67 protein-coding genes (1 of these 67 running past the window's edge) are annotated in these 56,831 nt (G+C 36.2%); 59 read left to right on the top strand and 8 right to left on the bottom strand.

Annotated features, from left to right (window positions below):
- Window positions 1-413, top strand: partial view of a peptidoglycan recognition protein family protein gene (locus BAU28_RS27665; RefSeq protein WP_048370448.1) — the 3' portion only. Its footprint begins 118 nt before the window's first position; the window shows 413 of its 531 coding nt (coding positions 119-531); its start codon lies off the left edge, out of view; the stop codon is at window positions 411-413.
- 109 nt (window positions 414-522) lie between these two features.
- Complete coding sequence (locus BAU28_RS27660; RefSeq protein ID WP_048370447.1) at window positions 523-1,500, top strand: YpdA family putative bacillithiol disulfide reductase; 978 nt, start codon at window positions 523-525, stop codon at window positions 1,498-1,500.
- A gap of 33 nt (window positions 1,501-1,533) precedes the next feature.
- Here BAU28_RS27660 and ansA read toward each other — a convergent pair whose 3' ends face one another.
- On the bottom strand, window positions 1,534-2,508 hold the full coding sequence (gene ansA, locus BAU28_RS27655; RefSeq protein WP_071721169.1) for an asparaginase: 975 nt from the start codon (window positions 2,506-2,508) through the stop codon (window positions 1,534-1,536).
- 212 nt (window positions 2,509-2,720) lie between these two features.
- Between ansA and BAU28_RS30615 the strand changes: the two genes are divergently transcribed.
- From BAU28_RS30615 to BAU28_RS31195, 5 genes are all read left to right on the top strand, one after another.
- Window positions 2,721-2,894: a DUF5359 family protein gene (locus BAU28_RS30615; protein WP_083595015.1), complete on the top strand. Its 174-nt coding sequence runs from the start codon at window positions 2,721-2,723 to the stop codon at window positions 2,892-2,894.
- Between the two features lie 130 nt (window positions 2,895-3,024).
- Entirely contained in the window at window positions 3,025-3,702 is a 678-nt protein-coding gene (gene cmk / locus BAU28_RS27645; protein WP_071721166.1) for a (d)CMP kinase, read from the top strand.
- Window positions 3,703-4,036: 334 nt separating this feature from the next.
- Window positions 4,037-5,185, top strand: a complete 1,149-nt coding sequence (rpsA, locus tag BAU28_RS27640; RefSeq protein ID WP_071721164.1) for a 30S ribosomal protein S1 — start codon at window positions 4,037-4,039, stop codon at window positions 5,183-5,185.
- Between the two features lie 12 nt (window positions 5,186-5,197).
- The gene (fni, locus tag BAU28_RS27635; RefSeq protein WP_071721161.1) at window positions 5,198-6,247 is read left to right on the top strand and encodes a type 2 isopentenyl-diphosphate Delta-isomerase; all 1,050 of its coding nucleotides are present in this window, start codon (window positions 5,198-5,200) and stop codon (window positions 6,245-6,247) included.
- A gap of 422 nt (window positions 6,248-6,669) precedes the next feature.
- A complete protein-coding gene (locus tag BAU28_RS31195) occupies window positions 6,670-7,110 on the top strand; it encodes a hypothetical protein (protein ID WP_244158220.1) in 441 nt (146 codons plus the stop codon).
- Between the two features lie 339 nt (window positions 7,111-7,449).
- On the opposite strand, the gene BAU28_RS27620 is transcribed toward BAU28_RS31195, so the two are convergent.
- Window positions 7,450-7,584, bottom strand: coding sequence for a YpzI family protein (locus BAU28_RS27620; protein ID WP_000513901.1), 135 nt, complete (start codon window positions 7,582-7,584; stop codon window positions 7,450-7,452).
- Window positions 7,585-7,702: 118 nt separating this feature from the next.
- Here BAU28_RS27620 and BAU28_RS27615 point away from each other — a divergent pair, with 118 nt between their 5' ends.
- The 30 genes from BAU28_RS27615 to BAU28_RS27470 all read left to right on the top strand — a co-directional run bounded on the left by BAU28_RS27615 (window position 7,703) and on the right by BAU28_RS27470 (window position 33,621).
- Entirely contained in the window at window positions 7,703-8,314 is a 612-nt protein-coding gene (locus tag BAU28_RS27615) for a YphA family membrane protein (RefSeq protein WP_071721158.1), read from the top strand.
- Window positions 8,307-9,200, top strand: coding sequence for a YIEGIA family protein (locus tag BAU28_RS27610; protein WP_025147239.1), 894 nt, complete (start codon window positions 8,307-8,309; stop codon window positions 9,198-9,200). The genes BAU28_RS27615 and BAU28_RS27610 overlap by 8 nt, the downstream gene beginning before the upstream one ends.
- Window positions 9,197-9,382, top strand: coding sequence for a capping complex subunit for YIEGIA (locus tag BAU28_RS27605; RefSeq protein WP_048370434.1), 186 nt, complete (start codon window positions 9,197-9,199; stop codon window positions 9,380-9,382). The genes BAU28_RS27610 and BAU28_RS27605 overlap by 4 nt, the downstream gene beginning before the upstream one ends.
- 124 nt (window positions 9,383-9,506) lie before the next feature.
- Entirely contained in the window at window positions 9,507-10,817 is a 1,311-nt protein-coding gene (gene der, locus BAU28_RS27600; RefSeq protein WP_025147238.1) for a ribosome biogenesis GTPase Der, read from the top strand.
- Window positions 10,818-10,835: 18 nt separating this feature from the next.
- Window positions 10,836-11,858, top strand: coding sequence for an NAD(P)H-dependent glycerol-3-phosphate dehydrogenase (locus tag BAU28_RS27595; RefSeq protein WP_025147237.1), 1,023 nt, complete (start codon window positions 10,836-10,838; stop codon window positions 11,856-11,858).
- A gap of 117 nt (window positions 11,859-11,975) precedes the next feature.
- Window positions 11,976-12,227, top strand: coding sequence for a stage VI sporulation protein F (locus BAU28_RS27590; RefSeq protein ID WP_002171154.1), 252 nt, complete (start codon window positions 11,976-11,978; stop codon window positions 12,225-12,227).
- 227 nt (window positions 12,228-12,454) lie between these two features.
- Window positions 12,455-12,658, top strand: a complete 204-nt coding sequence (locus BAU28_RS27585; protein WP_002171155.1) for a DUF2768 domain-containing protein — start codon at window positions 12,455-12,457, stop codon at window positions 12,656-12,658.
- A 65-nt stretch (window positions 12,659-12,723) separates the two neighbouring features.
- On the top strand, window positions 12,724-13,437 hold the full coding sequence (locus BAU28_RS27580) for a hypothetical protein (protein ID WP_048370432.1): 714 nt from the start codon (window positions 12,724-12,726) through the stop codon (window positions 13,435-13,437).
- Window positions 13,438-13,680: 243 nt separating this feature from the next.
- Entirely contained in the window at window positions 13,681-15,159 is a 1,479-nt protein-coding gene (spoIVA, locus tag BAU28_RS27575) for a stage IV sporulation protein A (RefSeq protein ID WP_000416521.1), read from the top strand.
- A gap of 299 nt (window positions 15,160-15,458) precedes the next feature.
- A complete protein-coding gene (locus BAU28_RS27570; protein ID WP_001043860.1) occupies window positions 15,459-15,731 on the top strand; it encodes an HU family DNA-binding protein in 273 nt (90 codons plus the stop codon).
- 121 nt (window positions 15,732-15,852) lie between these two features.
- Window positions 15,853-16,422 (top strand): GTP cyclohydrolase I FolE, encoded by a 570-nt coding sequence (gene folE, locus BAU28_RS27565; RefSeq protein ID WP_002171157.1) that lies wholly within the window; start codon window positions 15,853-15,855, stop codon window positions 16,420-16,422.
- Window positions 16,423-16,697: 275 nt separating this feature from the next.
- On the top strand, window positions 16,698-17,450 hold the full coding sequence (locus BAU28_RS27560) for a heptaprenyl diphosphate synthase component 1 (protein WP_071721156.1): 753 nt from the start codon (window positions 16,698-16,700) through the stop codon (window positions 17,448-17,450).
- Between the two features lie 29 nt (window positions 17,451-17,479).
- A complete protein-coding gene (gene menG / locus BAU28_RS27555) occupies window positions 17,480-18,193 on the top strand; it encodes a 2-heptaprenyl-1,4-naphthoquinone methyltransferase (RefSeq protein WP_025147233.1) in 714 nt (237 codons plus the stop codon).
- 31 nt (window positions 18,194-18,224) lie between these two features.
- Window positions 18,225-19,187, top strand: a complete 963-nt coding sequence (gene hepT, locus BAU28_RS27550; protein ID WP_025147232.1) for a heptaprenyl diphosphate synthase component II — start codon at window positions 18,225-18,227, stop codon at window positions 19,185-19,187.
- Between the two features lie 124 nt (window positions 19,188-19,311).
- Window positions 19,312-19,758, top strand: coding sequence for a nucleoside-diphosphate kinase (gene ndk / locus BAU28_RS27545; RefSeq protein ID WP_025147231.1), 447 nt, complete (start codon window positions 19,312-19,314; stop codon window positions 19,756-19,758).
- A gap of 302 nt (window positions 19,759-20,060) precedes the next feature.
- Complete coding sequence (gene aroC / locus BAU28_RS27540) at window positions 20,061-21,233, top strand: chorismate synthase (protein ID WP_002171162.1); 1,173 nt, start codon at window positions 20,061-20,063, stop codon at window positions 21,231-21,233.
- Window positions 21,233-22,318 carry a 3-dehydroquinate synthase gene (gene aroB / locus BAU28_RS27535; protein WP_048370427.1) on the top strand — a complete coding sequence of 362 codons (1,086 nt, stop codon included), beginning with the start codon at window positions 21,233-21,235 and terminating at the stop codon, window positions 22,316-22,318. The genes aroC and aroB overlap by 1 nt, the downstream gene beginning before the upstream one ends.
- 133 nt (window positions 22,319-22,451) lie before the next feature.
- The gene (gene hisC / locus BAU28_RS27530) at window positions 22,452-23,564 is read left to right on the top strand and encodes a histidinol-phosphate transaminase (RefSeq protein ID WP_002171164.1); all 1,113 of its coding nucleotides are present in this window, start codon (window positions 22,452-22,454) and stop codon (window positions 23,562-23,564) included.
- A 157-nt stretch (window positions 23,565-23,721) separates the two neighbouring features.
- On the top strand, window positions 23,722-24,996 hold the full coding sequence (gene aroA / locus BAU28_RS27525) for a 3-phosphoshikimate 1-carboxyvinyltransferase (RefSeq protein WP_071721154.1): 1,275 nt from the start codon (window positions 23,722-23,724) through the stop codon (window positions 24,994-24,996).
- A 109-nt stretch (window positions 24,997-25,105) separates the two neighbouring features.
- The gene (locus tag BAU28_RS27520) at window positions 25,106-26,368 is read left to right on the top strand and encodes a tetratricopeptide repeat protein (protein ID WP_002171166.1); all 1,263 of its coding nucleotides are present in this window, start codon (window positions 25,106-25,108) and stop codon (window positions 26,366-26,368) included.
- Between the two features lie 73 nt (window positions 26,369-26,441).
- Window positions 26,442-26,978, top strand: coding sequence for a ReoY family proteolytic degradation factor (locus BAU28_RS27515; protein ID WP_025147225.1), 537 nt, complete (start codon window positions 26,442-26,444; stop codon window positions 26,976-26,978).
- Window positions 26,979-27,131: 153 nt separating this feature from the next.
- Entirely contained in the window at window positions 27,132-27,587 is a 456-nt protein-coding gene (locus tag BAU28_RS27510) for a YpiF family protein (RefSeq protein ID WP_002171168.1), read from the top strand.
- 143 nt (window positions 27,588-27,730) lie between these two features.
- Window positions 27,731-28,243, top strand: coding sequence for a menaquinol-cytochrome c reductase iron-sulfur subunit (qcrA, locus tag BAU28_RS27505; protein WP_071721152.1), 513 nt, complete (start codon window positions 27,731-27,733; stop codon window positions 28,241-28,243).
- Window positions 28,244-28,918, top strand: coding sequence for a menaquinol-cytochrome c reductase cytochrome b subunit (gene qcrB, locus BAU28_RS27500; RefSeq protein ID WP_000932700.1), 675 nt, complete (start codon window positions 28,244-28,246; stop codon window positions 28,916-28,918).
- Between the two features lie 43 nt (window positions 28,919-28,961).
- Window positions 28,962-29,729 (top strand): menaquinol-cytochrome c reductase cytochrome b/c subunit, encoded by a 768-nt coding sequence (gene qcrC, locus BAU28_RS27495; RefSeq protein ID WP_002171170.1) that lies wholly within the window; start codon window positions 28,962-28,964, stop codon window positions 29,727-29,729.
- A 119-nt stretch (window positions 29,730-29,848) separates the two neighbouring features.
- The gene (gene lhaT, locus BAU28_RS27490; RefSeq protein WP_116500496.1) at window positions 29,849-30,439 is read left to right on the top strand and encodes a lipoprotein heptaprenylglyceryl N-acetyltransferase LhaT; all 591 of its coding nucleotides are present in this window, start codon (window positions 29,849-29,851) and stop codon (window positions 30,437-30,439) included.
- 22 nt (window positions 30,440-30,461) lie between these two features.
- On the top strand, window positions 30,462-31,148 hold the full coding sequence (gene lit, locus BAU28_RS27485; RefSeq protein ID WP_071721149.1) for a lipoprotein intramolecular transacylase Lit: 687 nt from the start codon (window positions 30,462-30,464) through the stop codon (window positions 31,146-31,148).
- 108 nt (window positions 31,149-31,256) lie between these two features.
- Window positions 31,257-32,048, top strand: a complete 792-nt coding sequence (gene ypjB, locus BAU28_RS27480; protein ID WP_048370415.1) for a sporulation protein YpjB — start codon at window positions 31,257-31,259, stop codon at window positions 32,046-32,048.
- Between the two features lie 105 nt (window positions 32,049-32,153).
- The gene (locus tag BAU28_RS27475; protein ID WP_002171174.1) at window positions 32,154-32,834 is read left to right on the top strand and encodes a zinc metallopeptidase; all 681 of its coding nucleotides are present in this window, start codon (window positions 32,154-32,156) and stop codon (window positions 32,832-32,834) included.
- 133 nt (window positions 32,835-32,967) lie between these two features.
- Window positions 32,968-33,621: a uracil-DNA glycosylase gene (locus BAU28_RS27470; protein ID WP_071721147.1), complete on the top strand. Its 654-nt coding sequence runs from the start codon at window positions 32,968-32,970 to the stop codon at window positions 33,619-33,621.
- Between the two features lie 28 nt (window positions 33,622-33,649).
- Here BAU28_RS27470 and BAU28_RS27465 read toward each other — a convergent pair whose 3' ends face one another.
- Window positions 33,650-34,531 carry a YitT family protein gene (locus BAU28_RS27465; RefSeq protein WP_071721145.1) on the bottom strand — a complete coding sequence of 294 codons (882 nt, stop codon included), beginning with the start codon at window positions 34,529-34,531 and terminating at the stop codon, window positions 33,650-33,652.
- 270 nt (window positions 34,532-34,801) lie between these two features.
- On the opposite strand from BAU28_RS27465, the gene BAU28_RS27460 reads away from it, so the two are divergent.
- The 7 genes from BAU28_RS27460 to BAU28_RS27430 are packed head-to-tail and all read left to right on the top strand — an operon-like array spanning window position 34,802 to window position 40,356.
- A complete protein-coding gene (locus BAU28_RS27460) occupies window positions 34,802-35,146 on the top strand; it encodes a nucleotide pyrophosphohydrolase (RefSeq protein ID WP_050447062.1) in 345 nt (114 codons plus the stop codon).
- A complete protein-coding gene (gene dapB / locus BAU28_RS27455; RefSeq protein ID WP_002171178.1) occupies window positions 35,143-35,943 on the top strand; it encodes a dihydrodipicolinate reductase in 801 nt (266 codons plus the stop codon). The genes BAU28_RS27460 and dapB overlap by 4 nt, the downstream gene beginning before the upstream one ends.
- 14 nt (window positions 35,944-35,957) lie before the next feature.
- The gene (locus BAU28_RS27450; protein ID WP_002171179.1) at window positions 35,958-36,353 is read left to right on the top strand and encodes a methylglyoxal synthase; all 396 of its coding nucleotides are present in this window, start codon (window positions 35,958-35,960) and stop codon (window positions 36,351-36,353) included.
- Window positions 36,354-36,364: 11 nt separating this feature from the next.
- Window positions 36,365-37,069, top strand: a complete 705-nt coding sequence (bshB1, locus tag BAU28_RS27445) for a bacillithiol biosynthesis deacetylase BshB1 (protein ID WP_071721143.1) — start codon at window positions 36,365-36,367, stop codon at window positions 37,067-37,069.
- Window positions 37,066-38,211, top strand: a complete 1,146-nt coding sequence (gene bshA, locus BAU28_RS27440) for an N-acetyl-alpha-D-glucosaminyl L-malate synthase BshA (RefSeq protein ID WP_071721141.1) — start codon at window positions 37,066-37,068, stop codon at window positions 38,209-38,211. The genes bshB1 and bshA overlap by 4 nt, the downstream gene beginning before the upstream one ends.
- On the top strand, window positions 38,198-39,391 hold the full coding sequence (locus BAU28_RS27435; RefSeq protein WP_071721140.1) for a CCA tRNA nucleotidyltransferase: 1,194 nt from the start codon (window positions 38,198-38,200) through the stop codon (window positions 39,389-39,391). The genes bshA and BAU28_RS27435 overlap by 14 nt, the downstream gene beginning before the upstream one ends.
- Window positions 39,376-40,356 carry a biotin--[acetyl-CoA-carboxylase] ligase gene (locus BAU28_RS27430; protein WP_071721138.1) on the top strand — a complete coding sequence of 327 codons (981 nt, stop codon included), beginning with the start codon at window positions 39,376-39,378 and terminating at the stop codon, window positions 40,354-40,356. Before BAU28_RS27435 ends, BAU28_RS27430 begins: the two co-directional genes overlap by 16 nt.
- 29 nt (window positions 40,357-40,385) lie before the next feature.
- Here the strand turns inward: BAU28_RS27430 and BAU28_RS27425 are convergent, their stop codons facing one another.
- Complete coding sequence (locus BAU28_RS27425) at window positions 40,386-40,610, bottom strand: hypothetical protein (protein WP_240184445.1); 225 nt, start codon at window positions 40,608-40,610, stop codon at window positions 40,386-40,388.
- Window positions 40,611-40,696: 86 nt separating this feature from the next.
- Between BAU28_RS27425 and panB the strand changes: the two genes are divergently transcribed.
- The 10 genes from panB (at window position 40,697) to BAU28_RS27375 (ending at window position 49,863) form a co-directional block, all read left to right on the top strand.
- Complete coding sequence (gene panB / locus BAU28_RS27420) at window positions 40,697-41,533, top strand: 3-methyl-2-oxobutanoate hydroxymethyltransferase (protein WP_025147213.1); 837 nt, start codon at window positions 40,697-40,699, stop codon at window positions 41,531-41,533.
- Window positions 41,533-42,381: a pantoate--beta-alanine ligase gene (gene panC / locus BAU28_RS27415; protein WP_071721136.1), complete on the top strand. Its 849-nt coding sequence runs from the start codon at window positions 41,533-41,535 to the stop codon at window positions 42,379-42,381. The genes panB and panC overlap by 1 nt, the downstream gene beginning before the upstream one ends.
- 11 nt (window positions 42,382-42,392) lie before the next feature.
- Complete coding sequence (gene panD, locus BAU28_RS27410) at window positions 42,393-42,776, top strand: aspartate 1-decarboxylase (RefSeq protein WP_002171187.1); 384 nt, start codon at window positions 42,393-42,395, stop codon at window positions 42,774-42,776.
- Window positions 42,777-42,906: 130 nt separating this feature from the next.
- Window positions 42,907-45,711: an ATP-dependent DNA helicase DinG gene (dinG, locus tag BAU28_RS27405; RefSeq protein WP_071721134.1), complete on the top strand. Its 2,805-nt coding sequence runs from the start codon at window positions 42,907-42,909 to the stop codon at window positions 45,709-45,711.
- A 251-nt stretch (window positions 45,712-45,962) separates the two neighbouring features.
- Window positions 45,963-46,133, top strand: a complete 171-nt coding sequence (locus BAU28_RS27400) for a YpmA family protein (RefSeq protein ID WP_000412179.1) — start codon at window positions 45,963-45,965, stop codon at window positions 46,131-46,133.
- Window positions 46,134-46,140: 7 nt separating this feature from the next.
- Window positions 46,141-46,644 carry a cell wall elongation regulator TseB-like domain-containing protein gene (locus BAU28_RS27395; protein WP_002171189.1) on the top strand — a complete coding sequence of 168 codons (504 nt, stop codon included), beginning with the start codon at window positions 46,141-46,143 and terminating at the stop codon, window positions 46,642-46,644.
- An 18-nt stretch (window positions 46,645-46,662) separates the two neighbouring features.
- On the top strand, window positions 46,663-47,850 hold the full coding sequence (gene aspB, locus BAU28_RS27390; RefSeq protein ID WP_002171190.1) for an aspartate transaminase AspB: 1,188 nt from the start codon (window positions 46,663-46,665) through the stop codon (window positions 47,848-47,850).
- 120 nt (window positions 47,851-47,970) lie between these two features.
- A complete protein-coding gene (gene dnaD / locus BAU28_RS27385) occupies window positions 47,971-48,678 on the top strand; it encodes a DNA replication protein DnaD (RefSeq protein ID WP_071721132.1) in 708 nt (235 codons plus the stop codon).
- A gap of 15 nt (window positions 48,679-48,693) precedes the next feature.
- Window positions 48,694-49,341, top strand: a complete 648-nt coding sequence (gene nth / locus BAU28_RS27380; RefSeq protein WP_002171192.1) for an endonuclease III — start codon at window positions 48,694-48,696, stop codon at window positions 49,339-49,341.
- Between the two features lie 3 nt (window positions 49,342-49,344).
- Complete coding sequence (locus BAU28_RS27375) at window positions 49,345-49,863, top strand: YpoC family protein (protein WP_048370391.1); 519 nt, start codon at window positions 49,345-49,347, stop codon at window positions 49,861-49,863.
- Window positions 49,864-49,882: 19 nt separating this feature from the next.
- On the opposite strand, the gene BAU28_RS27370 is transcribed toward BAU28_RS27375, so the two are convergent.
- Together BAU28_RS27370 and recU are read right to left on the bottom strand one after the other, a co-directional pair.
- Complete coding sequence (locus BAU28_RS27370; protein ID WP_071721131.1) at window positions 49,883-52,585, bottom strand: PBP1A family penicillin-binding protein; 2,703 nt, start codon at window positions 52,583-52,585, stop codon at window positions 49,883-49,885.
- A 66-nt stretch (window positions 52,586-52,651) separates the two neighbouring features.
- A complete protein-coding gene (recU, locus tag BAU28_RS27365) occupies window positions 52,652-53,254 on the bottom strand; it encodes a Holliday junction resolvase RecU (RefSeq protein WP_002171195.1) in 603 nt (200 codons plus the stop codon).
- Window positions 53,255-53,356: 102 nt separating this feature from the next.
- Here recU and BAU28_RS27360 point away from each other — a divergent pair, with 102 nt between their 5' ends.
- Window positions 53,357-54,382, top strand: coding sequence for a DUF2515 domain-containing protein (locus BAU28_RS27360; RefSeq protein WP_071721129.1), 1,026 nt, complete (start codon window positions 53,357-53,359; stop codon window positions 54,380-54,382).
- 195 nt (window positions 54,383-54,577) lie between these two features.
- On the opposite strand, the gene BAU28_RS31485 is transcribed toward BAU28_RS27360, so the two are convergent.
- The gene (locus tag BAU28_RS31485) at window positions 54,578-54,757 is read right to left on the bottom strand and encodes a phage portal protein (RefSeq protein ID WP_081806572.1); all 180 of its coding nucleotides are present in this window, start codon (window positions 54,755-54,757) and stop codon (window positions 54,578-54,580) included.
- An 85-nt stretch (window positions 54,758-54,842) separates the two neighbouring features.
- Here BAU28_RS31485 and BAU28_RS27355 point away from each other — a divergent pair, with 85 nt between their 5' ends.
- Both BAU28_RS27355 and BAU28_RS27350 read left to right on the top strand, forming a co-directional pair.
- Window positions 54,843-55,085: a hypothetical protein gene (locus tag BAU28_RS27355; protein WP_071721127.1), complete on the top strand. Its 243-nt coding sequence runs from the start codon at window positions 54,843-54,845 to the stop codon at window positions 55,083-55,085.
- 15 nt (window positions 55,086-55,100) lie between these two features.
- Entirely contained in the window at window positions 55,101-55,445 is a 345-nt protein-coding gene (locus BAU28_RS27350) for a YppE family protein (RefSeq protein WP_002171199.1), read from the top strand.
- Window positions 55,446-55,471: 26 nt separating this feature from the next.
- On the opposite strand, the gene BAU28_RS27345 is transcribed toward BAU28_RS27350, so the two are convergent.
- A complete protein-coding gene (locus BAU28_RS27345) occupies window positions 55,472-55,663 on the bottom strand; it encodes a YppF family protein (RefSeq protein ID WP_002171200.1) in 192 nt (63 codons plus the stop codon).
- 177 nt (window positions 55,664-55,840) lie between these two features.
- Here BAU28_RS27345 and BAU28_RS27340 point away from each other — a divergent pair, with 177 nt between their 5' ends.
- Both BAU28_RS27340 and BAU28_RS27335 read left to right on the top strand, forming a co-directional pair.
- Window positions 55,841-56,425 carry a YppG family protein gene (locus BAU28_RS27340; protein ID WP_071721125.1) on the top strand — a complete coding sequence of 195 codons (585 nt, stop codon included), beginning with the start codon at window positions 55,841-55,843 and terminating at the stop codon, window positions 56,423-56,425.
- A 134-nt stretch (window positions 56,426-56,559) separates the two neighbouring features.
- Window positions 56,560-56,831 (top strand): CotD family spore coat protein (locus BAU28_RS27335; protein ID WP_244158217.1); only part of this gene is annotated, 272 nt, incomplete at its 3' end.

The raw sequence follows: 56,831 nt of genomic DNA, 5'->3' as shown, positions 1-56,831 counted from the left end.
CGATAGGAAATCGGGATTACTTTAATGAAATACAACCGAAAGCTTCAGCGCATACATTTATAGATGACAAAACAATATTAGAAATTATTCCGATAAATGAAGTGGCATATCATGTTAGGTATAATGCACCGACTGATAATGATTTGTATGGTTATGATGCGAATAAGGTTGCTATTGGAGTTGAACTTTGTTATGGGGGAGAGATTAACTTTTGGGAAGCGTATAACCGTTTTACATGGTATCACGCTTATTTATGTCAAAATTTCGGTTTGAATCCGAAAAAAGATATTGTGTCACATAAAACACTTGATCCTACTCGGAAAATTGATCCTGAAAATGTATTAGGGCAACAAGGAATAAAATTTCAGCAGTTTTTAGCAGATGTCTATCGGATGTACGTTTCGTTTAGATGACAAATATAAGAAAAATGAATACAATAAAGATAGGTGCCTACTGCTGGAAGTAGGTTTTTTCTTGTTTATATAAATAGAGTAGAGGCAGAAGACTAGGAGTGAATCGAGTATGCAAAAAGAAACAGCTATTATTATTGGAGGCGGCCCATGTGGATTAGCAGCGGCAATTTCGCTACAAAAGGTAGGGATAAATCCATTAGTAATTGAAAAAGGAAACATTGTAAATGCAATTTATAATTATCCAACCCATCAAACGTTTTTCTCTTCTAGTGAAAAATTAGAAATTGGTGAAGTTGCTTTCATTACAGAGAACCGTAAACCAGTTCGTAATCAAGCACTTGCATATTATCGTGAAGTAGTAAAACGTAAGTCGGTGCGTGTAAATGCATTTGAACGCGTGGAACAAGTCCAAAAAGATGGTGATGTTTTTAAAGTTGAAACGACGAAGCGTGACGGAAGTAAAAAAATATATGTGGCGAAGTACATTGTTGTAGCGACTGGATATTATGATAATCCGAATTATATGAATGTACCTGGTGAGCAGCTAGAAAAAGTAGCGCATTATTTCAAAGAAGGGCATCCTTATTTTGATCGAGATGTCGTTGTAATAGGTGGTAAAAATTCAAGTGTAGATGCGGCGTTAGAACTTGTTAAATCGGGTGCACGTGTAACGGTGTTATACCGTGGTGGGGAATACTCACCGAGTATTAAGCCATGGATTTTGCCGGAATTTGAGGCATTAGTACGAAATGGAACAATTCAAATGCATTTTCATGCGCATGTAAAAGAAATTACGGAACATACGTTAACATATACAGTAGAGGGTAAGGCGCATACAATTCAAAACGATTTTGTATTTGCTATGACTGGTTACCATCCGGATCACAGCTTCTTAACAAAAATGGGAGTTCGGATTGATGAAGAAACAGGGCGCCCGATTTATACAGAAGACAGTATGGAAACAAACGCTGAAAATATTTTTATTGCAGGTGTAATTGCTGCGGGAAATAATGCAAATGAAATATTTATCGAAAACGGAAGATTCCATGGAGATGCGATTGCGCAAACCATTGCATCAAGACAATAAAAAGAAGCTGTCGAAAACCTCGACAGCTTCTTTTTATTCGTGCATAAACATGTTTTGGATTGTTTCGTGAGAATTTGTATTCTCTAGTGCGACTAGTAATTTAATTCGTGCTTTTTGAGCGTTTAAGCCATATGTGAAAACAATGCCCATATCTTTTAATTGTTTTCCGCCACCTTCATAAGAGTATACGTCTTGAACGATACCGTTGAAGCAACGAGAAACTAATACAACCGGAATTCCTTTGTCTATTAATCGTCCTAGACTAGGGAGTGTTCTTGGAGGTAAATTACCTTGTCCGAGCGCTTCGATAACAATTCCGTCTACTGGTAGTGATTCGATTGCTGATAATAATGTATCATCCATACCTGCGTATGCTTTTAGAACGACAACGTTTTTAGAGATTTGTCGTATTGTATATGTTTCGTGATGCACTAAAGCATGATGGAAAACAACACCACGTTTCGTTACCATACCGATTGGTCCGTATTGTGGGCTTTGGAATGTCGCAACATTACTTGTATGTGTTTTTGTTACATTTGTTGCGCAATGTATTTCATCATTTAATACAACTAGAACGCCCTTTTCAGCAGCTTCATTACTACTAGCAACTTTTACAGCGGATAAGAAGTTGTATAGACCATCAGCACCTAATTCGTTACTAGAACGCATTGCCCCTGTCACAACGATTGGAATAGTTGCTTGCACTGTTAAATCAAGAAAATAAGCTGTCTCTTCTAATGTATCCGTACCATGCGTAATGACTACGCCATGAATATCGTCTTGTTTTGCTCTTTCGTCAATGATGACTTGTAATTGTAGCATTTCGCTAGGAGTCATATGAGGAGATGGAAGATGGAACACATCTTCAACAATTAAATCAACATCGCCTTCTAAATCAGGAATAAATTTCAAAAGAGGATTTTTTTCGCCTGGTTGTACGACCCCAGTTTCTTTATCTTCCTCCATTGCAATTGTTCCACCTGTGTGTAAAACTAGGATTCTTTTCAATGCTTATACCCCTTTCGAGTTAAAAAATACATTTAGAACATAACATGTTTTGAGTAAATTCGACAATGAAAATGTATAAAAGTACGCTTAGAAAATGACAATAAACTTAATTACTTCATGTGCGTTGCGCGAAGTGGCTATTAGGTGGAGTTTTATTTATATAAATTTGTGAAATTAGATGCGTGAGTATAGAGGGGAAAGGAGCGAGTGTTTTGAAAAAAGTGGAGAAAATATTTATTCGTATATTGCTAATTCAATTTATTTGTCTTTCTGTTGTACAGCTACTCTTTATACATAAATCTTCAGTGAAATATTTATCAAAAATTGTTTATTACGAAGGTGTCGTCACGAAAAATAAGATGGAAATTTTAAAGGTGAATAAGTAGTTTTCATTTTCTTCTATGATGGATTATGCTACAATAATTGAGGATTTAATGACGTGAAGCAAACGAGAAGAAGCAGGGGGCGAATACCTGCTTTTCGTTTTGTATTATAAGTAAAAAATGAGGTGTTACAATGGATAAACGAATTTCGATTGCTATAGATGGTCCAGCGGCTGCTGGAAAGAGTACAGTTGCAAAAGTTGTTGCAAAAAAACTTTCATATGTTTACATTGATACAGGTGCAATGTACCGTACTATTACATATGCAGCCCTTGAACAAAAAGTGGATATTGAAAATGAAGAAAAGTTAATGGAAGTTGTAAAAAATGTGAATATTGAATTTCAGCAAGGAGAAAATACGCAACTTGTATTTTTAAATGGACAAGATGTTTCTGAGGTTATTCGTACGCCTGATGTGACGAATCGAGTATCTATAGTGGCAAAACATCGTCTTGTTCGTGAAGAAATGGTACATCGCCAACAAGAATTAGCTAAAAAAGGCGGTGTAGTAATGGATGGCCGTGACATTGGTACACATGTACTACCAGATGCTGAAGTGAAAATCTTTATGCTTGCTTCTGTAGAAGAAAGAGCGGAAAGAAGACATTTAGAAAATATGAATAAAGGTTTCGATTCTAATTTAGAGCAGTTAAAAGAAGAAATTGCTCAGCGTGATAAATTAGATTCAGAGCGTGAAGTGTCTCCTCTAAAAAAAGCCGATGATGCATTGGAATTAGATACAACTTCTTTATCAATTGAAGAAGTTGTCCAAAAAATTATGGGGATTGTTTCAGGGGTGTTTGCAAAATAAAGAAAGAGGATAATCCTCTTTCTTTTTTGTTTGTTTAGAATTGTAAAGGATAAGTGAATTATGAGTCGCTTGTCTTGACAAATGAGTCGATTTATAAGAAGTTAGTTAGAGAGGAATAAAACTGTCAGAATATATTCGCTATTATATTTCAAAACATACTTTATTCAAGACGATTTTGCTGTATACTATTTATATAGGTTTAATAGATTTTCTTGTAAAATGTATTGAAGATGAGTATGTGATGATAAATTCTTATAACATGCAAATGAAAACATTAGTTTTCATTTCGTATATACATAAAAATGCTTTGTCAATTCTGTAGGGAGGTATTTCCATGGTAGAAAAAATGAATGAAGAAGTTATGAATTCAAAAGAATTACAAGTTGGTGACGTTGTTACAGGTTCTGTAACGAAAGTTGAAGAGAAACAAGTTCTTGTAAATATTGGATACAAAACAGATGGTGTGATTCCAATTAGTGAATTAGCTAACGTTCATATTGAAAAAGCAAGCGATGTTGTAGAATTAGATCAAACTCTTGAATTGAAAATTATTAAATTAGAAGATGATGATCTTGTATTATCTAAGAGAGCTGTTGATGCAGAAAAAGCTTGGGTAGAATTACAAGAGAAATTTACTTCAGGTCATGTATTTGATGTTACTGTAAAGGATATCGTGAATGGTGGTTTAGTTGTGGATCTTGGTGTTCGTGGCTTTATTCCAGCTTCACTTGTAGAAGTGCATTATGTAGAAGATTTTACTGAATATAAAGGGAAAGCGTTAGCGGTGAAAATTGTTGAATTAGACCGTGAAAAAAATCGTGTTATCCTTTCGCATAAAGCGGTAGTAGAACAAGAACTAGATTCTAAGAAAAAAGAAGCGATTTCTTCGTTGAAAGAAGGAGATATCGTAGAGGGAACAGTACAACGATTAACTGATTTTGGTGCATTCGTAAATGTAGGCGGTGTGGACGGTTTAGTTCACATTTCACAAATTTCACACGAACGTGTGGAACAACCTTCTGAAGTATTAGAGCAAGGTCAAAAGGTAAAGGTGAAAGTGTTATCTGTTGATGCAGATACACAGCGTATTTCTTTATCAATTAAGGCGGCTCAGCCAGGACCTTGGGAAAATGTTGCTAGTGAAATAAAAGCTGGAGATATTCGCGAGGGAGTGGTAAAACGTCTTGTTACATTCGGTGCATTCGTTGAAATTTTACCTGGCGTTGAAGGTCTTGTGCATGTATCTCAAATTGCAAATCGTCATGTGAAAAATCCAAATGAAGTACTAGAAATGGGACAGGAAGTAACGGTTAAAGTACTTGAAGTACACGTGGCAGAAAAACGTATTTCTTTAAGCATAAAAGAAGCGCTTGAAGAAAATAATGTAGTAGAAGATTATAGCCAATACGAGCCGAATTCTGATTCTGCAACGTTCCAATTAAGTGATATTATCGGTGAACAACTGAAAAAATTAAAGAAATAAAGAGGGGTACAAGTGGTAAGGGCAAAACGTAAATTAGATCATATTGAATACGCTCTTTCTACTGGACAGTCTCGTACACATGGCTTTCATGACATTGAGTTTGTGCATCAAAGCTTGCCAAACTCAAGTGTTGATAGTGTAACATGTGAAACAAAAATCGGCGAACTTTCACTAAGTTCGCCGATTTTTATCAATGCGATGACTGGTGGTGGTGGAGAGCAAACGTTACAGATTAATGAGCAATTAGCATATGTAGCGAAACATCACAAACTTGCTATGGCTGTAGGTTCGCAAATGGCAGCGTTAAAAGATGAAAGTGAGGCGGCCTCTTATAAGATCATCAGAAAGGTAAACCCAAATGGTATTTTCTTTGCTAATTTGGGTAGTGAGGCAACTGTTGAACAGGCAGAGCGTGCCGTTGATATGATTGAAGCAAACGCACTGCAAATTCATTTAAATGTTATACAAGAGTTAACGATGCCTGAAGGAGACCGTGATTTTACGGGGGTACTTCAGCGAATTGAGCAAATTGTTTTAAAGAGCAAAGTTCCTGTCATTGTAAAAGAAGTAGGTTTTGGGATGAGTAAGGAAACGGTGCAACAGTTAGTAAATATAGGGGTTACAGCGGTTGATATCGGCGGACAAGGTGGTACGAACTTTGCTGCTGTTGAAAACGAAAGAAGACAGCGAATGCTTTCTTATTTTAATAACTGGGGCATACAAACAGCTACCTCGATCATTGAAGCATCCTCTACAAATAATAACCTCTCTCTTATTGCATCTGGAGGCATACAAACAGCGCTTGATGTCGCAAAAGCAATCGCATTAGGGGCGAATACAACGGCGTTTGCTGGATACTTTTTACGTATTTTAATGCAGGACGGTGTCGAGAAGTTAATTGATGAAATCGATCTATTCCATACGGATTTGAAATTTATCATGACGGCACTTGGTGCGAAGACGATAGAAGAGTTACAATCTGTACCTCTTGTTGTAAAAGGTGAAACATATCATTGGTTAATGCAGCGTGGTATTGATACTGCGCGTTATAGTAGGAGATAAAAAATCAACCGTTTGGTTGGTTTTTTTCTTTTTATAAAATGAAGAGGTCAAAAATAAAAGTATTATTATTTCTGAGAATGAGGTAAAGAAAGATTTAATCGCGTATGCTGGACTTATTGAAAGTGGTGCAAATGAAAGGAAAAGTGTTGCCGAGGAATTAAGAGCGTATTTTATAGATGCGAATCAAGATGAAGCATATAAAGGTTTAACTGCTTATATAGAATTGTGTAACGAGAGAAAGGATTTTAAATCGGTAACATTAGACGTTAAGATAGATGATACTAAAGAGATCGAAGATAAACAGTATGAATTAACGTATTCAATGATGTATAAAACGAATTATACGAATGGGAAAGCAGAACGAGTGCTAACTTTTCAATATAACTGGTTAGCGATAAAACAAGATAAGAGATTGCTATTTAATGGTCAAAAAAACAGAAAAAACTTACGATAATTTAGGAGAGGAGGATGTTAACAAAAAAGGAGAAAATATATCTTCAAATAGTAAAAATACAATAGGACGTATTACGTATAATAGTGAAGATGTTAATATCCATGCACGGAATATAAGAGAAGATACAGCGATTTTTGGATATAATCAAAAAGTTGAAATTTCACTAACTTCAAATGTAAGAGAAGGGTGTTCTAGTTCAACAACAGTACAATCGACAATTAAAACGGCGAATATTGCAATCGCAGTTGGGAATAAATTGTATAGGAATCCAATGGTGAATGCAGGAAGTGGAATGGAAGCGCTAATTTTTCCGAGGGAATTAGGAGGAGACAAAAATAACCCATCGGAAGATTTGTATATAAGTTATTATTTTAATATACCAAATGAAGTGAGTTTAAGTGATGCTTAAGTAGTATTACTTTCTGATCAAGGAAATACCATTGCGAGTAGGAAAATTAAAGAAGAAAAAGAAGATATTACAGGCGTAAAAAAGATGTTGAACGAAAGTTAAAAGAAATAGGGGAGTCGGATTATGTACGTGTAGAAGTGAAGAGTAAAGATTCATCTCTTCATACGTATTATGTTGTTACATATCCTAAAAAACAACAGGCATAGTTACGATTGATGCCACGTCAAGTAATCGAGTTTATAATGTGAAAACAAAAGAATTATATTATGAATAGAATTTATTAAAATAATTACGCAAAAAGACGGTTTCATACAACGCTGAAACCGTCTTTTTGTATTTTTAGTGCTGATTCTGCTTTCGAGCTTGCTCCGGTGTATCAAGACTTGTTGCACCTGGATATTGAAGTGATTGGTCGCGATCCGATTCAACACGGCGTGACTCTCTTAGTTTTCGTTCTTGGCGATCTTTACCCATAATGAATAGCACCTCCTTACTTAAAAGTGTTGCTGTTATGAGAAAAACTATGCACAAAGAAAAGAAGGATTAAGTTTTATAAAAAGTTCCCATAATGGAAAACATAGGAGGTGTAACGATGGATGGGAATTCTTTTTATTTTGTGGCTTGGATAGGCTGGATTGTCGTGACGTTTTTTATGAAAAAGGAATCTATTCGCTGGAAGTTAAGTGCTGCTATATTGCTGTTTATTATTTGTTCTCCATTAAATGTAACGATCGCTTCTTTCACGGTATCAGTAAATGCTCTTTTACTTTGTTTTATCTCTTTTGTAGGAATCGCGCAATATTCTATTTGGAAAAAATTATATACCTTACTTTCGGCACTTATTATTGCAATGTTATATACAAGTTTTCATTTGTTAGAAGTGTATGATCCGATTTGGATCGTGGTTGATAGGTTGTTTTTGTTAAGTAGTGCTCTTGTGTATGCATCGGTTTTATTACATGGGGATCGCATATTACGATTATGCTCCTTATATATAGGGATGTTACAAGGGGAATTGCTAGTGACACTTATTTTTTGGAAACTAAATTTTCCCTATGATTACGGTAGTTTAGCATTTTTTGATATCGTCGCCGTTTCTACATTATTTATGGCAATTTTATTTTGGATTGCAAAAGCATCAGTATACATGGAACAGTTTAAGCGGAAAACACGTAAAAGAAAGACGAGGGTAATACATGACTGAATATACACCAGCCATTTTATGTGGCGTAATTGCAGGGACAGTAACTAGGGTGTTAATGCTTCGCACAGATACGAGGCAATATCCGACGAGGCTTCATGGAAAAATTATTCATATTGCGATGGGTTTAATTGCAGCGGCTTTAGGAGCGATTGCTATCCCGTCTATTTTGAAAAAAGATTTTTCTGCAATTACATTTCTTACATTAGCAGCGACGCAATTTCGTGATGTGCGCAACATGGAAAGAAATACACTTCAACAATTAGATGGATATGAGCTCGTACCGCGTGGCAATACATACATTGAAGGAATTGCATTAGTATTTGAAAGTCGTAACTATTTGGCGATGTTAACGTCGTTTGTGACAACGTTTGCGTATATAGGATTCCATTCGTGGATTGCCGGGATAATAACTGGTATAATAGCATTTTTTATCTCGAAAATACTAATGTCTGGTAAAAGGCTCCATGATCTTGTAGAGATTGAGCATGTTCCACTCCATTTTGAAGGGGCGGGACTTTATATTGATAATATTTATATTATGAATATTGGATTGCCAGCAAGGCAAGAAGAAATTATGAAATATGGAATGGGCTTTATTTTAAAGCCGAAATCGATCGATGCGATGGTTACAATCGCGAATTTAGGACAACGTCAAGCTATTTTACATGATGTTTCTGTTGCTTTAGGGGTATATAAAGATTCTGGTACACCGGCACTTGTGCCGTTAGCGAAGCGTGATTTAGAGGATGGGAGAGTCGGGATTTTTGTTCTTCCGCAAGATCAAGATGCAGAGAAAGCGATAGGGGTAATTGGAAATGTCCCAACATTAGAGAGTGCTGTTCATATGTCATCGGAAGCTCCGAAGGGAAGGGGAGATAAGAGATGATGTTAGAAAGTGTTATTCTCGCAGTTATTACAACAACGCCGGGAAAATTTGCGGGTGGTGCCCCTTTATTTGTTTGTGAGTCGACAGAGGAACTAGAATTTGTTGCAAATAATTTAGAAGCCATTTTAGATGGTATTGCGCATCGCTTACAAGAGAATGTATATATTATTGTGAAACATTAGCAACGTGTGGTATAATGTGAGGTGTTTTGATACGTTGAGAAATATTCTGGAATGCAAATCCCTTCTTGCACAAAGAAGGGTTTTTTACATAATAAACAGAAGCAAGTTGAAAGGATGAAAGTATATGCCGAAACCAGTAATAGCGATAGTAGGCCGCCCGAACGTAGGGAAATCTACTATTTTTAATAGAATTGTTGGAGAAAGAGTTTCAATCGTAGAAGATATTCCAGGTGTAACACGAGACCGTATTTATAGTGCGGGAGAATGGTTAAATCATGAATTTAACATTATTGATACAGGTGGAATTGATATTGGAGACGAGCCGTTCTTGACACAAATTCGTCAACAAGCGGAAGTAGCGATTGATGAAGCAGATGTTATCATTTTTATGACAAATGGTCGCGATGGTGTAACTGCAGCTGATGAAGAAGTTGCTAAAATTTTATATCGTTCGAACAAACCTGTTGTACTTGCGGTAAATAAGGTTGATAATCCAGAAATGCGTAGTGATATTTATGATTTTTATGCATTAGGATTTGGCGAGCCATTCCCAATTTCAGGTACGCACGGTTTAGGACTAGGTGATTTGTTAGATGAGGCTGCGAATCATTTTCCAAAGATTGAAGAAGAAGCGTATGACGATGAAACAATCCGTTTCTCTTTAATTGGACGTCCAAACGTAGGGAAATCATCACTTGTAAATGCACTTCTTGGTCAAGAACGTGTAATTGTAAGTAATGTAGCGGGAACGACACGTGATGCTGTCGATACACCATATAGTAAAGATGGTCAAGATTATGTAATCATCGATACAGCTGGTATGCGTAAAAAAGGGAAAGTATACGAAAGTACAGAAAAGTATAGTGTACTTCGTGCACTTAGAGCGATAGAACGTTCTGACGTTGTCTTAGTCGTTTTAGACGGAGAAGAAGGAATTATTGAGCAAGATAAAAAAATCGCTGGATATGCTCATGATTCAGGACGAGCTGTTATTATCGTCGTAAACAAATGGGATGCAGTTAAGAAAGATGAGAAAACAATGAAAGCATTTGAAGAAAACATTCGTGCTCATTTCCAATTTTTAGATTATGCGCCGATTGTATTCTTATCTGCGAAGACGAAAAAACGTACACAAACATTATTACCGGTTATTAATGAAGTAAATGAAAGCCATAGTATCCGTGTACAAACGAATGTATTAAATGATGTAATTATGGATGCGGTAGCGATGAATCCAACGCCGACTCATAATGGTAGCCGTCTGAAAATCTTCTATGCGACACAGGTTGCGGTAAAACCACCAACATTTGTTGTGTTTGTAAACGATACAGAATTAATGCACTTTTCATATGAGCGCTTCTTAAAGAATCGTTTACGTGAAGCGTTCGGTTTTGTAGGAACGCCGATTCACATTATCGCTAGAGCAAGAGACTAATGGAGAGGATGTGATTTTATGACAAAAATCACAGTAATTGGAGCAGGTAGCTGGGGAACAGCGTTAGCGATGGTATTAGCTGACAATGGGCATGATGTACGTATTTGGGGAAACCGATCTGAACTCATGGATGAAATTAATACAAAGCATGAGAACAGTAGATATCTTCCAGGGATTACATTGCCAAGCACAATCGTAGCCTACTCTTCTTTAGAAGAAGCATTAGTAGATGTAAACACAGTACTGCTAGTAGTACCGACGAAAGCGTACAGAGACGTATTGCAAGAGATGAAAGAAATTGTTACAGAACCAATTACTTGGATTCATGCAAGTAAAGGAATCGAACCAGGCACGTCAAAACGTATTTCGGAAATGATTGAGGAAGAAATTCCAGAGAACTTGATCAAAGATGTTGTGGTACTGTCTGGACCGAGTCATGCTGAAGAGGTAGGTTTACGTCAAGCGACAACTGTCACGTCCGCAGCTAAACGTATGGAAGCGGCTGAGGGAGTACAGGATTTGTTTATGAATAGCTATTTCCGTGTATATACAAATCCAGATATCGTTGGAGTTGAACTTGGTGGTGCTTTAAAAAATATTATTGCACTAGCTGCCGGAATAACTGACGGACTTGGATTAGGTGATAATGCGAAAGCGGCATTAATGACACGTGGTTTAACGGAAATTGCTCGTTTAGGAAGAAAGATGGGCGGAAATCCACTTACATTTGCTGGCTTAACTGGTATGGGTGACTTAATTGTAACTTGTACAAGTGTGCATAGCCGAAATTGGCGTGCAGGTAATATGCTTGGAAAAGGACACTCTTTAGAAGAAGTGTTAGAAAGCATGGGTATGGTTGTTGAAGGTGTACGAACAACGAAAGCTGCCCATGAGCTGGCAGAGAAAATGGAAGTTGAAATGCCGATCACAGCGGCTTTATATGACGTGTTGTTCAATGAGAATAATGTAAAATATGCAGTAGGCTCATTGATGGGACGTGTTCGAAAACATGAAGTTGAAGCGATACCTGATTTGTTATAAAAAAAGCGGTAGAAGTACATTTCGTACTTCTACCGTTTTTTTATTTTTTATGGGTCTTTTCACCAATTTTTCATTTTTGCATAGGATGAAGAGTAACTTGAGGAGAGGGTGAAAAGAATGGATAACAACATTTTTAGTAACATTGAAAAAGAAGCGAAAGTGAACAAAGAAGATATTTTTAAATTAGCGTCGTCTGTTCAAAATGCGAACTTACGTGATGAGAAAGTGCTTCGCCAATTGATTCATCAAGTTGCTCTAATGGCAGGACGTGAAGTGCCAAAAGAGCAAGAGGATCAAATTGTAAAAGCAATCATTAACAATAATATGCCAGCGGATTTTAGCTCGTTAAGTAAAATGTTTAAAAAGTAAAATATGAGAAACAAAGAGTTTAGAGAATGCATATGATAGTCATGAAAGAATGGGAATAGAGCTGTTAAGGGCATATTTGGTCAACCGAAGCGCGAAATAACGTGCTTCGGTTTTATTATTTTATTTAAATTTTGTTAATTCACGGTAAAATGCGGATTTCTATTTGTTTAAAGATTTTAATTTGTTAAAATAGTATAAAAATAGTTAAAAAGTAAAGGGGTGTATATATGTCGGAAGGGCTTATAAAAATGTGGTTTGCTTTAGGTTCAATTGGATTTATGTTTCTTGCGGTAAGTTTTATTTTATTAAGTAGGCATAAAATGAAGAATAAATTTTTGAAAGGGATTACAGCGTTAGTAGCGTACACCCTCATGATTGTATCTGGAATTGTTATTTTTCTTGTTGTATTTAGTGGTCCTATTGAGCAATAGAGGATGTGTAGTTGATAAATGTTACAAAAGGAACAGTCCATACTAGCATGAAAAGGTGATTGTCAGTGAAAAAAATCTATATTATTTTAATATTTTGTTGCATAAGCATTTTAACAGGGTGTATGTATCCAAAAGAAAATATGAAACAAAATGCTATTCCTTATGAAGATCAGTTACAAGTTGTACAAAAAGCCATTACTACATATAGGGAACAAACTGATGGTTTATTACCAATTAAGACACGTGATATGAGTACACCGATTTATCAGAAGTATCCAATTGACTTTCAAAAAATTGCTCCTCGATACATACAAGAGGCACCAGGGAATGCATATGAAAGTGGTGGCGTATATCAATATGTATTAATAGATGTTGAAACAAATCCAACAGTAAAGTTAATTGATGTTAGGATGGCGGAACAAATTCAAGAAGTGACATTAAAGCTTAAGATGTATCGTGATGAACATCAATATCCACCTTTTAAAAAAGTAATTACAGATGGTGTTTATGAATTGGATTTCAAAAAACTAGGATATAAAGATGTACCACAAGTGACAAGTCCATATTCTGGAAAGGGACTTCCTCTTGTAATCAATGAAAAAGGTGAAGTGTTCGTTGATTATAGAATTGACTTATATGAAGCGTTGAAAAAAAATGAAGGGCAATTTAAGGAAGGGGAAGATATTCGGAATATACTATCGAAAGATTCCCCATTTGTTCCTGCATATTCTTTACCGTATACAGTAAAGGACGGAGAACCAATTTTTTTTAAATCATAAGTCATGAACCTTTCTTTTAGCGAATAAGTTCTAGAAGAAAGGTTTTTTATGTTATACAACTTGCGATGCAAACAAAAGGTATTTTTTAAATAGTCATATGAAATTGGACAAAATTATATGATATATTGTCCGGATTTCTAGAATACCATTATATTATATCAGATATTATAGGCAACGTTAGAGAAGGTATTAGTTGACTATAAATGTGGAATTATTCCCAAAAATTTCGAGGGAGGGAATCACTTGGAAAAGGTAGACATTTTTAAAGATATTGCGGAACGCACAGGCGGTGATATTTATTTTGGAGTTGTAGGAGCTGTTCGAACAGGGAAATCAACGTTTATTAAAAAATTTATGGAACTTGTTGTTATTCCAAATATTGAAAATGAGTCAGACCGTCAAAGAGCGCAGGATGAACTGCCTCAAAGTGCTGCTGGTCGTACAATTATGACGACGGAACCGAAGTTTGTTCCAAACCAAGCGGTTTCTATCGAAGTAGATGAAGGTCTTGAAGTGAATATTCGATTAGTAGATTGTGTTGGATATACAGTTCCAGGAGCAAAAGGCTATGAGGATGAGAACGGCCCGCGCATGATTAATACTCCTTGGTATGAAGAGCCTATTCCATTCCATGAAGCTGCAGAAATTGGAACGCGTAAAGTAATTCAAGAGCACTCAACAATTGGTGTAGTTATTACAACAGATGGAACGATTGGTGAAATTCCAAGGAGAGATTATATAGAGGCAGAAGAACGCGTTGTAAATGAGTTAAAAGAAGTAGGAAAGCCTTTCATTATGATTATCAACACTGTGCAGCCATACCATCCAGATACAGAGCAGTTACGTCAAAGTTTATCTGAAGAATATGATATCCCAGTAATTGCAATGAGTGTTGAGAGTTTAAGAGAAACAGATGTGTATAATGTACTTCGAGAAGCACTATTTGAGTTCCCGGTTTTAGAAGTGAATGTAAACCTTCCAAGCTGGGTTATGGTGCTAAATGAAGGACATTGGTTACGCCAAAGTTATCAAGAAGCAGTTCAAGAGACTGTGAAGGATATAAAACGTCTTCGTGATGTGGATCGTGTCGTTTGGCAGTTTAGTCAATATGAATTTATTGATCGAGCAAGTTTAGCTGGCATTGATATGGGGCAAGGGGTAGCGGAGATTGATTTATATGCACCAGACGAATTATATGATCAAATTTTAAAAGAAGTAGTAGGAGTGGAGATTCGAGGGAAAGATCATTTATTGAAACTTATGCTCGATTTATCTCATGCGAAAACAGAATATGATCAAGTGGCAGATGCTTTACGTATGGTAAAACAAACAGGATATGGAGTAGCGGCGCCTGCGTTAGCTGATATGAGTTTAGATGAACCGGAAATTATTCGTCACGGTTCAAGATTCGGTGTTAAATTAAAGGCTGTTGCCCCGTCTATTCATATGATTAAAGTGGATGTAGAATCAACATTTGAACCGATTATTGGTACTGAAAAACAAAGTGAAGAACTAGTTCGTTATTTGATGCAGGACTTTGAAGATGATCCGCTATCAATCTGGAATTCTGATATATTTGGGCGCTCTCTCAGCTCCATTGTTAGAGAAGGAATTCAAGCGAAGTTATCTCTAATGCCAGAAAACGCTCGATATAAGTTGAAAGAAACGCTAGAAAGAATTATTAATGAAGGATCTGGTGGATTAATTGCGATTATATTATAAGAAAAAAATCCCTCTAATTGTAGAGGGATTTTCTTTCTTTTTGATTATGTAATAGAAAAATAAACAGTCATTATCTAATACTTTGTTGTAATTTGTCAAGTTTCATCAGATTTTCACATTTTAAGAGTAACAATTTCCTTAAAAATATTGAATTATAAAGGAGAATCGTATAATATAGGCGTTGATAATGATTTATCTACATCTTTGTAGTATAGAATTTGCAAAAATTGCCTACAAATGAAAGTAAGACTCATTTTATGATCATTATACAGTCTTATCTTTGGGAGGAGGTGAATGGCATGAACAAGACAGATTTAATCAATGCTGTTGCAGAAGCAAGTTCCCTTTCTAAAAAGGACGCAACAAAAGCAGTAGACGCTGTTTTTGATTCTATCTTAGAAGCTTTAAAACAAGGTGATAAAGTACAACTAATCGGATTCGGTAACTTCGAAGTTCGTGAGCGTGCGGCTCGTAAAGGTCGTAACCCACAAACAGGTGAGGAGATTGAAATCGCTGCAAGTAAAGTACCTGCATTCAAACCTGGTAAAGCGTTAAAAGATGCGGTTAAATAATCCTTACATATTAACAGGGAAGAAGAGTTTCCTTTTTGGAAACTCTTCTTTTTGCTTTTAAAAACATAAATATGCTAGAATGTGTTCGTATCACTTTTAGGTTTTTCGGGAGGGCTAGCGGATGGCAAAAGTTAATTTAGAGCAAATTGAACATGCAGTACGTCTTATTTTAGAGGCAATCGGAGATGACCCAAATCGTGAAGGAGTACTTGATACACCGAAACGTGTTGCGAAAATGTACGCAGAAGTATTCTCGGGCATGCATGAGGATCCAAAAGAGCATTTACATAAAGTGTTCGGAGAAGATCACGAAGAGCTTGTACTAGTAAAAGATATACCATTTTATTCGATGTGTGAGCATCATCTTGTTCCGTTCTATGGAGTTGCTCACGTTGCATATATTCCGCAAGGTGGAAAAGTAACGGGGCTAAGTAAATTAGCTCGTACTGTAGACACAATTGCACGTCGTCCACAATTACAGGAACGTATTACATCAACAGTAGCGAATTCTATTATGGAAGTATTAGAGCCGCATGGTGTAATGGTAATCGTAGAAGCAGAGCATATGTGCATGACAATGCGTGGTGTGAAAAAACCTGGTGCGAAAACAGTGACAACAGCAGTACGTGGCGTGTTAGAAAAAGATGCAGCAGCACGCAATGAGATTTTATCGTTTATTAAGACGAAGTAAAGAAAAGCGGGAAACTGCTTTTCTTTTTTTTTTTTTTATGTAAATAAATGATATAGTTTTAGTATGAAAGAGAAAGAATATAAAGGTTACGTGTTACATCCTCCTTTTCTGAAAATGAATGTTTGTAGTTGTTAGAGAAGAAGATAACTCGTATGAATGAAAGCTGTTACTTAATTCGGTGGCAGTTTGGCAGAAGTAGCCAAGTTTTGATTATAGAAAATAGAATGTATGTGTTATAATAAGTTTTATGAATTAGAAAACAAGGGTGATTTTTTGTGTGTGACATCTACGGAGGGTATGCGGATATTAAAGAGAATTTGATGGAGAAATTACGCCATCCTTATTTTATAAACTATATTGAAGAACCATTTATTGATGAAGAAAAAATAGCGCTGTTATATGGCGCATTAAAGAGCGCAAATTTACATAAAGAACAAATTGATCATTATGTAGTAACGATTATGCTTGTACAAATTGCTCTTGATACACATGAAAAAGTATCAAATAAAGCAAATGAAGAGACGAGTGGTTTCCATAAGCGTCGTCAATTGACAGTTCTTGCGGGTGATTATTATAGTGGTCTATACTATTACTTATTGTCAATGAATGGTGATATTGTCTTAATTCGTGCACTTGCTGAAGGAATTAAGGAGATTAATGAACATAAAATTATGTTATATCAAAAAGCACATGTGACGATTGAAGACATAATGGAAAGTGTAGTAATGATTGAATCTGCACTTTTGCAAAAAACATGTGATCATTTTCATTTATCCAATTGGAAACCATATATAACTTATGCGTTAGGAAAAAATCGTCTTCAAAAAGAGTGTCAATTGTATGCTGATGAACAAAATTCACCTGTTTTTCAAGCAGTTCAAGCAATCTCATTGGATGATGATAAAAATGTAAAAACAGTTATTAATGAATGGCTTATGGAAATGAGAAAGCAGGAAAATAATTTTTTAGAAAATCATACAGAAATTAGTGAGATAATTTCTACGTTAAGAGATAAATCAAGAACATAAGCAATTTTACATTGGAAGAAGGTACGAGCATGCAACAATCAAAAGAAGAAAGAGTACATGACGTATTTGAAAAAATTTCTGATAAATACGATGTTATGAATTCTGTAATTAGTTTTCAAAGGCATAAGGCATGGCGCAAAGAGACAATGCGAATTATGGATGTAAAACCTGGGAGTAAAGCACTCGATGTGTGCTGCGGGACGGCAGATTGGACAATTGCGCTAGCGGGAGCTGTAGGAGAAAATGGAAAGGTTTACGGTTTAGACTTTAGCGAAAATATGCTAGCTGTCGGTAAACAAAAAGTAGAAGCTTTAGAGTTAAAGCAAGTAGAACTTATGCATGGAAATGCAATGGAGCTTCCTTTTGAAGATAATACGTTTGATTATGTAACGATTGGCTTTGGTTTACGTAATGTTCCGGATTACATGCAAGTATTGAAAGAAATGACGCGTGTAGTAAAGCCTGGTGGAAAAGTAATTTGTTTAGAAACATCTCAACCAACAATGATAGGTTTTCGTCAAGGGTATATCTTATACTTTAAATATATCATGCCGTTATTTGGAAAGATGTTTGCAAAAAGTTATAAAGAATATTCATGGCTTCAGGAATCTGCTAGTACTTTCCCAGGAATGAAAGAGCTAGCGAATATGTTTGAAAAAGCTGGGCTGGAACATGTGCAAGTGAAACCATTTACTTTTGGTGTAGCAGCTATGCATTTAGGTTTTAAACCAGAATCAAAATAGAAAAAAGACGTTTTAGGTTAAGGTGAACAATATGAAGTTACAACTTATGTACTCTTTTTTACGATCGGATATTAATGTAATAGAAAAAGAATTGAAGAAGACGGTTGCATCCGAGCAACCGTTAGTAGAAGAAGCTGCATTACAGCTTATCGAAGCTGGTGGGAAGCGAATTCGCCCTGTTTTTGTTTTGCTGGCTGGAAAATTTGGTGATTATAAGCTAGATGCAATTAAGCATGTGGCAGTTGCATTAGAACTTATTCATATGGCTTCTCTTGTTCACGATGATGTTATTGATGCCGCGTTTTTACGACGCGGTAGTGCAACAGTGAATGCGAAATGGGGAGATCGTATTGCAATGTATACAGGAGACTACTTGTTTGCGAAGTCTCTTGAATGTATAACGAACATAGAAATTCCAGAGGCACATCAGGCGCTGTCTCATACAATTTTAGAAGTTTGTAAAGGCGAAATTGAACAAATTAAAGATAAATATAACTATGATCAAAATTTAAGAACGTATTTAAGAAGGATAAAACGAAAAACAGCATTGTTAATTGCCGCAAGTTGTCAGTTGGGAGCGATTGCTGCTGGTGCCAATCGTGATACAGTAAATCGTCTATTTTGGTATGGATATTTTGTTGGTATGTCTTATCAAATTATTGATGATATTTTAGATTTCGTATCGACAGAAGAGAAGCTTGGAAAGCCTGCTGGTGGCGATTTATTGCAAGGGAATATTACATTACCTGCTTTATATGCCATGGAAGATCCGGTGCTTCGTGCGAAAATTACATCTGTGCACGAAAATACAACATCAATTGAGATGAAAGAAATTATTGATGATATTAAAGCGAGCGAAGCTATTGATAAAGCATTTTCGTTTAGTGAACGTTATTTACATAAAGCATTAGAAATAATAAAACCACTCCCGCGTGGGCAGGCAAAGTATGCATTACAAAATGTTGCAAAGTATATTGGAAAACGAAAATTTTAGTGTTTTTTCTAAAAAATAAAATAATCTCTCTATTTCAAAACTATTGCACAATTGTGATAAGGGTGTTAATATGTGTGTGGGGATATACAATTACATACATAATTCAGAAGTGGAGAGATTTTTTATGGAAAAAACATTTCTAATGGTAAAACCAGACGGTGTACAACGTGCCTTCATTGGGGAAATTGTAGCTCGTTTTGAGAAAAAGGGCTTTCAATTGGTTGGTGCAAAATTAATGCAAGTCACTCCGGAAATTGCTGGACAACACTACGGTGAGCATAAAGAAAAGCCTTTCTTTGGTGAATTAGTAGACTTTATTACATCTGGACCTGTATTCGCAATGGTATGGCAAGGTGAAGGTGTAGTAGATACAGCTCGCAATATGATGGGTAAAACAAGACCACATGAAGCTGCTCCTGGAACAATTCGTGGAGATTTCGGTGTAACTGTTGCGAAAAACATTATCCACGGTTCTGATTCTTTAGAAAGTGCAGAGCGCGAGATTGCTATTTTCTTTAAGGAAGAAGAATTAGTAGACTACTCAAAATTAATGAATCAATGGATTTACTAATTATTTTAAAATAATTTGTAAACGCTTTAATAACTGTGATAATAGTAAAAAGTGCAAGAAGAATAGGGGTATTCTTCTTGCACTTTTTTTATTTTGATTTGTTACGAAGCTAGAGCTGTTATGATATATTGGTATGTAAAGTAAAAGGTTTACCGTTATGAAAATGATAGAATGATTACAAGTAGGATAAAGCAAGTAGTTGATTTTCTATATAATTTCAATGTTTTCTTATAGAATGATGAAAGGCACAATTGCTACTTTATGTAGCGGGATAAATACATATACGAAAAGAGGAATAACGTATGCGATATATTACAGCTGGTGAATCCCACGGTCCACAACTTACGACAATTGTAGAAGGTGTTCCGGCAGGGTTATCTTTAGTAGCGAATGATATAAATGAAGAATTAGCTAGAAGGCAAAAAGGATACGGACGCGGTAGACGCATGCAAATTGAAAAAGACCAAGTGCAAATCGTAAGCGGTGTTAGGCATGGGAAGTCGATGGGCTCTCCGATTGCGCTCGTTGTTGAAAATCGTGATTTCACCCATTGGACAAAGGTTATGGGTGCAGAACCGTTAACTGAACAAGAAGAGAAAGAAATGAAAAGACAAGTTACGAAGCCGAGACCTGGACATGCTGATTTAAATGGTGCGATTAAATATGGTCATAGAGACATGAGAAATGTATTGGAACGTTCCTCTGCACGTGAAACGACAGTTCGTGTTGCAGCTGGTGCAGTAGCGAAAAAAATATTAGCAGAGTTAGGAATACAAGTTGCAGGACATGTTGTCGAAATTGGTGGTGTGCAGGCAGAAAATATTACATATAACTCTATTGCGGAATTACAAAGTATTACAGAGGCATCTCCTGTACGTTGTTTAGATGAAGAAGCAGGTAAAAAGATGATGCAAGCAATTGATGATGCAAAGGCAAATGGTGATTCTATCGGTGGCATTGTTGAAGTAGTTGTAGAAGGAATGCCAATTGGGGTAGGTAGCTATGTACATTATGATAGAAAATTAGATGCGAAATTAGCAGCGGCAATTATGAGTATTAATGCTTTTAAAGGTGTTGAAGTTGGAATTGGTTTTGAAGCAGCGCATAGACCTGGAAGTGAAGTGCATGATGAAATTCTTTGGGATGAAGTGCAAGGATACAGAAGAAGAACGAACAATGCGGGTGGATTAGAAGGTGGTATGACAACTGGTATGCCGGTTGTTGTGCGCGGTGTGATGAAACCGATACCGACATTATATAAACCTCTTCAAAGTGTCGATATTGACACGAAAGAATCTTTCACAGCGAGTATTGAGCGCTCAGATAGTTGTGCTGTTCCAGCAGCTAGCGTTGTTGCAGAGGCGGTTGTGGCCTGGGAGTTAGCGACAGCCTTAATTGAACAATTTGGATCAGATCGTATGGATCTTATACGTGAAAATATTGAGAAACATAATGAATATGCGAGGGGATTTTAATGGAGAACATACATATTCAAACGAAGTCAAAAGAATATGATGTACATGTTGGAAAAGAGGCGTTGTCACATATAACAACGCTTATTCAAAATATGAAACCGGCTGTATCTAATATAATGATTATTTCCGATGAAGCTGTTGCATCATTACATTTAGAGACAGTTGTTGATGCCTTGCAAGTAGAGCAAAAAGTGTTTTCGTTCGTTGTTCCGAGTGGTGAAAAAGAGAAGTCTTTTGAGAACTTTTATGCAGCACATACGTCTGCTCTTGAAAACAAATTAGATCGAAACTCTTTAATCATTGCACTTGGAGGCGGAATGATAGGAGATTTAGCTGGCTTTGTTGCTGCATCATTCATGCGTGGCATTCGCTTTGTACAAGTTCCGACGACTTTATTAGCTCACGATAGTGCAGTAGGCGGGAAAGTGGCAATTAATCATCCGCTAGGAAAAAATATGATAGGAGCGTTTCATCAGCCAGAAGCGGTTGTATATCATACACCATTTTTACATTCACTTCCTGAAAAAGAGTGGCGCTCAGGTTATGCAGAAGTGATAAAGCATGCTCTTATTGGTGATGTAGAGTTGTATCATTGGTTAAAAGAAGAAGTGCAGACACTAGCTGACCTTCGTGATGAAAAGTTAATTCACATATTAACGAAGGCGATTCCTGTGAAAGCGAATATTGTGGCGCAAGACGAAACAGAAAAAGGTGTACGTGCTCATTTGAATTTTGGGCATACGTTAGGACATGCTCTTGAAAAAGAGTTGGGATATGGAAATATTACTCACGGTGACGGAGTAGCGATTGGAATGTTATTTGCTTTATTTTTAAGTGAGCAAGTGTATAAAGTTGATCTTACTTATGAAGAAATGAAGAAATGGTTCTTGAAATACGGCTATCCAAAAATGCAAAGCGATTTAAATGTAGAGCGTCTCGTTCAATTGATGAAACAAGATAAAAAAGCAAATGCTGGAACAATTCATATGGTGCTTATGCAGGAATACGGGGTAGTGAATGTCGTATCTATTTCAGATGAGACTGTTCATATTGCGTTAGAGGCATTTCAAAAAGATATGGCCTAAAAGATTATTGCATAGGTATGAAATGCTTATTTAAAGGTATTCTCGTAATGATGACGGTTATGATAAAAGATTACAGTAAGGAACTATAAACCACATTGTAATCCGATTGAATAAAATGACTGGGGGAATAGAAATGAGAGTAAAAGAGCAATTGTTAACTTTGAGAGCATATGTACCTGGGAAAAATATTGAAGAAGTAAAAAGAGAATATGGATTATCAAAAATTGTGAAGTTAGCATCGAATGAAAATCCATTTGGCTGTTCAGCACGTGTGACAGAAGCGTTAACTTCGTTAGCGAATCAATATGCTCTCTATCCAGACGGAGCAGCTTTTGAGCTTCGTGAAAAAGTAGCAGAGCATTTAGGTGTAAAAGCGGAACAACTTTTATTTGGTAGTGGGCTAGATGAAGTCATTCAAATGATTAGTCGTGCTTTGCTACATAATGGAACGAATGTTGTAATGGCGAATCCTACGTTCTCACAATATCATCACCATGCTGTTATTGAAGGAGCGGAAGTTCGTGAAGTACCACTTGCAGATGGCATTCACGATTTAGATGCAATGTTACAGCAAGTAGATGAGAAAACAAAGATTGTATGGATTTGTAACCCGAATAACCCGACAGGTACATATGTAGAAAAACAAAAATTACTTTCATTTTTAGAATCAGTTCCAAAGTCAGTGCTCGTTATTATGGATGAAGCATATTATGAATATGCGGGGGCAGAAGATTATCCGCAAACATTGCCTCTTCTTGAAAAGTATGAAAATCTTATGGTGCTGCGCACATTCTCAAAAGCGTATGGTTTAGCTGCTTTTCGTATCGGATATGCGATTGGTGATGCAAAGCTTATAGGACAGTTAGAGGTAGCGAGGCTACCGTTTAACACATCAACTATCGCACAAGCGGTAGCGGTAGCTGCAATAGAGGATCAACAATTTTTACAAGAGTGCGTAAAGAAAAATACCGAAGGGTTAAATCAATATTATGCATTTTGTAAGGAATATAACGTATTCTATTATCCATCTCAAACGAATTTTATTTTCTTGAAACTCGGTATACCTGGTAATGAAGCTTTTGAGCGATTAATGAAAAAAGGATATATCGTTCGTTCTGGTGCAGCATTTGGTATACATGATGGTATTCGTATTACTGTTGGGCTTAAAGAAGAAAATGATGAAATTATTGAATTGCTTACGGAACTTGTAAAAGAACAAGTGAAGAAAGAGGAAACGTATTCTTAATAAATAGTGAAGGCTCCTATTACAGGAGTCTTTTTTATTTGAACTGTAATAAGGGGAGTTGTTTGCACGTTCCAGAAAGAAAACGTTACAATAGAGGTAGACGTATAAGAAGAACTGCTATACATATAAGTTATTTAAAATGTGAGGAGGATACAGTTTGAAACTAGTAGGACGAAAAAATAGTTTGAATGGAGAAATTGTTGTTCCAGGAGATAAATCTATTTCACACCGTGCTGTTATGTTTGGGGCAATAGCGGAAGGAACGACAAGAGTATCTAATTTTTTATTAGGAGAAGATTGTTTAAGTACAATTGCATGTTTTCAAAAACTAGGTGTTAAGATTGAACAGAGTGGTAACGATGTCACGATTTATGGTAAAGGGTTAGAAAATTTACAAGAACCAAAAGAAGTATTAGATGTAGGGAATTCAGGTACGACTATTCGTCTTATGCTTGGTATTTTATCTAATACGCCGTTCCATAGTACTATAATTGGTGATGAATCAATTGGAAAACGTCCTATGAAACGTGTTACAGACCCGCTTAGCAAGATGCATGCTCAAATTGATGGTAGAGAAAATGGACAGTATACCCCTTTATCTATTCGTGGCGGAAGAGTGAAAGGTATACACTATCATGCACCGGTAGCAAGTGCACAAGTGAAATCAGCAGTTTTACTTGCAGGTTTGCAAGGAGAAGGTGTAACTACAGTAACAGAGCCTATGCAGTCTCGTGATCATACTGAAAGAATGTTACGTGCATTCGGTTGTACAGTAGAGGTTAATGAACGGACCGTATCATTACAAGGTGGACAACAACTTAAAGGGACAGAAATAAAAGTTCCAGGAGATATTTCTTCCGCAGCATTTTTCTTAGTAGCTGGTGCAATTGTCCAAAATAGTAAGCTTGTATTGGAAAATGTCGGATTAAATCCAACGAGAACAGGGATTTTAGATGTTTTAACAAAGATGGGTGCACGTATTTCTATCGATAATATTAGAAATGAAGAGTTTGAACCATGTGGGGATATTACGATTGAAACATCGAAGCTAAAAGGAATAGAAATTGGCGGATCTCTTATTCCGAGATTAATTGATGAAATTCCCGTAATCGCTTTATTAGCGACGCAGGCTGAAGGAATTACTGTTATTAAAGATGCTGAAGAGTTAAAAGTGAAAGAAACAAATCGTATCGATACAGTTGTAGATGAACTAGGGAAATTAGGTGCGAAAATTGAAGCTACGCCAGATGGTATGATTATATATGGTAAGCAAGATTTAAAAGGAAATACTGTTAATAGTCACGGCGATCATCGTATAGGGATGATGCTTGCAATCGCGTCCTGTATTGTAAATGGAGAAGTTAAAATAGAAAATAGTGATGCGGTCGCTGTATCTTATCCGAACTTTTTTGAACAATTGGCTGCGCTATAAGAGAAAATGCATGAAGAAGCATACTCATTCTAAAGGTTGCGTTCTTACACCTAGTTGCTTATGATAAATGAACAGAAGAGAATATTTTTTAGAGTTAAAGGAGACGTTTATGCAAAAGTTTGAACAAGCTGTTTCGTATATTGAAAATGGTGAAGCGGAAAAAGGATTACAATTATTAAAAGAACAACTACAAGTTGCTAATGATGAAGAGAAGTATGATATCGCTCGTTACTATCATACACTTGGGTTTATGGATGAGGCGTTAGCAATTATTGAAGATTTACGCTTGTTATATCCAGAAGAAAGTGAATTTACGTTATTTTTAGCAGAGTTATATATTGATTTAGATAAAGAAGATGAAGCTATTGAAGTGCTTCATGATATTCCAGAAAATGATGATCTATATGTTCAATCGCTATTACTTGTTGCGGATTTATTCCAAATGCAAGGTTTTGATGATGTAGCAGAACATAAGCTATTAAAAGCGAAAGAAATAATGCCAGACGAGCCTGTTATTACGTTTGGGTTAGCAGAATTGTATAGTAGTAAAGGAGAAGAGCAAAAGGCAATCACTTATTATGAGTCGTTACTAGCAGAACATAAAGTAATGGGTGGTGTTGTTATTGCACTTCGTCTAGCAGAAACTTTAAGTGCTATTGGGAACTGGGAAGAGGCAATCTCATATTATGAAGCAGGGTTAGAGGAGCAAAAAGATATTCACTCATTATTTGGATATGCCTTCACATTATATCAAGGGGAAGAATATCAAAGAGCAATTGGTGCTTGGCAAGAATTAAAAGAAGTAGACCCTGAGTACGCATCGTTATACATGTATTTAGCGAAAAGCTATGAAAAAGAAGGTATGCTTCAAGAAAGCTATGAAACACTTCACGAAGGAATTAAAGTAGATGAGCTTTCTGTTCCTTTCTATGTAGAATTAGCAAATATTGCAGCGAAATTAGGGAAAATAGCGGAGGCAGAAGAAGTGCTTCAAAAAGCGCTTGAGCTAGATCCGGGACATTTAGGTGCGACATTAAAATATGCGTATATTTTAAAAGAACAAGAGAAATATGAAGAGCTAATTGCAGTTGTAGAGCGAACTATTGATAGCGGAGAGCCTGATACACAGCTACTTTGGGATCTTGCATTTGCAAAAAAACAATTAGAAATGTATTCTGATGCATTAAAACACTATGAAAGTGCATATACTTCTTTTAAGAATCATCCAGATTTCTTGGAAGAGTACGGTTATTTCTTGTTAGAAGAAGGAATGCGAAAAGAGGCGAAAGAAGTATTTACTCAGTTAATACAACTAGACCCGACACAAATTCATATTGAAGAATTGTTATATAATTTAGAGGATTTTTCATAAGTTGGAAGGAAACTGAATGCCGCTTCTTGAATCTAAAAAGAAAAGAGAAAGACAGAGGAGGGACTTAAGCGCTATGAATACCCCTGTTTCTGTAAACGAGAAGAAGGATTTTGTCAAATGGTTTTTGAATAATTACCAACTGAAACAGCGTGAATGTGTATGGATTTTGAATTATCTAATGAGTCACGATCAATTAATGCATAAAGTCCACTTCGTAGAACATGCAAAATTTTGTCCACGTGGCTTAGTAATGTCAGCAAATTGTGTGAAAGATACACCGTTTCACTTTTTTAAACAAAATGTAATGACAACAGATGCAGAAAAGTCGTTTCATGATATTCGTTTGAATCGAGATGAGGATATTTATATTCAACTTAATTTTAAATCGTCGTTCCAAAATGCAAATTATGTAGCTGTGTTAGAAGAAAATCCATATTTGCCAAAGCATATTGAAGTGAATGAAAAAGATCGTTTACTTGCAGAGCGATTTTTAGAAGAAAGTGTATTCTCATTTAGAAGAGAGCGTCTTTTGAAACAAATTGATGAAGCACTGGATAAGCAAGATAAGGAAGCATTTCACAAGTTAACAGCGGAGTTAAAAACTTTATAGAATTTATTTGGATTATACAATTTTTACAAATTTCAGATTCTTTTAAGAAAAACTACCTATTATTAGGTAGTTTTTCTTTTTTTACCTCTTTTAGTATGGTTTAATATATATAAAGTGAAAGTTCTGTTATTTTAAGTGGAGGAGGGGAGAAAAGTGAAATGGATTGTAAAAGATGTGGAACAGTTTGAGCAAGCAAGGGAGTATGTAGATACAGGGATTATACCACTTGTGTCAATTTCGGCAGCAAAAGAAATGAAAATGGTTGTAGAACAAGGTGAGTTTATTGAGGCTTTGAGTATGGAGTTGGAAAGGGAATATAAAGGAAGAGTTCTTTTACTACCCGCATTTACGTATTTAGTAGAAAGCCAAAAGAATGAAAAAGACCGTTTGCAAGAATGGACAGACCATTTGCAAAGGCAAGGTTTTAAGCATATTGCCTATGTGACAAGTGATTTTTCATGGAAAGAAGATATGCAAGAGTTACAAGGGGATTTATTTTGGTTTCCCTCATTGGCGTTAGAACAATTTAGTGATCAAGCGAAGAGAGAAGTCATTCACGCTCATATAAAAAATATAATGGTAATGTTAGAAGAAAAATGGGGAAAGTGATAATAAACAGAAAGTTCTTATTATTATGAGTAGTATGATATTGACCTGTGCATGAGGGTATTATATCATGATAGTGTCCTAGTTTTTATTTTTTATATTATTTTTCACGAGGGGACAATTTCTGATAGAGGGGGGAAATTTTCGTGAGCGAGAAAGAACATCGTGTGTCAAGAAGACAGTTTTTAAATTACACACTTACAGGGGTAGGAGGCTTTATGGCAGCGGGTATTTTAATGCCGATGACGCGATTTGCGCTTGATCCGGTGTTAAGAAAAGAAGCAGGAACGGAGATGGTTGCTGTTGCACAAGTAAAGGATATTACAACAGAGCCGAAGCGTTTCGACTTTAAGGTGAAGCAGGTTGATGGTTGGTACAAGTCTGAAGAACCAAAATCAGCTTGGGTTCATAAAGATGAAAGCGGAGACATTGTTGCGTTCTCTCCAGTATGTAAACATTTAGGATGTACAGTTAACTGGAATTCGGACAAAGCACATCCGAATCAATTCTTTTGCCCGTGTCATGGGGGCCGTTATACAAAAGATGGGATTAACATTAAAGGCACACCGCCCCTTGCTCCGCTTGATGTGTACGAGTCTAAAGTGAAAGATGGAACGCTGTATTTAGGAAAAGCGAAGCCAAGAGGGGGTGGAAAGTAGATGCTAAATAAAATTTATGATTGGGTAGATGAACGATTAGATATTACACCAATATGGCGCGATATCGCTGATCATGAAGTACCTGAACATGTAAACCCGGCACATCACTTTTCTGCATTCGTCTATTGCTTTGGAGGACTTACCTTTTTCGTTACTGTAATTCAAATTTTATCTGGAATGTTTTTGACGATGTATTATGTGCCGGATATTAAAAATGCTTGGGAATCGGTTTACTATTTACAAAATGAAGTTGCTTACGGGCAAATTGTTCGTGGTATGCACCACTGGGGTGCGAGTCTCGTAATTGTAATGATGTTTTTACATACACTCAGAGTTTTCTTCCAAGGTGCGTATAAAAAGCCTCGTGAGTTAAACTGGATTGTTGGTGTTCTTATTTTCTTTGTTATGTTAGGTCTTGGCTTTACCGGATATTTATTACCGTGGGATATGAAAGCGTTATTTGCTACGAAAGTAGGGATTCAAATTGCAGAGCAAACGCCGCTCATTGGTCCTTATATTAAAACATTACTCGCTGGTCATTCCGAAATTGTTGGCGCTCAAACATTAACTCGCTTCTTTGCTATTCACGTCTTCTTCTTACCAGCAGCACTTCTAGGTTTAATGGCCTTCCACTTCATCATGATTCGCAAACAAGGTATTTCCGGTCCGCTATAAGAGATTGCTAAATTAAAGGGGAAAGAACTAAAGGAGGGAGATTATGCATCGCGGCAAAGGGATGAAGTTTGTAGGAGATTCTCGGGTACCAGTAGCTCGGAAACCAAATATTCCAAAAGACTATTCTGAATACCCAGGAAAAACAGAAGCATTTTGGCCGAATTTCTTGTTAAAAGAATGGATGGTTGGTGCAGTTTTTTTAATCGGTTATTTATGTTTAACAGTGGCACATCCGTCACCGCTTGAGAGAATGGCGGATCCAACAGATGCAGGATATATACCACTTCCAGATTGGTATTTCTTATTCTTGTATCAGTTATTAAAGTATTCTTATGCTTCAGGTTCATTTACTGTAATTGGAGCATTTATTATGCCAGGGATTGCGTTTGGAGCATTACTGTTAGCTCCATTTCTTGATCGAGGTCCAGAAAGACGCCCATTGAAGCGTCCTGTAGCAACTGGATTTATGCTTTTAGCAATTGCATCGATTATCTTTTTAACTTGGGAATCTGTAGCACACCACGACTGGGAAGCTGCTAAAAAACAAGGTGCAATTGTAAAAACAACACAAGTTGATAAAAATGATGACGGCTACAAATTAATGCAAAAAAATACTTGTTTAACATGTCATGGTGACAATTTACAAGGTGGTGCAGCAGCACCAGCTCTACAAAACTTAACTTTAAAACCAGAAGAAATCGCTAAAATTGCGAAAGATGGTAAAGGCGCAATGCCTAAAGGTGTATTTAAAGGAACGGATGAAGAGGTGAAAAAGCTTTCGGAATTCGTTGCAAAATATAATAAAAAATAATAGAAAAGCTGACTGCAAATTTTGTAGTCAGCTTTTCTATTTAGTTAGAGGAAGTTTGTTATAATAGAGTAGGATTTAGTGAATGAATTACTTTGCTTGAAAGGTGTTGGACATACAGATTGGTTTACGTGTATGCAATGTTAAGACAGCGCTCAGTGTTATTATTTTTATTGATTGTTAACATATTAGGCACAATTTACGGGTTTATATGGTATGGAAATCAATTAAAAGAAACGTCTCTAATATTTTGGCCGTTTGTGCCAGATAGCCCGATGGCAAGTCTCTTTTTTGTATTTGTTTTAATTGCCTTTTTGAAAAATAAAAACTGGGGATTAATAGAGGCGTTGGCGATTGTTTCTTTAATAAAATATGGCATATGGGCTGTTGTTGTAAATGGAATTATGATTTATGTAAAAGGTCCTATTGGTATTATGGGCTACATGTTAATGCTTTCTCATTTTGCAATGGCTGTGCAGGGAGTACTATACGCTCCGTTTTATCGGATAAAAAAATGGCATTTCGTTGTAGCTGGGATATGGACGTTACATAATGATGCAATCGATTATTTATTTTGGCAAATGCCGAGATATGGAATTATGCATTTGTTTGTAGAGGAGATAGGCTATTTTACGTTTTGGTTAAGTATTGCTGTACTATGTATTACATATTATTATTGCTTACGTGAGCATCGAAAACAGTTTTCTTTATGATGTTAAAATCTAGGGGGAAAAAATGAAGGAAAATAAGATTGGTATAAAAATATTGGATCGGATGATCACTTTAGTTGTTTCATATAGCATAGCATTTTCTATTTTCGCTCTCGCGACAATGGCAGTGGTATATGGAAAGTGGCTATATTATTTTGAAATTGATTTTTTAAACATTCCAGATTTAGCGGATATGACAAAGGATGAAATTAAGAGAAACTATGATGTGCTTATTACATATTTATCTCCGTTTTATGAAGGGGCATTACAATTGCCGACATTAGATATGTCTACAAATGGCCGAATTCATTTTGTAGATGTTAAAAACATTTTAGTGAAGATTCAATATATAATGTATGGAACGATTGTAATTGCTGTATTAGGAGGAGCGTATTTATTAAAAAAGAAAAAAGAAAAGTTTTTACTTCACGGATCGATTCTTACAATTATTTTTCCGATAGCTCTTACGTTACCAATTGCCATTAATTTTGAAAAGAGTTTCGTATTATTTCATAAGCTTTTATTTAGCAATGATTATTGGATGTTTGATATTGAAACAGATCCGATTATTTTAATGCTACCAGAAGAATTCTTTATGCATGCTGCATGTGCTATTTTAATATTCATTTTATGTGGTAGTATACTTTTTTATGGTATATATAAATATTTAGTGAGAAAAAAAAAGGTTTCAAAGGAAAAATTCTCTGTGTAAAGAGAATTTTTTTTGTTTCCATAGAGATAATATATTTTTCGGTTTTGTTCTGTTCTATTCTTGTCCAACTCTACATATTTTGTACTAGTAGTTATAGGGGGGACCGGGATGAAGAGAACATTAATTGGACTGATAGCATTTCTAATTTTAATGTTTCCAGTACGGATATATGCTGAGGAGTGGAGTGAACTAACTGGATTGTTAGATGATTCTTTGCAGTTAGTTAAGCGGAATGAAGATGAAAAAGCAATACAAGTATTGAAACGTTTTTCGGAACAGTTTGTATTAAAGGGAAATGAAAAAAGTAAACCAATAAACCCAGATCAATTTAGAGTAATCTCCTTAGCGTATGACAAGGCGATTCAATCTCTCTCGGAGGAAAATGTTGTAGGAAAGCAGATCAAAGTTGATAATATGTTAGCACTACAACTCGCTGTTGATGCACATGTATCGAAATATCAGCCGCTTTGGATGGAAAGAGAAAGAAAGATAATGGATGCTTTTTCTCAAGTGGAAAAAGCGATGAAAAAAGAGGATGATGGACAGTTCCAACAGACGCTAAATACATTTTTAAATGAATTTAATATTATTTATCCGAGTTTAATGATTGCCCTGCCAGAAAACGAAGCGCAGCGGGTAAACGCGCATTTATCTTATTTGGATGAATTTCGTAACGTTATGTTAAAAACGAAAGGTGGACAAATGCAACTAGGAATTATTAAAGGTGATTTGCAAAAAATATTTCATACAGTAAAAAAAGATGAGATTGCTCCCTCTCTCATTTGGTTTATGACAATTACTGGGGGACTTATTCTATTTACTTTAACGTATGTTGGATGGAGAAAATATAAAGGGGAAAGAGAGAAGCGGAAAAGTAACTTGCATTCTAAAAATAGATAATGCGTATAAATAAAGATGCGGATTGTAAGGTTTATTTATTGACAATGATGGAAGAAAAAAATAGAATGAGAAGTACTATAATTAAAACTTCAATGGAGGTTTATGATGTTTTATTTAATTTACTTCGCGATCATTTTGATCATACCGTTGTATGCACAGTCAAAAGTACGTAGTGCCTATAGCAAGTATTCACAAGTTTATTCAACATCAGGTATGACAGGAGCGGAAGTGGCTCGGAAAATTTTAGATGAAAATGGATTGTATAATGTAGCTGTAGAAGAAACGCCAGGTCATTTATCAGATCATTACGATCCAACTGCAAAGACAGTTCGATTATCAACAGATAACTATTATGGACATTCAGTTGCTGGTACAGCAGTAGCAGCACACGAAGTAGGACACGCAATTCAAGATGCGAAAGATTATAACTTCATGCGTGTACGCCATTCGTTAGTGCCAGTTGCTAATTTTGGTTCAAATATGTCTTGGATTTTCGTCCTAATCGGTGTATTTGCACAAATGTCTGGTTTATTGTTACTAGGAATTATTTTAATGGCAGCAGGTGTGATTTTCCAACTTGTTACATTACCAGTTGAGTTTGATGCATCAAAACGCGCAATGCAACAAATTGAAGCACTAGGTATCGTATCGACAGATGAATACGGTCAAGCTCGTAAAGTATTAAATGCGGCAGCATTAACATATGTAGCGGCAGCTGCTGTGGCAGTATTTGAATTATTACGTCTCGTATTAATTTATACTGGTATGCAGCGTAGCGACGATTAAAGACTATCAATTTTGATAGTCTTTTTTTGTTTTGTGGATTGAATCTTATAATACGCTATAAATGGAAATAATAGAGATAATGAGAGGTCTAGAACTAGTAATAATAAATATAAGTGTGTAGTGGTGAAAGAAGGTGACAGAAATAATATATCCAGATCATTTAGTAAAACAAGTGAAGGAGCGTAGCGTTTCGTATCAATTAGAAGGTTTTTTAAGTGGACAAGGCCCTGAAAACCCGAAATTAATAATTGTTGGAGAAGCACCTGGTGAAACAGAAATTTATAATGGCATACCGTTTAGCGGAAAAGCCGGAAAACATTTAATGGAGTTTTTAGAACGTATTCACATCAAAAGGGAAGAAGTGTACATTACGAGTGCGGTTCGAAGTAGACCGTTTAAGTGGCGCGAGAAAAGAGAGCGAAATGGCGAATTAATACAGAAAAAGTATAATAGAACACCGAATCAAGGCGAAATACTTGCACACGCTCCGTTGTTAGATTTTGAATTGGCACATATGGATCCGCCAGTTATCGTTACACTTGGTAATGTTGCGTTAAAACGTTTAGCCGGAAAGAATAAAAAGATTACGGATATTCATGGGCAACTATTAAAGCAGCCGATTCAAAAACTAAAAGATATAGATCATGCAGGGTTTATATGGACTGAAAAAGAATATAAAATTTTTCCTACCTTTCATCCGGCTTCAATTTTTTATAATCGTAGTTTATTGGAGTTAATTTATGAGGATTTAGAGAAGCTGAAGCAATATATAGCAATAAAAAACTAGAAAAGCCATGTGGCTTTTCTAGTTATGTTTAATTATGTAACGGGTTTTTATTTTCATCTAATGTAAATCCTTCGCCGACGACATCGTGTACATCGCTTACAGCAACAAACGCGTGAGGGTCTACAGAAGTAATGATATTTTTTAATTTCACGATTTCATTTTTAGCTACAACACAATATAGTACATTTCGTTCAACTTTTGTATAGGATCCAACAGCTTTTAAAAAGGTTGCTCCGCGCTCCATTTCTGATAAAATTTTTGCAGCAATTTCATCGTTCTTATCAGAAATAATAGTTGCTCCTTTTGCTGCATAGGCTCCTTCTTGCATAAAATCAATGACCTTAGCCCCGATGAAAACAGCAACTAACGTATACATACCTTCACGGTATGATAAATATGTAAGAATAGAGACGACAATAACGACTGCATCAAACATAAACATCGTTTTTCCCATACTCCAGCCAACATATTTGTGAGCTAGCCTTGCGATAATATCAACACCGCCAGTAGTCCCGCCGTATTTAAATATAATTCCAAGGCCGATACCGATAAATGCCCCGGCGAATAAAGCAGCAAGTGTCATATCATTTTGCAAGTTTAAATGTAAGTTGAGTACTTCGTAGCGCTGGAAAATCCATAGGAATAAAGACACGCTAAATGTACCTATTAATGTGTAGAAAAACGTCGTTCGTCCGAGCAACTTCCAACCGATGAAAAATATAGGGATATTTAAAATCAAGTTTGTATAAGAAGGGTCCAGCGAAAATAGAAAATATAATAATAGCGTAATGCCGGTAAATCCACCCTCTGCTAGGTGATTTTCAATATTGATATTCACAATACCGAAAGAAAAAATAGCGGAACCGATTAAAATGAAAATGATATTTCGAATCTTTAAGTTTGCTGTCATATAGAAATCCCCCTAATTATGTATGGATTTGCATTGCTCCGCTTAAACGGTAAAACATAATAAGTTATTTCTAGCTGCTAGTAAAAATAGTAAACGGCGTAAGAGGCCGATTGGTTCGGGCTAATCTTTTGCGAAAAAGCACGCAAAAGAAGTTTCACTTTATTATAGTCTATCCAAAAAAGGGTCGTAAATAGTGATATGAGAGAATAATATTTGTCAAATCGCGATGAATTGGCTAACATGAAAGAGGAAGGATTAGAGGTGAATAGTATGGAAACAAAAACGATGAAAGATATGCAGAAAGAAGTAGATGCATATATTGGTCAATTTAAAGAAGGTTATTTTAGTCCGCTTGCAATGGTGGCCCGTTTAACTGAAGAAATGGGAGAGCTTGCAAGAGAGGTTAATCATTATTATGGTGAGAAACCAAAGAAAACGACTGAGAAAGAACGAAGTATTGAAGAAGAGCTTGGAGATGTATTATTTGTTATGATTTGTATGGCAAATAGTTTAAATATTGATTTAGAAACAGCGCATAACATTGTAATGGATAAATTTAATACACGTGATAAAGATCGCTGGACACGTATTGATGAGGGAGAGAAAGAAGCATGAAAGAAATTAAAGTAATTATCGCCGGACCAAGAGGACGTATGGGACATGAAGCAGTCCTTCTTATGGAAAGAACAGAACATTTCAATTTAGTAGCAGCAATTGACTATAAACATGGCGGGGAGAAAATCTCTGATTTGCCTGGAATGCCTGCGTTAGATGCACCGATTTACGCAGATTTACATACTTGTTTAGATGAAGTGGAAGCAGATGTGTTGTTAGATTTAACAACGCCAGAAGTTGGGAAACAACACGTTACACTTGCAGTTGAGCGTGGACTACGTTCTGTTATTGGTACGACAGGATTTACAGAAGAAGAGCTTAAACATTTAACGGAAACTGCAAAAGAAAAAGAAGTAGGAACGATAATTGCTCCAAACTTTGCGATTGGTGCAGTACTTATGATGAAATTCTCTCAAATGGCAGCGAAGTACTTCCAAGATGTGGAAGTGATTGAGTTACATCACGATCAAAAGTTAGATGCACCATCTGGTACTGCTGTAAAAACAGTAGAATTAATTCGTCAAAACCGCGAGCCAAAGCAGCAAGGTCATCCAAATGAAATCGAACAACTAGAAGGTGCACGTGGTGCAAATGTGGATGGTATTCATATTCATAGCGTACGTTTACCAGGACTTATTGCGCATCAAGAAGTGTTATTTGGCGGAGATGGACAAATGTTAACAGTTCGTCATGATTCATTCAATCGTGCATCATTTATGTCAGGGGTAAAACTATCAATTGAAACAGTAATGAACCTTGATCATCTTGTGTACGGTTTAGAAAATATTATCGACTAAAGGGGAGACAACGGATGAAAATTGCCTTAATCGCACATGACCAAAAGAAAAATGATATGGTTTCGTTTGCATACGCATATAAACCAATTTTCGAGCAACATGAACTTTTTGCAACAGGAACGACAGGACTTCGAATTATGGAGGCAACTGGTTTAGTTGTAACAAGATATCAATCTGGTCCTCTTGGTGGCGATCAAGAAATTGGTGCAATGATTGCAAAAAATGATATGGATATGGTGATTTTTTTCCGGGATCCACTAACAGCGCAGCCACATGAACCGGATGTCAATGCGTTACTTCGTTTATGCGATGTATATGCCATTCCACTAGCAACCAATATGGCAAGTGCTGAAATGCTAATGCATGCATTAGAGCGGGGAGATTTAGATTACCGAAAGTTAAGAAAATGAGGGGAACAATTATGAGTGGATTACATATATTAGCGTTTGGTGCTCATGCCGATGATGTTGAAATCGGCATGGCAGGTACTATTGCAAAATATACGAAGCAAGGATATGAAGTAGGCATTTGCGATTTAACAGAAGCTGACCTCTCTTCAAATGGAACGGTAGAACTGAGGAAAGAAGAAGCGCAGGCTGCAGCTCGTATTATGGGAGTAAACACGAGAATTAATTTGGAGATGCCAGACCGTGGTTTGTATATGAAAGAAGAATATATACGTGAAATTGTAAAGGTTATTCGTACATATAAACCAATGCTAATTTTTGCACCATATTATGAAGATCGTCATCCAGACCATGCGAATTGCGCGAAACTTGTGGAAGAAGCTATCTTTTCAGCAGGAATTCGTAAATATATGCCTGAACTTCCGCCGCATCGTGTAGAGTCTTTTTATAATTATATGATTAACGGTTTTCATAAACCGAATTTTTGTATAGATATTAGTGAGTACCTTTCTAAAAAGGTCGAAGCGTTAGAAGCGTATGAAAGTCAGTTTTCAACAGGGAGTGATGGTGTTAAGACGCCATTAACTGACGGATACGTTGAAACTGTAATTGCTCGCGAGAAGATGTTTGGGAAAGAAGTGGGAGTGAAGTATGCCGAAGGGTTTATGAGTAAGAAGCCGCTTTTATTAAATGCTGATTTAATAGGGGGATGTAAATGAAATTGAAAATAGGTATTACATGTTATCCTTCTGTAGGTGGTTCTGGGGTTGTTGGAACGGAATTAGGAAAACAATTGGCGGAACGTGGGCATGAAATTCACTTTATTACATCGGGTGTACCATTTCGGTTGAATAAAGTGTATCCAAACATTTATTTTCATGAAGTAACAGTAAATCAATATTCGGTATTTCAATATCCACCTTACGATTTAGCATTAGCAAGTAAAATGGCCGAGGTTGCTCAAAGAGAAAATCTGGATATTTTACATGTGCATTATGCAATCCCTCATGCTATTTGTGCATATTTAGCAAAACAAATGATTGGGGAGCGTATTAAAATTGTTACAACCTTACATGGAACAGATATTACTGTGTTAGGTTCCGACCCTTCGTTAAATAATTTAATTCGATTTGGTATTGAACAATCTGATGTTGTTACCGCGGTATCGCATTCGCTAATCGAAGAAACGCATGAGGTTGTAAAACCAGATAAAGAGATTCAGACAGTATACAATTTTATTGATGAACGCGTATATTTTAAGCGTGATATGTATCAGTTAAAAAAGGAATATGGTATACAGGAAACTGAAAAAGTACTAATTCACATTTCAAACTTCCGAAAAGTTAAGCGAGTACAGGATGTTGTTCATTCATTCGCTAAAATTGTTAAGGAAGTGGATGGGAAGTTGCTTCTTGTTGGGGATGGACCAGAATTCTGTACGATTTTACAGTTAGTGAAAAATTTACAGATTGAAGATCGTGTCTTATTCCTAGGAAAGCAAGATAATGTTGCAGAGCTTCTTGCGATGAGCGATTTAATGTTACTTTTATCAGAAAAGGAAAGCTTTGGTCTTGTTTTATTAGAAGCAATGGCGTGTGGCGTGCCTTGTATCGGAACACGGGTTGGAGGTATTCCAGAGGTCATTCAACATGGTGAAACAGGATACATATGTGAAGTTGGAGATACAGACGGCATAGCTAAGCAAGCAATTCAACTACTAAAAAATGAAGAGCTTCACCGTAATATGGGAGAGCGAGCAATGAAATCTGTATATGAGCAGTTTCGTTCAGAAAAAATCGTTTCACAGTACGAGGCGATTTATTATGACATACTAAGGGATGACAAGAATGGAAAGATTTAAAAAAGCTAGTTCAATTATTGCGGCATTAAAACAGCATGGACATGAGGCTTACTTCGTTGGTGGAAGTGTACGTGATCTTATTATCGATAGACCGATTGGAGATATCGATATTGCAACATCAGCTTTACCAGAAGAAGTAATGGCTATTTTTCCAAGACATGTTCCGGTTGGTCTTGAGCATGGAACTGTAATTGTTGTAGAAGATGGTGAACCGTATGAGGTAACAACTTTTCGAACAGAGAGCGAATATGAAGATTTTCGGAGACCTAGTAGTGTTCAATTTGTCCGTTCATTAGAAGAGGATTTAAAACGACGTGATTTCACGATGAATGCAATTGCAATGACAGAAGAAGGCGAAATGATTGACTTATTTGCTGGGCAAGAAGCGATTCGTATGAAAGAAATTGCAACAGTTGGAAATGCTGCAGACCGTTTTCAAGAAGATGCACTGCGAATGATGCGTGGTATTCGATTCGTTAGTACGTTAGGTTTCTCTTTGGAAACAAAGACGAAACAAGCAATTGAAACGTATGGGCATTTGCTCGAACATATTGCAATTGAAAGAATTACAGTAGAATTTGAAAAATTGTTGACTGGTACATATTGTGCGAAGGGGCTTCACGAGTTAGTAGAAACGAAGTTATTTTATCATCTCCCATATTTACAAATGTCAGAAGAACGACTCTTAAAAGCTACGCAGTATAAATGGAATTCATTTGAAACAGACGTTGAGGCGTGGGCATTCTTCTTATATTGTATCGGAGAAGAACATCCCTCTGTCTTTTTACGTCAATGGAAGTTTTCAAATAAAAAAATAAAAGATATTGTAGCCGTTCTATTAGCAATCCGTTCTAGAAAGAAGGCGGAATGGAATGCGGTCTTTCTTTATAAAACTGGGATGCACATCGCAGTAATGGCAGAAAGAGTATATGAAGCGATAATAGAAAGTTATGATAGTTCAGCTGTTAAACAAGTGGAAACATTATTTGAGTCATTACCGATAAAGAGTCGCCAAGAAATGAATGTGACAGGAAATGATTTATTAATTTGGGCAGATAAAAAGCCAGGCCCTTGGGTTGCCGAAATGCTTCAAAAAATTGAAGAATCTATCGTAGAAGGAAACTTAGCTAACGAGAATGAGAATGTAAGGGAGTGGCTGCAAAGATGCAATCTACTATAAGAAAGCAGTTATTGCAAGTTTTTTCTGAAGCAGATGGTGAATTTGTATCTGGTCAAACACTTAGTGATAAACTTGGTTGTTCGAGAACCGCTGTATGGAAGCATATGGAGGATCTTCGTAATGAAGGGTATGAACTGGAAGCCGTGCGCCGTTTAGGTTATCGGATTGCTAGTAAACCAGATAAAGTAACTGCTAACGAGATTCAATTAGGATTACAAACAGAGCGTATCGGTAGAATAATTTATTTTGAAGAATCAGTTGAATCTACTCAGCATATTGCAGCAAGACTTGCTCATGAAGGAGCAGAAGAGGGAACAATTGTCGTTGCAGAAGAACAAACTGCAGGTAGAGGACGTTTAAGTAGAAAATGGTATTCTCCAAAAGGCACAGGGATTTGGATGAGTATTATTTTGCGTCCATCTATTCCAGTTCATCATGCACCTCAACTTACTTTATTAGCAGCTGTTAGCGTAGCGCAAGCAATTGAAAAATGTGCCGGTGTAAATGTAGGTATAAAATGGCCAAATGACATATTAATTCAAGGGAAAAAAGCTGTCGGTATACTAACGGAAATGCAAGCTGATCCGGATAAAATTAATGCTATTATTATGGGGATTGGCATTAATGCAAATCAGAAACAAGAACATTTTGATGAGGAAATTCAGCAAATTGCAACTTCGTTAGCAATTGAGTCGGGTAAGCCGATTGTTCGTGCGGAACTTATGCAACAAATTTTCTTACAACTAGAGAAATTGTATGAAGAGTATTTAAGAAATGGCTTCTCTGTTATTAAAATTCTTTGGGAAAGTTACGCAGTGAGTATCGGAAAAGAAATTACAGCTCGAACGATGAAGGAAACGATTACTGGGATAGCAAAAGGGATTACGGACGATGGTGTATTGCTACTTGAGGATCATCAAGGACAAATGCATCACATTCATTCTGCCGATATAGAAATTAAGTAAAAGAAGTTCCAATTTGGAACTTCTTTTACTTATCGGACATTTGTAAACTTCACATACCGTAATGAAAGTAGAAAATTATTTTTTCGAAAAAGTGTAGCAATTCCTTTTCTTAGTTTGCTATAATTAGTTCGAATATGGGCAGTATCAAAGCGAACTGCACCATTATTTAAAGCAGTATGAAAAAATAATAATTTGGATTCTGCCTTGATCCAATAACGGACTGGGACAGAGGGATGAATAATGCCGACTAACACACAACCCTTCTGCCCTTTTATGGCCAGAGGGGTTTTTTATATGATTTCGGCCATCTCCTCTCTCCTGCATAAAGGAGGAGTAGTTTTTGAAAACAAAAACAGATTTTTTGAAAATGAAAGAGCAAGGTGAGCCGATTACAATGCTAACGGCGTATGATTATCCATCTGCTAAATTAGCAGAAGAGGCTGAAGTTGATATGATTTTAGTTGGGGATTCTCTTGGGATGGTTGTACTTGGATATGATTCAACGGTTCCAGTAACAGTAGAGGATATGATCCATCATACGAAAGCTGTACACCGCGGAGCGAAAGAGACGTTTATTGTAACTGATATGCCATTTATGTCTTATCACGTATCATTGCAAGATACGATGATTAATGCACGCCGCATCGTTCAAGAGAGCGGGGCACATGCATTAAAAGTAGAAGGTGCTGGAGAAGTTATATCGACTATTCACTACTTAACGAATGCGGGAATTCCTGTCGTGGCACATTTAGGTTTAACTCCTCAATCTGTAGGAGTTCTAGGTGGGTATAAAGTACAAGGAAAAGATGCTGAAAGTGCAAAGAAATTAATAGAAGATGCAAAGAAATGTGAGGAAGCTGGTGCGATAGCGCTTGTGTTAGAGTGTGTGCCAATGCAGTTAGCAGAACTTATTTCAGAGCAATTAACAATTCCTACAATCGGAATTGGAGCAGGACGGAAAGTAGATGGGCAAGTACTTGTTTATCATGATCTTATCTCGTATGGCGTAAAACGTGTTCCGAAATTTGTGAAGCAATATACGTCTGTTCAAGAGGAGATTGTGCGAGGGATTTCGCAATACGTTGCTGAAGTAAAGACAGGGCAATTTCCTGAAGAAAAACATTCGTTCACAATGAAAGAGGAAGAATGCTTAGCGTTATACGGGGGAAAACAATAATGAAAATCATAACTACAGTGCAAGAGATGCGGCAAATTACGAGCGAACTTCGTGCAAGTGGAAAAAGTATTGGCTTTGTTCCAACGATGGGGTATTTACATGAAGGGCATGCTACTTTATTACGTAAGGCAAGAGGAGAAAATGAAATTGTAGTTTTAAGTGTATTTGTAAATCCATTGCAATTTGGACCAAATGAAGATTTAGATCGATACCCTCGTGATATTGATAGAGACGAAAGTGTAGCGAAAGAAAATGGTGTTGACTATTTATTTTATCCGAGTGTAGAAGAGATGTATCCAGCAGAACAAACAACAACAGTAGAGGTTGTGAAGCGTACGGACGTATTATGCGGCAAACAAAGACCTGGTCATTTTGCTGGTGTTGCTACTGTACTAATGAAACTATTTAATATTACAACGCCAACTCGTGCTTATTTTGGTATGAAAGATGCACAGCAAGTTGCTGTAATTGAAGGGTTTGTAACTGATTTTAATATTCCAGTTACGATTGTACCAGTTGATATTGTAAGGGAAGAGAATGGATTAGCGAAAAGTTCTCGTAATGTGTATTTATCACAAGAAGAACGTGAAGAGGCTCCTCATTTATACCGCAGTCTATGTATAGCGAAGGAACGAATTGAGGCAGGCGAACACAATCCAGAAATCATTATGAATCTTGTGAAAGAGCATATTGAGAAGTATACGAAAGGCACTGTAGATTATGCTGATTTATATGCATATCCTTCATTGACAGCAATAGATAAAATTGAAGGACGAATCATTTTAGCAATTGCAGTTAAGTTTGAAAATGTACGATTAATTGACAATATAACATTAATGGGGAAATAGGGGGAGCAGCTATGTTTCGCACAATGATGAGAGCAAAGTTACATCGCGCAACTGTAACGGAAGCAAATTTAAATTATGTAGGTAGTATTACAATTGATGAAGATTTAATGGATGCGGTAAATATTATAGAAAATGAAAAAGTACAAATTGTAAATAATAACAATGGAGCTCGATTAGAGACATATGTTATTAAAGGAGAACGCGGTAGCGGCGTTGTTTGTTTAAACGGTGCAGCTGCAAGGCTTGTACAACCAGGTGATAAAGTTATTATTATTTGCTATGGTTTAGTGGCAGAAGAAAATGTTCATAAACAAGAACCGAAAATTGCAGTACTAGACGATCATAATCAAATTATTGAAATGTTAGGTGCTGAAAAAGCTGGCACGATATTATAAGTAGGAAAGCTATCTCTATTAAGGAGATAGCTTTTTTCTGTATCTTTTCATTAAGATGAGATAAAACGTGGTATAGTAACAATATATGAATTTTGTTGTTTGAAAGGTAAGAAATTGAGGTGTTACATATATGAGTAAGCGTTATGTCGTTGTTGATTTAGAGACGACAGGGAACTCCTGGAAAGATGGGAAGGATAAAATCACCCAAATTGCAGCTGTTGTAGTAGAAGATGGAGAGATATTAGAAATTTTCTCATCTTTTGTTAACCCGAAGAGAGAGATTCCCCTATTTATTACAGAATTAACAGGGATTGATGAAGATCTAGTAAAACAAGCCCCGTTATTCCGAGATGTAGCCCCGATGATTGTTGAGCTATTACAAGGTGCGGCTTTCGTTGCGCATAATGTTCACTTTGATTGGAATTTTTTAAATGAAGAATTAAGGCAGGCTGGATATACAGAAGTACATTGTCCTAAAATCGATACAGTTGAATTGGCGCAAATTCTTTTGCCGACAGCCGATAGTTATAAATTACGTGATTTAGCCAAGAAACATGAATTAGAGCACGATCAACCGCATCGTGCGGATAGTGATGCTCTTGCAACAGCGGAGTTGTTTTTACAATTTTTAAATGAAATTGAAAATTTACCACTTGTCACATTACAATCGCTTTATGAATTAAGTGATGTTTTCCAAAGTGATATAGCTGATGTGCTTTCTGAAAATATTTTAAAGAAAATGATGCATGGTAAAGAAGAGGCAGAGGGGTATGAAGTGTATCGAAATATTGCACTTCGAAAGCGGAATTATTCCTTAAGTCTAAGTGAAACATGCTCGTCTAAATTTGATGCTTTCTTACATAAGACAATGGATAAACTTGAATTAAACATGCCAAAGTTTGAAAAAAGAGAAAGCCAACAGCTTATGATGAAGGAAATATATACAGCTTTAAGAGACTCCAGGTTTTCACTTATTGAGGCAGGAACAGGTACGGGGAAGACTCTTGCATATTTACTTCCAAGTATTTATTTTGCAAGGAAAAAAGAAGAACCTGTCATTATAAGTACACAAACTGTACAACTGCAACAACAAATACTTGAAAAAGAAATTCCGTTATTACAAAAAATAATGCCATTTTCATTTGAGGTGGCTCTTCTGAAAGGAAGAAAGCACTATCTTTGTTTACATAAATTTGAATATGCTTTGCAAGAGGAAGAGAAAAATTATGATATGGCGCTTACGAAGGCGAAAATTTTAGTGTGGTTACTGCAAACTGAAACTGGCGATCGTGATGAATTAAATATTCCTGAGGGCGGAAAATTGCTGTGGAATCGTATTTGCAGTGATGCATATAGTCCAGGCGGAATGCAAAGTAACTGGTTTAGTCGTTGTTTTTATCAGCGAGCGAAGAATAAAGCATTATTTGCAGATATTGTTATTACAAATCATGCGTTATTATTTCAAGATTTTTCAAGTGAAGAACCACTGTTTGCTTCATATGAACATATTATTTTTGATGAAGCTCATCATATTGAAGAAGCGGCTAGTAGAACATTAGGTGAACAGTTCTCATGTATGTATTTTCAATTAGTTTTATCTCGTCTTGGTACGCTAGAAACAGATGATGTGCTGTCCAAAGTATATAAAATGATGAAAAAATCAGAGCAAGCCTCTCGTTCGATTTTTCGTATGATGAGTCATAGTTTGAAGGAACTGAAGTTTGATGCTGATGAACTATTCCAAATGTTACGTGCTTTCATATTTAAACAAACAAAGCAAGAACAAGGAGCGAGTAATATGCCGCTCGTTTATCGATATAACACGGAAGTGGAGCACGGTAAGTTATGGGATAGTATTACTGAATTAACAAATCGTTTTGTATATGAGTTAAGAAAATTAGTGACTACACTTGAGAAACAAGTTGATATACTGCAAAGTAAATTAGAGTGGGAGATGCATGTTGTTACAGGTGAATTTATTCATCTAATTGAGTTGTTGAGAAAGATGGCACAAGCTTTACAATTACTCATATTAGAAAAAAATTCATACGTGACATGGATGGAGACCGAAACGAAGGGGACGATTCATTCAACAGTTTTATATGCGCAGCCTGTTCATATTGGTGAAAGATTTGCTGATGAATTTTTAACGCAAAAAAAGAGTGTTATTTTCACATCAGCAACGCTAACAGTTAACGATACATTCGACTATATAAAAGAGGAGCTAGGCTTACATGACTTTGCTCCAAATACATTAAAGGTTCCGTCGCCGTTTCATTTTGAAGAACAAATGAAATTAATGGTTTCAACGGATGTACCTTTTATTAAGCAAGTTAGTAATGAGGACTATATTGAATCCGTATCGGAACATATTGCAAAAATAGCGAAGACTACAAAAGGTAGAATGCTCGTTTTATTCACTTCGTATGAAATGTTAAAAGAAGCGTATACGCATTTGAAAAACGATGATGCATTAGAAGGATATTTATTGCTAACACAAAGTGTGAATAATAGAAGTCGAAGTCGCTTAATCCGTAAATTTCAGGAGTTTGACAAATCGATTTTGTTAGGAACAAGCAGTTTTTGGGAAGGGATAGATATTCCAGGAGATGCCTTGAGTTGTCTTGTTATTGTCCGTCTCCCATTCACACCTCCTCATCAGCCAATGATGGAAGCAAAAGGTGAGTGGCTAAAAAATCAAGGAGAAGACGTATTCGCTAAGTTAGCGCTCCCGCAAGCGATATTACGTTTCAAACAAGGATTTGGTCGTCTTATTAGAACAAATACAGATACAGGAACGGTATTTGTGTTAGATCGTCGCTTGACAAGCTCTTCCTATGGAAAACGATTCTTACAATCAATCCCGACTGTCCCGCTCTATGAAGGACCGTTAGAAGAATTGTTAGAGCAATTAGAGGAACGGCCAAATAAATAAAAATTGGAAGAAAAATACGCCTGAAGTACATTTAAACTTCAGGCGTAAAAAATGTGGGTAGGAGGAATTTTATTTTTCTTACTTCTTGTATACAAAATGTATTGCTTTTCGGTTTGAAACCTTTTTTTGCTGTACATGTCCTGCTATAATAGATGGGTGATGAAGCAGGGGTTGTAAAGAATGTACTCTTATTGTAACCGCATTGCGTTCTTCTATAATTAGAAATTTTTGTGTAACGGAGGAGTTTTTTCATGGAGAAGAAAATTGAAGTACTATCAACGACGCGTATTAAATATTCGTCTGATTTGTATAAAATTGTTGATAGCTTGAATCGTACGTTAAAAGAGCAAGACCTCATGTTCGGATTAGCATTAGACGAAAAAGACAAAGAAACAGCTGTATTTACGATTTACAGAACGTAGTGATACAATGAAAAAGTGGATCTTTGCAATCATTATCGTTATCGTTGCTAGTGGAATATATGGGGCATATGTTTATAATAAAGCGATGGAAAATAAAATTCCAAAAGAATCAAAGGTTGTAGAAATTGCAAAAGAAAAGGCAAAACTTACAAAGGTAAAATCTGTTGATTATTTTAATGGAAAATCTTCATATACCGTCGTACAAGGTACAGATGAAAAAGGAGAACAAATCATTGTTTGGGTGCCTGAGAAAAAAGGAGATACTATAGTAAGAAAAAAGAGCGAAGGTATTTCTGAAAAAGAAGCTATACAAAGAACGGCTGAACAGGTCGACGATGGAAGTAAAGAATCAAAAAGCAAACCGAAAGAAATCTTAAAAGCAAAATTAGGCGTTGAAAACAATATACCATTATGGGAAGTTACATATATTGATGATGAAAATCGTTATAGTTACTACTATCTTGAATTTAAAGATGGCAAGTTTTTACGACGATATAGCATTGAAAAATAGATGTAGGGGGAACAGCAAATGAAATTAGCAAAGCGAGTAGCTGCTTTAACACCGTCTTCAACTTTAGAAATTACAGCAAAGGCACAAGCATTAAAAGCGGAAGGTCATGATGTAATTGCATTAGGGGCAGGAGAACCTGACTTTAATACGCCAGAACATATTATGGAAGCCGCACATAGAGCGATGTTAGAAGGACATACGAAATATACACCAACAGGTGGATTACAATCGTTAAAACAAGAAATCGTTAAGAAATTTACTCGCGATCAAGGGATAGCGTATGATCCATCTGAAATTATTGTATGTAATGGTGCCAAGCATGCATTATATACATTATTCCAAGTGTTACTTGATGAAGGAGATGAAGTTATCATCCCAACTCCTTATTGGGTAAGTTATCCTGAGCAAGTAAAGCTTGCTGGTGGTAAGCCAGTTTATGTAGAAGGTCTAGAAGACAATGAGTACAAAATTACAGCAAAGCAGCTGCGTGAGGCAATTACAGAGAAAACGAAAGCAGTTATTATTAATTCACCGAGCAATCCAACAGGAATGATTTACAGCAAAGAAGAATTACAACAGCTTGGAGAAGTATGTTTAGAACATGATATCTTAATCGTTTCTGATGAAATTTATGAAAAATTAATTTATGGTGATGCAGAATATACTTCAATTGCCCAGCTTTCTAATGCATTAAAAGAACAAACACTTATTATTAATGGTGTATCTAAATCTCATTCTATGACAGGGTGGCGTATTGGATATGCAGCAGGAAATAAGCAGCTTATTAAAGCGATGACGAACTTAGCGAGTCATAGTACGTCAAACCCTACTTCAATTGCTCAATACGGTGCAATTGCTGCATATGCAGGCTCACAAGAACCTGTAGAAACGATGCGTCAAGCATTTGAAGAAAGATTGAACATTATTTATGATAAATTAATTCAAATTCCTGGTTTCACTTGCATCAAACCACAAGGTGCATTTTACTTATTCCCAAATGTAAAAGAAGCTGTAGCGTTAACTGGATATGAGACAGTTGATGACTGGGCAAAGGCATTATTAGAAGAGGAAAAAGTGGCTCTTGTTCCAGGGACAGGATTTGGTGCACCAAATAACGTTCGACTATCGTATGCGACATCTCTTGAGCAAGTAGAGAAAGCATTGGAACGAATTCATACATTTATGAAAAGTAAAGTGCAGGCTTAATCGGCTGTTCCTTGTATTAAACACAAAAAAACCTCCCTACATATAGGGAGGTTTTTTGACGAATTGTGGCAAAAAGAAATAGCTAAAGGTGTGTTATACTAGAGAGCGAGGTGTTTGGTGATGAAAAAGAAAATGATGTTACAATGGTTTGAACAGGGAAGCATAGCGATTCCTAAATTGCTTATGATGCATTATAAAAAGCTAGGTTTAAATGAAACGGAATTTATGGTGGTACTTCATGTACACACATTTTTAGAATCAGGTAATTCGTTCCCGACTCCTTCAGAGATTTCAGAACGGATGACGATAACAGAAATGAAATGTATGGAAGTGATTCAGACATTAATTCAAAAAGGCTTTTTAGCACTAGAAGGTGGACAAAGATCTGAAGCGATGATGTGTGAAAGTTATTCTTTACAACCACTATGGGAAAAAATATTGCACTTTTTAATGAATGAATCTATAGAAGAAGAGCAACAAGAAAAAAAACAAGTTCAAGTAAATTTATATACAGTATTTGAAAAAGAATTTGGAAGACCACTTTCGCCGTTTGAATGTGAAACATTGGGAATGTGGGAAGATCAAGATCAACATCATCCGAATTTAATTCAAGCGGCTCTTCGGGAAGCTGTTATGAGTGGTAAACTTAATTTCAGGTATATTGATCGCATCTTATTTGAGTGGAAAAAGAATGGAATTAAAACGGTGGATCAAGCGCAAAATCAAGGCCAGAAATTTAGAGCGAATCAACAACGCACACAACAAACGACAAAACAAGAGACGAAATTTACTGGGAAAGTGCCTTTTTATAATTGGTTGGAGCAGTAATGTAGGAGGAAAGATATGTTGAACAAAACGCAAATTCGTTATTGTCTAGATACAATGGCGGATATGTATCCAGATGCGCATTGTGAATTAATTCATGATAATCCATTTGAACTTGTAATCGCAGTGGCATTATCTGCGCAATGCACAGATGTACTTGTAAATAAAGTGACGAAAAACTTATTTCAAAAATATAAAACACCAGAAGATTATTTAAGTGTGTCTTTAGAAGAATTACAACAAGATATACGTTCAATTGGATTGTATAGAAACAAGGCAAAAAACATTCAAAAATTATGTCAAATGTTACTTGATGATTATAACGGAAAAGTTCCAGAAGACCGTGACGAGCTGACGAACTTACCAGGTGTAGGGAGAAAGACAGCGAATGTAGTTGTTTCAGTTGCGTTTGGGATTCCAGCAATTGCTGTTGATACGCATGTAGAGAGAGTGAGTAAGCGCTTAGCGATTTGCAGATGGAAAGATTCAGTTTTAGAGGTGGAAAAAACGTTGATGAAGAAAATTCCAATGGATGAATGGGGAGTGACGCATCATCGTATGATATTCTTTGGACGTTATCATTGTAAAGCGCAACGTCCACAATGTGAAAAGTGCCCGCTATTAGATGTATGCCGTGAAGGGAAAAAGCGGATGAAGGGGAAATAAGGGATGGAGAGAGTTGTAGAAGTACCGAAAACGTTTCGATATTTACCATTTTTTGAAGAGGATGTAAAATCGATTACGTATCATACTGATCAATCTTTTGAAGAAATAATACAAAATATTTATTTTATATTTGATATAGAAAAACAGTATGAGCCATGGAATGAACTTGAAAAAAGTATTCCAGCGGTGTTAAATACATGGAAAACGAAACAAGACGAAATTGCTACGCTATTTCGAAACAGGAAAAAACAAGAAGCTGAGGGACCGATGATTCTTTTTGCAGCTCACTTGCTATCGGTTGTATATTGGCTAAATGAGCAACCTGTTCATGGTTTGAATGAAATGCAAGTAAATATGAATAAATTAGAAGTACAACCTGTTAATTTTATGGAGCGATATTCATTTATTATCAAGAAACCAAGTAATTATCATTCTTATATTCAATTAGCACAGTTGTATATCGAAATAGAGAAGCTACATGTAAAGAAAATCATAACAAAAAAGAAGTCCATTTCTCGTTAGGAGAAATGGACTTCTTTTATTATGATTCTGTTGTAACAACATTTCCGTCTGCGTGCGGAGTAGTATCTCCTCCGCTATGCGGTTGTTCTTGTTGGTGATTCTGTTGTTCCTGTTGTTTACGCTCTTCTTCAGCTTTTTTTCTAGCTTCTTCCTCAGCTTTTTTCTGAGCCTCTTGTTGTTTACGCTGCTCTTCTTCAGCTTTCTTCTGAGCTTCTTCTTGTTGTTTGCGTTGTTGCTCTTGTTGTTGTTGTTGTTGTTGTTGTTGTTGTTGCTCTTGTTGTTTACGTTGTTCTTCTTCAGCCTTTTTCTTAGCGTCTTCTTGTTTTACCTTATCTTCATTGGCCTTTTTCTGGGCGTCTTCTTCAGCTTTTTTCTTAGCGTCTTCTTCAGCCTTTTTCTTAGCCTCTTCCTCAGCTTTTTTCGCGTCTGGAGTTCCTCCAGGAGCGGTAAAGGATGCACCGACTGCGGGGCTTGTTCCAGTACCTTTTTTCGCTACTACAGAGAAGCTGTAAGTAACACCTGGTTTAATGCCTCCGAGGGTAGCTGTTGTACCACTTACTGATAAGCTACCACTAGTACCGTCAGTAGCTTTATAGCTTGCGGCATACGCATCAACCTCTGATGGTCCAGACCAGTTTAGTGTAACTGTGCTAGCACCATCGAAAGTGACATTAAGGCCACTAGGTGAATCTACTTTAATTTCTTTAATTGCATCTTTTTTCGCACCTTTTACGTATAACTCGCCGTTTATTTCTTGTACAGAAGAAGGACGTTCGAAACGAGATTTATCTGTAGCGAATTTGCTCATCATTACTTGGAACATTTGTTGCGCAATTCTAGTAGAACGATCGCCGATGTAATTTTCTGAGCTATCCTTTTCGTAACCAGTCCAAACAGCCATTGTATATTGTGGTGTATATCCTGCGAACCAACTATCTCGGTTGGCATCAGCTGGAATATCGTATTTTTTAATAACAGATTTATCAAAGTTTTGTGTTCCTGTTTTACCAGCAACATCAAAACCGGGAACATAAGCCGTTGGGCCAGTACCGCCACTACCAGGTTTTACAACATCACGAAGAACGTCAGTAACCATGTAAGCTGTAGAGTCTTGCATTGCTCGTTTTTCTTTCGGTTTAAAGCTTTTCTTTTTCCCATCTGGGAAAATAACTTCTTTAACGAAATGAGGCTTATTGTACATACCGTCATTTCCAAATGCTGCATAAGCTCCAGCGACATCTAACGGAGAGCTTTCATTACTACCGATTGCAGTTGATTCAAAAACAGTATCATCTTTAAATGTCATGCCTAGACCTTTGGCGAATTCTTTTGATTTATCAAGCCCGACCGCTTGAGCTGTTTTTAAAGCAGGAATATTTAAAGATTTTTTTAGTGCGTCACGTAGGGACACATCTCCTTTATAACTGTTTGTAGCATTTTTAATTTTTGTACCATCAGAGTATGTGTACTCTGAGTCATTTAGTTGATGGTACGTAGACCATTGTAGATTTTCAATAGCTGGACCATAGTCAAAAATAGGTTTCATGGTTGAACCAACTTGGCGTTTTAAATCAACTGCCATATTATGACCTTTGAAAGTAGACTTACTTTCTTTTCGCCCAGCCCCAATTGCTCGAACTTCTCCAGACTGTGTATCCATAAATACAAATGACCCTTGGAATTGATCGTTTGGATACTTAATAAGATTGCCATCCATAATTTCGTCAGCGTAATCTTGAGCATTTCGATCAAGTGTTGTTTGGATCGTTAAACCATCTGAACCGATATTTACATCAGGATATTCTTTTTCAACTTCCTTTACAACAGCATCTAAAAATGCTTGATACTTCATTTCAGTTAGTTCTGATTTTTGAAGACCCTCAGTTACAGGGATTTTCATTGCGTTGTTCATTTCTTCTTTTGTTATATAACCATGTCGATTCATTAATGATAATACGACATTACGGCGATTTGTTGCTCGTTCAACATTTTCCGGTTTTGTTGGATCATAAATGTTAGGACCTTGGGGTAAACCAGCGAGCATTGCAGCTTCATGTAACTGTAATTGTTTTAAATCTTTGCGATAATATTTTTGAGCTGCTGATGCAATACCGTAAGAGCGGTTACCTAGATTAATCTTATTTAAGTACATTTCTAAAATCTCATGTTTAGAGTATTGTTGCTCTAATTTATAAGATAAGTACCATTCCTGCACTTTTCGTTTTGCGGTTTTTTCCATCGTTAGAAAATAGTTTTTAACTACTTGCTGTGTAATCGTACTACCACCTTGGGAACCGAAACCACCAGTGACATTCTCCATAACTGCTTTTGTAGTTCGTTTAAAATCAATTCCATTATGTTCATAGAAACGTGAATCCTCAGTTGCAAGGAATGCATTTTCCACTACTTTTGGAATTTGATCGTATGTAACATGGGTTCGTTTTTCCGCACCGTATTCATAGAAGAAATTTCCGTCCTTATCAAGAAACTTTGTTGATAAAGGATTGACAAGTTTTGATTTGTCTAATTTTGGAGCGTCCTTTACCATAACAAAGAAAGCCGAAACGCCAGCTACGAGACCGACGATACCAAGAAGTAGACAACCTATAAGGAATTTCTTGAAAAAGGAACCTTTTTTCTTTGGTTTTTCTTCTTTATTTGTTTCTTTCGTTTGATTTTTTACATGATTTCGTTCTGTACGAGAACGATAATTATCTGACATTATACTTTCTCCTACCTTTCATTCTCTCCCCCAAAAGTCGAAAAAAGAGCCTTAGTGATGACTCTATCACGAAAAATAAACCGTGTCTAGTACACGGATATAATCAATCCGAGGGTGATAACCGCATGATAATAAAGATCCATGCGCTTCTATTTCTTGTTTTGTAATCGATTTCCGTCCACCTGTATTTTGACGATTCCAAAATGCAATAATATGTTTTGAATCTAATAAATAAAGTTCATCAAAAAGTGTAAATTTAATAATAACAAATGCAATTCCGTTATGAGCGATTACTTGCTTCATATGTTCAATTTGATGAAGGTGGAAGTTTTGAAGGGGAAAACTGGTTTTATTTTTTGTTTCTTTCGCTTCAAAATCGATGTATTTCCCTTTGTATACACCGTTGTAATCTGTTGTAGAAGGTTGTTTGAAATACGCTTCTTTTACCACAGCAGCACTTCGAGCGGGGTAATCTACTTTTACAATTTGAAGAGGTGTAGGTTTTTTATGTACGCATGCAATATTATGGGTTAAGTAATATTGATTTGTGTCATTCAATTCCTCTTCAAGGGACATACCTCTATTACTATAAGTATGTTTTTTAACTGGTGTTTTATGAGGGTGTGAAGCTTGATCGTACCTTTTTCCATTTGGGTAACGAATGGTCATATTGTGTCCACTCCCAACTTGTTAAGAATTACTTACAAAGGTGATTATATCAAAAAATGAAAAAAGATGTGACCTTTTTCAAGAAAGGTATGGTACTTATTCATGTTTAGCTGGTACGATTACGAAAAAATTAAACAAAATCGCAATGATTATTTTTGCACAGAAGATGAAAAAGCTATAGTTAACAATATTAAGGAGAGAACAGATATAGCTAATGTAGATAATATTTCACGTACACAATCTTACCAAGAATATTATTTGAGAAATAAAGAAATTCGATGGTCTTTTTTAGCGAGTATGGTCTCAAGGAATGGAGGCTGGAACATGACAGATCTAGAAGGAAAGTGCTATTCTAATGTTCTATCTCCAACAGTAAAGAAACATTTATTTCTCACGTACGAAAAGGCTAATTGGCTTATTTTCTTAGATGCCTTCCCTCAACTATTACTATATGAGGAAAGTAAAAGGAGATGTGTACCTCTTTTCCATTTGTTACAATTTTTCAACACATCAATTTTTATGGAAAAAGAATGGATATATTTCTGGGAGAAAAGAGATGTAATAAGGCTAATGACGGCCCTTATTATAAATGAACAAAATATAATTCAAAAACCAGTAATTGAGAATACATATTTTCAAAAGCATGTATTTGATACCGCTTTGTTTAAATTTCAAGAAATATTTCATGTTAGTGCAGTTGTTTTTCCAACGGTGGAAGGGAGAATATATGGGTTTTCAGTTTATCAATTTGAAACGTTACAAAAACGTATAGAACTTGGGAAAAAACTAGCTTGGTTATTGTATCATCCAAAGTATAGGGATTTGTTTTATAAATTTACATTGCAAACTAGGCATACAGGATCGAGGATGGATTATGAATGCTACCTAAAGGGGACAAGAAAGTCAGGTACGCCGGCTCTAAGAGATGTGTATACGATTGTTACTCATGAAAAAATAATTGAAAAAGATTGGTTTAGTGAAGGGCTAGAAACGAATTCATTATTTTTATTTGAAAAACCTAAAGGGAAAATTAATATAACAGAATGGTATAGAAAGAAGCGAGAGCAAATACATACTCTTTCTATATTAAATAGTTTTGTCAAAAGAATAGATGAATTCATGATATAATTAAAAAGAAGTCCCGCCTTCATTTAGGAAGGCGGGACTTCTTAATTAAAAGTAATATGCTCTATAACAAATTACTTTTAATTCCGCTATTTGCGGGCATTACGGCTTTAACCTCAAAACTTAGCGAAAGCAAAGAGGTTGAGCTTAGGCCGGAAAATAGCTGTTTGAAAGAGTCACTCAGATTAAAGTGTCACTTTATGTAGCAGGGAAATTTGGACCATCAAGCTTTGGATTACCAGTCTCAGGTTTGTTTTGTTGTTTGTTTTGATTTTTCTTTTTTTCGTTTTTGTTTTTTGCCATCGTAATACACCTCCTTTTTGTATTGTTACCATTTCTATAAATGGCATGCAAAATGATTTCTTTGACGAATATCAACTAGTTTTGTCATGTGGGCAGGAGTGATCGATAAATCGGCGAAATTACATGACAAAGGAAAGGCAAAGAAGGGGGCGTTTTATTTATGGCGATGGTTCAGAAGGAAGATGTTATGAAAAAAATGGATCAAATGTTAAGTTCTCTCGATTTGCTGGAAATGAATATTGGGATTAGAATAAGTCATGCGTTGAAGGATAAGCGTGAAAAAATATGCAATAAGATAGAAATAACAGAAATGCATATCGAGCATATGGAAAATAAATTAGTGCATCACGAAGAAAAAGGGAGTTGGGTAAAGACATTTCAAAACGTCGTAGTGAGTGCATAGTAAGGTGGGAATAAAATGGAGTATGAAGCATTAATCCAGTCCTCGGAAAAGTTAATGCAGTATAATGATGAAGCGAATGTGAAAAAAAGAGAAGTTGATGAGTATGATTTTTATAAGGATATGAAGCCATTTGTTGATACTGTAGATGAAGAGTTAGAGCTGTGGAAAGACTTAGCTTATAGGTGGATCAAGAAAGAAAGACCTAAGTATATACATGTACAACAAATTGATCAAGTGTACGATAATTTACAAACTAATGTACTACAATGCTTTGTAAATAAGGGAAAAGGTAAACGTTTCTTTGAAACTCATCAAGCTATTTCGTATACTTTGCAAAATATCATAGAGCAATGTAAGTAACAAGAGGGAAAAACCCTCTTGTTTTTTTATGCCTCTGTTACTGTTGTAGGTTTTGTTGCACCGTTTATTTCTAATTCTCGTATTAATGTTCGATAATCTGATATACATATTTTTCCTTCTAAATAACAATGTCTTGCAAAGTCTAACAGTTCATTCGAATTTTCTGTGCAATACCCTTTTTTTTGAGAAAACGCTTGTTTTAAATCCCCTAATACCATGTTGATTCCTCCCCCATGAGAATCTTCTTCCTTATTATCATAGCATGGAAGGGCTTTCTTTCTAATTTTTTTAAAAATTTAAACTTCCGACAAAAACAGACAGATACTCCTTCACACATTTTATTTTATAGGTACATATTCTATATGTAGAAACTTATGTGAAGGAGGAGAGAATGCATGTTTCAACAACCTAATGTATATCAGCAAGCAAACCCGTACGCGCAGCAAAATATGTACCAATATAATGAGGATACATATTTAAGATATAATATGTATCCTTTCGAACCTTATTATGGAAATCAAAATTATTATCAGCCATTTGAAGTGTCGTTTATGAATCAACCGCAACAAACGCATATGAGTCAGCCCCAGCAAATGTATACGAATCAACCGCAACAAACGCATATGAATCAGCCCCAGCAAATGTATACGGATCAACCGCAACAAACGCATATGAATCAGCCCCAGCAAATGTATACAGATCAACCGCAACAAATGTATATGAATTCACAATACTACATGCCACCAACTCAATATGTAAATCAACAGGCTATGTTTTATCCACCAAAACAACCATACCCAACAATGAATAAACAAAAGCAACAGCAACCAAGTCAGTTTTCTAGTTTTGTTTCACAATTTAAAACATCAGATGGTAACTATGATGTGAATAAAATGATGAATACGGCTGGACAAATGATGAATGCGATGAATCAAGTGACGGGAATTGTTAAGCAAGTCGGGGGGTTCTTTGGTAAATGATAGTAGGGTGTTGTCCGTAATGTATATGATGAATGAAATGCAGCACTAGACAAATTTCTGTGAAATAAATGGGTATATATAACAAGCGGCCTTACCTCCTTTCTCATATTGTAAAGTGTAGTCAGATTTTTTTAATGAGAGAGGAGAGAAAAACTATGCATCATTGTCATCCTTACTTTGGGGGGCAGAAGCCTACAGGACCTATTTGTACGACTGCTCCTGTCATTCATCCGACGAAACAATGCGTAACACATTCTTTTTCAACAACGGTGGTGCCACACGTTTTCCCGACGCATACAACACATGTACACCATCAACAAATTAAAAATCAAGGCTTCTTCCCACAAACAAACTCGAACGTAAACGTTGTAGATCCTGGTGATCCAGGATTTGTGGGTGGATATGG

It is taken from the genome of Bacillus paramycoides (genome assembly GCF_001884235.1).
Classification (GTDB): domain Bacteria; phylum Bacillota; class Bacilli; order Bacillales; family Bacillaceae_G; genus Bacillus_A; species Bacillus_A paramycoides.
The sequence above is the reverse complement of the archived record's forward strand: the minus strand, read 5'-3'. Positions and strand labels throughout refer to the sequence as shown.

Bases quoted from the DNA above. Each gene is read 5' to 3' on its own strand.
- aroC (WP_002171162.1), top strand. From the start codon at position 20,061: ATGCGATATATTACAGCTGGTGAATCCCACGGTCCACAACTTACGACA.
- BAU28_RS27585 (WP_002171155.1), top strand. From the start codon at position 12,455: ATGTCGGAAGGGCTTATAAAAATGTGGTTTGCTTTAGGTTCAATTGGA.
- hepT (WP_025147232.1), top strand. From the start codon at position 18,225: ATGAAGTTACAACTTATGTACTCTTTTTTACGATCGGATATTAATGTA.
- cmk (WP_071721166.1), top strand. From the start codon at position 3,025: ATGGATAAACGAATTTCGATTGCTATAGATGGTCCAGCGGCTGCTGGA.
- bshA (WP_071721141.1), top strand. From the start codon at position 37,066: ATGAAATTGAAAATAGGTATTACATGTTATCCTTCTGTAGGTGGTTCT.
- folE (WP_002171157.1), top strand. From the start codon at position 15,853: ATGGCAAAAGTTAATTTAGAGCAAATTGAACATGCAGTACGTCTTATT.
- BAU28_RS27435 (WP_071721140.1), top strand. From the start codon at position 38,198: ATGGAAAGATTTAAAAAAGCTAGTTCAATTATTGCGGCATTAAAACAG.
- BAU28_RS27395 (WP_002171189.1), top strand. From the start codon at position 46,141: ATGAAAAAGTGGATCTTTGCAATCATTATCGTTATCGTTGCTAGTGGA.
- BAU28_RS27610 (WP_025147239.1), top strand. From the start codon at position 8,307: ATGACTGAATATACACCAGCCATTTTATGTGGCGTAATTGCAGGGACA.
- qcrC (WP_002171170.1), top strand. From the start codon at position 28,962: ATGCATCGCGGCAAAGGGATGAAGTTTGTAGGAGATTCTCGGGTACCA.
- qcrB (WP_000932700.1), top strand. From the start codon at position 28,244: ATGCTAAATAAAATTTATGATTGGGTAGATGAACGATTAGATATTACA.
- BAU28_RS27520 (WP_002171166.1), top strand. From the start codon at position 25,106: ATGCAAAAGTTTGAACAAGCTGTTTCGTATATTGAAAATGGTGAAGCG.
- BAU28_RS27400 (WP_000412179.1), top strand. From the start codon at position 45,963: ATGGAGAAGAAAATTGAAGTACTATCAACGACGCGTATTAAATATTCG.
- BAU28_RS27340 (WP_071721125.1), top strand. From the start codon at position 55,841: ATGTTTCAACAACCTAATGTATATCAGCAAGCAAACCCGTACGCGCAG.
- BAU28_RS27350 (WP_002171199.1), top strand. From the start codon at position 55,101: ATGGAGTATGAAGCATTAATCCAGTCCTCGGAAAAGTTAATGCAGTAT.
- recU (WP_002171195.1), bottom strand. From the start codon at position 53,254: ATGACCATTCGTTACCCAAATGGAAAAAGGTACGATCAAGCTTCACAC.
- BAU28_RS27345 (WP_002171200.1), bottom strand. From the start codon at position 55,663: ATGGTATTAGGGGATTTAAAACAAGCGTTTTCTCAAAAAAAAGGGTAT.
- ndk (WP_025147231.1), top strand. From the start codon at position 19,312: ATGGAAAAAACATTTCTAATGGTAAAACCAGACGGTGTACAACGTGCC.
- BAU28_RS27590 (WP_002171154.1), top strand. From the start codon at position 11,976: ATGGATAACAACATTTTTAGTAACATTGAAAAAGAAGCGAAAGTGAAC.
- BAU28_RS27595 (WP_025147237.1), top strand. From the start codon at position 10,836: ATGACAAAAATCACAGTAATTGGAGCAGGTAGCTGGGGAACAGCGTTA.
- BAU28_RS27475 (WP_002171174.1), top strand. From the start codon at position 32,154: ATGTTTTATTTAATTTACTTCGCGATCATTTTGATCATACCGTTGTAT.
- ypjB (WP_048370415.1), top strand. From the start codon at position 31,257: ATGAAGAGAACATTAATTGGACTGATAGCATTTCTAATTTTAATGTTT.
- panD (WP_002171187.1), top strand. From the start codon at position 42,393: ATGTTTCGCACAATGATGAGAGCAAAGTTACATCGCGCAACTGTAACG.
- BAU28_RS27355 (WP_071721127.1), top strand. From the start codon at position 54,843: ATGGCGATGGTTCAGAAGGAAGATGTTATGAAAAAAATGGATCAAATG.
- BAU28_RS27570 (WP_001043860.1), top strand. From the start codon at position 15,459: ATGAACAAGACAGATTTAATCAATGCTGTTGCAGAAGCAAGTTCCCTT.
- BAU28_RS27375 (WP_048370391.1), top strand. From the start codon at position 49,345: ATGGAGAGAGTTGTAGAAGTACCGAAAACGTTTCGATATTTACCATTT.
- dnaD (WP_071721132.1), top strand. From the start codon at position 47,971: ATGAAAAAGAAAATGATGTTACAATGGTTTGAACAGGGAAGCATAGCG.
- BAU28_RS31195 (WP_244158220.1), top strand. From the start codon at position 6,670: ATGGTCAAAAAAACAGAAAAAACTTACGATAATTTAGGAGAGGAGGAT.
- rpsA (WP_071721164.1), top strand. From the start codon at position 4,037: ATGGTAGAAAAAATGAATGAAGAAGTTATGAATTCAAAAGAATTACAA.
- lit (WP_071721149.1), top strand. From the start codon at position 30,462: ATGAAGGAAAATAAGATTGGTATAAAAATATTGGATCGGATGATCACT.
- hisC (WP_002171164.1), top strand. From the start codon at position 22,452: ATGAGAGTAAAAGAGCAATTGTTAACTTTGAGAGCATATGTACCTGGG.
- dinG (WP_071721134.1), top strand. From the start codon at position 42,907: ATGAGTAAGCGTTATGTCGTTGTTGATTTAGAGACGACAGGGAACTCC.
- BAU28_RS27465 (WP_071721145.1), bottom strand. From the start codon at position 34,531: ATGACAGCAAACTTAAAGATTCGAAATATCATTTTCATTTTAATCGGT.
- BAU28_RS27430 (WP_071721138.1), top strand. From the start codon at position 39,376: ATGCAATCTACTATAAGAAAGCAGTTATTGCAAGTTTTTTCTGAAGCA.
- der (WP_025147238.1), top strand. From the start codon at position 9,507: ATGCCGAAACCAGTAATAGCGATAGTAGGCCGCCCGAACGTAGGGAAA.
- aroB (WP_048370427.1), top strand. From the start codon at position 21,233: ATGGAGAACATACATATTCAAACGAAGTCAAAAGAATATGATGTACAT.
- nth (WP_002171192.1), top strand. From the start codon at position 48,694: ATGTTGAACAAAACGCAAATTCGTTATTGTCTAGATACAATGGCGGAT.
- menG (WP_025147233.1), top strand. From the start codon at position 17,480: ATGCAACAATCAAAAGAAGAAAGAGTACATGACGTATTTGAAAAAATT.
- BAU28_RS27660 (WP_048370447.1), top strand. From the start codon at position 523: ATGCAAAAAGAAACAGCTATTATTATTGGAGGCGGCCCATGTGGATTA.
- BAU28_RS27360 (WP_071721129.1), top strand. From the start codon at position 53,357: ATGTTTAGCTGGTACGATTACGAAAAAATTAAACAAAATCGCAATGAT.
- dapB (WP_002171178.1), top strand. From the start codon at position 35,143: ATGAAAGAAATTAAAGTAATTATCGCCGGACCAAGAGGACGTATGGGA.
- BAU28_RS27605 (WP_048370434.1), top strand. From the start codon at position 9,197: ATGATGTTAGAAAGTGTTATTCTCGCAGTTATTACAACAACGCCGGGA.
- aspB (WP_002171190.1), top strand. From the start codon at position 46,663: ATGAAATTAGCAAAGCGAGTAGCTGCTTTAACACCGTCTTCAACTTTA.
- bshB1 (WP_071721143.1), top strand. From the start codon at position 36,365: ATGAGTGGATTACATATATTAGCGTTTGGTGCTCATGCCGATGATGTT.
- BAU28_RS27370 (WP_071721131.1), bottom strand. From the start codon at position 52,585: ATGTCAGATAATTATCGTTCTCGTACAGAACGAAATCATGTAAAAAAT.
- panC (WP_071721136.1), top strand. From the start codon at position 41,533: ATGAAAATCATAACTACAGTGCAAGAGATGCGGCAAATTACGAGCGAA.
- BAU28_RS27615 (WP_071721158.1), top strand. From the start codon at position 7,703: ATGGATGGGAATTCTTTTTATTTTGTGGCTTGGATAGGCTGGATTGTC.
- BAU28_RS27460 (WP_050447062.1), top strand. From the start codon at position 34,802: ATGGAAACAAAAACGATGAAAGATATGCAGAAAGAAGTAGATGCATAT.
- BAU28_RS27515 (WP_025147225.1), top strand. From the start codon at position 26,442: ATGAATACCCCTGTTTCTGTAAACGAGAAGAAGGATTTTGTCAAATGG.
- BAU28_RS27620 (WP_000513901.1), bottom strand. From the start codon at position 7,584: ATGGGTAAAGATCGCCAAGAACGAAAACTAAGAGAGTCACGCCGTGTT.
- BAU28_RS27450 (WP_002171179.1), top strand. From the start codon at position 35,958: ATGAAAATTGCCTTAATCGCACATGACCAAAAGAAAAATGATATGGTT.